53 protein-coding genes (2 of these 53 cut by a window edge) are annotated in these 57,671 nt (G+C 55.7%); 27 read left to right on the top strand and 26 right to left on the bottom strand.

Annotated features, from left to right (window positions below; genetic code table 11):
• The 11 genes from ftsW to mutT form a co-directional block, all read left to right on the top strand.
• Positions 1–96 carry the final stretch of a cell division protein FtsW gene (gene ftsW / locus UTM25_RS20105; RefSeq protein ID WP_023310395.1) on the top strand. 1,149 nt of this gene lie to the left of the window's left edge, so 96 of the gene's 1,245 nt are visible here — the last part of the coding sequence; its start codon lies beyond the left edge, outside the window; the stop codon is at positions 94–96.
• Positions 93–1,157: an undecaprenyldiphospho-muramoylpentapeptide beta-N-acetylglucosaminyltransferase gene (murG, locus tag UTM25_RS20100; RefSeq protein WP_039260813.1), complete on the top strand. Its 1,065-nt coding sequence runs from the start codon at positions 93–95 to the stop codon at positions 1,155–1,157. Before ftsW ends, murG begins: the two co-directional genes overlap by 4 nt.
• A 56-nt stretch (positions 1,158–1,213) precedes the next feature.
• Positions 1,214–2,689, top strand: a complete 1,476-nt coding sequence (gene murC / locus UTM25_RS20095) for a UDP-N-acetylmuramate--L-alanine ligase (protein WP_023310397.1) — start codon at positions 1,214–1,216, stop codon at positions 2,687–2,689.
• Positions 2,682–3,602 (top strand): D-alanine--D-alanine ligase, encoded by a 921-nt coding sequence (locus UTM25_RS20090; RefSeq protein ID WP_047060134.1) that lies wholly within the window; start codon positions 2,682–2,684, stop codon positions 3,600–3,602. Before murC ends, UTM25_RS20090 begins: the two co-directional genes overlap by 8 nt.
• Before the next feature lies 1 nt (position 3,603).
• Positions 3,604–4,446, top strand: a complete 843-nt coding sequence (gene ftsQ / locus UTM25_RS20085; RefSeq protein WP_023310399.1) for a cell division protein FtsQ — start codon at positions 3,604–3,606, stop codon at positions 4,444–4,446.
• Positions 4,443–5,699 (top strand): cell division protein FtsA, encoded by a 1,257-nt coding sequence (ftsA, locus tag UTM25_RS20080; RefSeq protein ID WP_023334508.1) that lies wholly within the window; start codon positions 4,443–4,445, stop codon positions 5,697–5,699. Before ftsQ ends, ftsA begins: the two co-directional genes overlap by 4 nt.
• Before the next feature lie 63 nt (positions 5,700–5,762).
• A complete protein-coding gene (gene ftsZ / locus UTM25_RS20075) occupies positions 5,763–6,914 on the top strand; it encodes a cell division protein FtsZ (protein ID WP_008501978.1) in 1,152 nt (383 codons plus the stop codon).
• A 101-nt stretch (positions 6,915–7,015) separates the two neighbouring features.
• A complete protein-coding gene (gene lpxC, locus UTM25_RS20070) occupies positions 7,016–7,933 on the top strand; it encodes a UDP-3-O-acyl-N-acetylglucosamine deacetylase (protein WP_008501977.1) in 918 nt (305 codons plus the stop codon).
• Between the two features lie 278 nt (positions 7,934–8,211).
• Positions 8,212–8,715 (top strand): secA translation cis-regulator SecM, encoded by a 504-nt coding sequence (secM, locus tag UTM25_RS20065; protein WP_194400748.1) that lies wholly within the window; start codon positions 8,212–8,214, stop codon positions 8,713–8,715.
• A gap of 58 nt (positions 8,716–8,773) precedes the next feature.
• A complete protein-coding gene (secA, locus tag UTM25_RS20060) occupies positions 8,774–11,479 on the top strand; it encodes a preprotein translocase subunit SecA (protein WP_023310402.1) in 2,706 nt (901 codons plus the stop codon).
• A gap of 57 nt (positions 11,480–11,536) precedes the next feature.
• Positions 11,537–11,929: an 8-oxo-dGTP diphosphatase MutT gene (mutT, locus tag UTM25_RS20055; protein WP_023310403.1), complete on the top strand. Its 393-nt coding sequence runs from the start codon at positions 11,537–11,539 to the stop codon at positions 11,927–11,929.
• Between the two features lie 34 nt (positions 11,930–11,963).
• On the opposite strand, the gene yacG is transcribed toward mutT, so the two are convergent.
• The 3 genes from yacG to coaE are packed head-to-tail and all read right to left on the bottom strand — an operon-like array spanning position 11,964 to position 13,531.
• Complete coding sequence (gene yacG, locus UTM25_RS20050; RefSeq protein ID WP_045401034.1) at positions 11,964–12,158, bottom strand: DNA gyrase inhibitor YacG; 195 nt, start codon at positions 12,156–12,158, stop codon at positions 11,964–11,966.
• A 9-nt stretch (positions 12,159–12,167) separates the two neighbouring features.
• The gene (zapD, locus tag UTM25_RS20045) at positions 12,168–12,911 is read right to left on the bottom strand and encodes a cell division protein ZapD (RefSeq protein WP_058840538.1); all 744 of its coding nucleotides are present in this window, start codon (positions 12,909–12,911) and stop codon (positions 12,168–12,170) included.
• Complete coding sequence (gene coaE, locus UTM25_RS20040; RefSeq protein ID WP_194400745.1) at positions 12,911–13,531, bottom strand: dephospho-CoA kinase; 621 nt, start codon at positions 13,529–13,531, stop codon at positions 12,911–12,913. Before coaE ends, zapD begins: the two co-directional genes overlap by 1 nt.
• 228 nt (positions 13,532–13,759) lie before the next feature.
• Here coaE and UTM25_RS20035 point away from each other — a divergent pair, with 228 nt between their 5' ends.
• Positions 13,760–14,803 (top strand): GMP reductase, encoded by a 1,044-nt coding sequence (locus UTM25_RS20035; RefSeq protein ID WP_320715246.1) that lies wholly within the window; start codon positions 13,760–13,762, stop codon positions 14,801–14,803.
• A gap of 43 nt (positions 14,804–14,846) precedes the next feature.
• Here UTM25_RS20035 and hofC read toward each other — a convergent pair whose 3' ends face one another.
• The 4 genes from hofC to nadC form a co-directional block, all read right to left on the bottom strand.
• On the bottom strand, positions 14,847–16,031 hold the full coding sequence (hofC, locus tag UTM25_RS20030) for a protein transport protein HofC (protein ID WP_194400741.1): 1,185 nt from the start codon (positions 16,029–16,031) through the stop codon (positions 14,847–14,849).
• Entirely contained in the window at positions 16,021–17,403 is a 1,383-nt protein-coding gene (gene gspE, locus UTM25_RS20025; protein WP_194400739.1) for a type II secretion system protein GspE, read from the bottom strand. Before gspE ends, hofC begins: the two co-directional genes overlap by 11 nt.
• A gap of 10 nt (positions 17,404–17,413) precedes the next feature.
• Positions 17,414–17,851 carry a prepilin peptidase-dependent pilin gene (ppdD, locus tag UTM25_RS20020; protein WP_047060126.1) on the bottom strand — a complete coding sequence of 146 codons (438 nt, stop codon included), beginning with the start codon at positions 17,849–17,851 and terminating at the stop codon, positions 17,414–17,416.
• Between the two features lie 174 nt (positions 17,852–18,025).
• Complete coding sequence (gene nadC / locus UTM25_RS20015; protein ID WP_038417651.1) at positions 18,026–18,919, bottom strand: carboxylating nicotinate-nucleotide diphosphorylase; 894 nt, start codon at positions 18,917–18,919, stop codon at positions 18,026–18,028.
• 87 nt (positions 18,920–19,006) lie between these two features.
• Between nadC and ampD the strand changes: the two genes are divergently transcribed.
• A complete protein-coding gene (gene ampD, locus UTM25_RS20010; RefSeq protein ID WP_194400737.1) occupies positions 19,007–19,558 on the top strand; it encodes a 1,6-anhydro-N-acetylmuramyl-L-alanine amidase AmpD in 552 nt (183 codons plus the stop codon).
• 9 nt (positions 19,559–19,567) lie between these two features.
• Entirely contained in the window at positions 19,568–20,422 is an 855-nt protein-coding gene (ampE, locus tag UTM25_RS20005; RefSeq protein WP_194400735.1) for a beta-lactamase regulator AmpE, read from the top strand.
• Between the two features lie 18 nt (positions 20,423–20,440).
• Here the strand turns inward: ampE and UTM25_RS20000 are convergent, their stop codons facing one another.
• From UTM25_RS20000 to aroP, 3 genes are all read right to left on the bottom strand, one after another.
• The gene (locus UTM25_RS20000) at positions 20,441–21,391 is read right to left on the bottom strand and encodes a family 43 glycosylhydrolase (protein WP_194400733.1); all 951 of its coding nucleotides are present in this window, start codon (positions 21,389–21,391) and stop codon (positions 20,441–20,443) included.
• A 10-nt stretch (positions 21,392–21,401) separates the two neighbouring features.
• Positions 21,402–22,799 (bottom strand): glycoside-pentoside-hexuronide (GPH):cation symporter, encoded by a 1,398-nt coding sequence (locus UTM25_RS19995; RefSeq protein ID WP_047742805.1) that lies wholly within the window; start codon positions 22,797–22,799, stop codon positions 21,402–21,404.
• 164 nt (positions 22,800–22,963) lie between these two features.
• Positions 22,964–24,334, bottom strand: coding sequence for an aromatic amino acid transporter AroP (gene aroP / locus UTM25_RS19990; protein ID WP_194400731.1), 1,371 nt, complete (start codon positions 24,332–24,334; stop codon positions 22,964–22,966).
• Between the two features lie 537 nt (positions 24,335–24,871).
• Between aroP and pdhR the strand changes: the two genes are divergently transcribed.
• The 4 genes from pdhR (at position 24,872) to lpdA (ending at position 31,927) form a co-directional block, all read left to right on the top strand.
• Positions 24,872–25,636, top strand: a complete 765-nt coding sequence (gene pdhR, locus UTM25_RS19985; RefSeq protein WP_008501960.1) for a pyruvate dehydrogenase complex transcriptional repressor PdhR — start codon at positions 24,872–24,874, stop codon at positions 25,634–25,636.
• 123 nt (positions 25,637–25,759) lie between these two features.
• Positions 25,760–28,423, top strand: a complete 2,664-nt coding sequence (aceE, locus tag UTM25_RS19980; RefSeq protein ID WP_023310418.1) for a pyruvate dehydrogenase (acetyl-transferring), homodimeric type — start codon at positions 25,760–25,762, stop codon at positions 28,421–28,423.
• Positions 28,424–28,437: 14 nt separating this feature from the next.
• Entirely contained in the window at positions 28,438–30,327 is a 1,890-nt protein-coding gene (gene aceF, locus UTM25_RS19975) for a pyruvate dehydrogenase complex dihydrolipoyllysine-residue acetyltransferase (RefSeq protein ID WP_194400729.1), read from the top strand.
• 175 nt (positions 30,328–30,502) lie between these two features.
• Positions 30,503–31,927 carry a dihydrolipoyl dehydrogenase gene (lpdA, locus tag UTM25_RS19970; RefSeq protein WP_003856313.1) on the top strand — a complete coding sequence of 475 codons (1,425 nt, stop codon included), beginning with the start codon at positions 30,503–30,505 and terminating at the stop codon, positions 31,925–31,927.
• 53 nt (positions 31,928–31,980) lie between these two features.
• Here lpdA and UTM25_RS19965 read toward each other — a convergent pair whose 3' ends face one another.
• Entirely contained in the window at positions 31,981–32,772 is a 792-nt protein-coding gene (locus UTM25_RS19965) for a DUF2950 family protein (RefSeq protein WP_194400938.1), read from the bottom strand.
• A gap of 10 nt (positions 32,773–32,782) precedes the next feature.
• Positions 32,783–34,339, bottom strand: coding sequence for a DUF3300 domain-containing protein (locus UTM25_RS19960; RefSeq protein WP_194400727.1), 1,557 nt, complete (start codon positions 34,337–34,339; stop codon positions 32,783–32,785).
• A gap of 399 nt (positions 34,340–34,738) precedes the next feature.
• Between UTM25_RS19960 and acnB the strand changes: the two genes are divergently transcribed.
• Positions 34,739–37,336 (top strand): bifunctional aconitate hydratase 2/2-methylisocitrate dehydratase, encoded by a 2,598-nt coding sequence (gene acnB, locus UTM25_RS19955; protein ID WP_109845556.1) that lies wholly within the window; start codon positions 34,739–34,741, stop codon positions 37,334–37,336.
• Between the two features lie 190 nt (positions 37,337–37,526).
• The gene (gene yacL / locus UTM25_RS19950; protein ID WP_023310423.1) at positions 37,527–37,889 is read left to right on the top strand and encodes a protein YacL; all 363 of its coding nucleotides are present in this window, start codon (positions 37,527–37,529) and stop codon (positions 37,887–37,889) included.
• Positions 37,890–37,920: 31 nt separating this feature from the next.
• Here yacL and speD read toward each other — a convergent pair whose 3' ends face one another.
• The 3 genes from speD to UTM25_RS19935 form a co-directional block, all read right to left on the bottom strand.
• Positions 37,921–38,715 (bottom strand): adenosylmethionine decarboxylase, encoded by a 795-nt coding sequence (gene speD, locus UTM25_RS19945; protein ID WP_032649781.1) that lies wholly within the window; start codon positions 38,713–38,715, stop codon positions 37,921–37,923.
• Positions 38,716–39,585 (bottom strand): polyamine aminopropyltransferase, encoded by an 870-nt coding sequence (gene speE, locus UTM25_RS19940; RefSeq protein WP_023310424.1) that lies wholly within the window; start codon positions 39,583–39,585, stop codon positions 38,716–38,718. It abuts the gene before it with no gap.
• A 115-nt stretch (positions 39,586–39,700) separates the two neighbouring features.
• The gene (locus UTM25_RS19935; protein ID WP_014882582.1) at positions 39,701–40,048 is read right to left on the bottom strand and encodes a YacC family pilotin-like protein; all 348 of its coding nucleotides are present in this window, start codon (positions 40,046–40,048) and stop codon (positions 39,701–39,703) included.
• Between the two features lie 145 nt (positions 40,049–40,193).
• Here UTM25_RS19935 and cueO point away from each other — a divergent pair, with 145 nt between their 5' ends.
• Positions 40,194–41,762, top strand: a complete 1,569-nt coding sequence (gene cueO, locus UTM25_RS19930) for a multicopper oxidase CueO (protein WP_194400725.1) — start codon at positions 40,194–40,196, stop codon at positions 41,760–41,762.
• Between the two features lie 37 nt (positions 41,763–41,799).
• Here the strand turns inward: cueO and UTM25_RS19925 are convergent, their stop codons facing one another.
• Positions 41,800–44,190 carry a glucose/quinate/shikimate family membrane-bound PQQ-dependent dehydrogenase gene (locus UTM25_RS19925; RefSeq protein ID WP_194400724.1) on the bottom strand — a complete coding sequence of 797 codons (2,391 nt, stop codon included), beginning with the start codon at positions 44,188–44,190 and terminating at the stop codon, positions 41,800–41,802.
• 208 nt (positions 44,191–44,398) lie between these two features.
• On the opposite strand from UTM25_RS19925, the gene hpt reads away from it, so the two are divergent.
• On the top strand, positions 44,399–44,935 hold the full coding sequence (hpt, locus tag UTM25_RS19920; RefSeq protein ID WP_008501948.1) for a hypoxanthine phosphoribosyltransferase: 537 nt from the start codon (positions 44,399–44,401) through the stop codon (positions 44,933–44,935).
• 61 nt (positions 44,936–44,996) lie between these two features.
• Here the strand turns inward: hpt and can are convergent, their stop codons facing one another.
• Positions 44,997–45,659: a carbonate dehydratase gene (can, locus tag UTM25_RS19915; RefSeq protein ID WP_008501947.1), complete on the bottom strand. Its 663-nt coding sequence runs from the start codon at positions 45,657–45,659 to the stop codon at positions 44,997–44,999.
• Positions 45,660–45,766: 107 nt separating this feature from the next.
• Here can and UTM25_RS19910 point away from each other — a divergent pair, with 107 nt between their 5' ends.
• The 4 genes from UTM25_RS19910 (at position 45,767) to UTM25_RS19895 (ending at position 49,315) form a co-directional block, all read left to right on the top strand.
• Positions 45,767–46,693 (top strand): ABC transporter ATP-binding protein, encoded by a 927-nt coding sequence (locus UTM25_RS19910; protein WP_003856300.1) that lies wholly within the window; start codon positions 45,767–45,769, stop codon positions 46,691–46,693.
• On the top strand, positions 46,690–47,460 hold the full coding sequence (locus tag UTM25_RS19905; RefSeq protein ID WP_023310428.1) for an ABC transporter permease: 771 nt from the start codon (positions 46,690–46,692) through the stop codon (positions 47,458–47,460). The genes UTM25_RS19910 and UTM25_RS19905 overlap by 4 nt, the downstream gene beginning before the upstream one ends.
• Before the next feature lie 104 nt (positions 47,461–47,564).
• A complete protein-coding gene (locus UTM25_RS19900) occupies positions 47,565–48,005 on the top strand; it encodes a PTS sugar transporter subunit IIA (RefSeq protein WP_194400722.1) in 441 nt (146 codons plus the stop codon).
• Positions 48,006–48,067: 62 nt separating this feature from the next.
• The gene (locus tag UTM25_RS19895; protein ID WP_194400720.1) at positions 48,068–49,315 is read left to right on the top strand and encodes a polysaccharide deacetylase family protein; all 1,248 of its coding nucleotides are present in this window, start codon (positions 48,068–48,070) and stop codon (positions 49,313–49,315) included.
• Between the two features lie 3 nt (positions 49,316–49,318).
• Here UTM25_RS19895 and panD read toward each other — a convergent pair whose 3' ends face one another.
• The 9 genes from panD to thpR form a co-directional block, all read right to left on the bottom strand.
• A complete protein-coding gene (gene panD, locus UTM25_RS19890) occupies positions 49,319–49,699 on the bottom strand; it encodes an aspartate 1-decarboxylase (RefSeq protein ID WP_006810068.1) in 381 nt (126 codons plus the stop codon).
• 33 nt (positions 49,700–49,732) lie between these two features.
• On the bottom strand, positions 49,733–50,584 hold the full coding sequence (panC, locus tag UTM25_RS19885; protein ID WP_194400718.1) for a pantoate--beta-alanine ligase: 852 nt from the start codon (positions 50,582–50,584) through the stop codon (positions 49,733–49,735).
• An 11-nt stretch (positions 50,585–50,595) separates the two neighbouring features.
• Complete coding sequence (gene panB, locus UTM25_RS19880) at positions 50,596–51,387, bottom strand: 3-methyl-2-oxobutanoate hydroxymethyltransferase (RefSeq protein ID WP_008501941.1); 792 nt, start codon at positions 51,385–51,387, stop codon at positions 50,596–50,598.
• Positions 51,388–51,510: 123 nt separating this feature from the next.
• Positions 51,511–51,990 carry a 2-amino-4-hydroxy-6-hydroxymethyldihydropteridine diphosphokinase gene (gene folK / locus UTM25_RS19875; protein WP_194400716.1) on the bottom strand — a complete coding sequence of 160 codons (480 nt, stop codon included), beginning with the start codon at positions 51,988–51,990 and terminating at the stop codon, positions 51,511–51,513.
• A complete protein-coding gene (pcnB, locus tag UTM25_RS19870; protein ID WP_072162357.1) occupies positions 51,987–53,384 on the bottom strand; it encodes a polynucleotide adenylyltransferase PcnB in 1,398 nt (465 codons plus the stop codon). The genes folK and pcnB overlap by 4 nt, the downstream gene beginning before the upstream one ends.
• Before the next feature lie 42 nt (positions 53,385–53,426).
• Entirely contained in the window at positions 53,427–54,317 is an 891-nt protein-coding gene (gluQRS, locus tag UTM25_RS19865; protein WP_194400714.1) for a tRNA glutamyl-Q(34) synthetase GluQRS, read from the bottom strand.
• Positions 54,318–54,376: 59 nt separating this feature from the next.
• Positions 54,377–54,832 (bottom strand): RNA polymerase-binding protein DksA, encoded by a 456-nt coding sequence (gene dksA, locus UTM25_RS19860; protein ID WP_001155232.1) that lies wholly within the window; start codon positions 54,830–54,832, stop codon positions 54,377–54,379.
• Between the two features lie 176 nt (positions 54,833–55,008).
• Positions 55,009–55,713: a DNA/RNA nuclease SfsA gene (sfsA, locus tag UTM25_RS19855; protein WP_194400712.1), complete on the bottom strand. Its 705-nt coding sequence runs from the start codon at positions 55,711–55,713 to the stop codon at positions 55,009–55,011.
• Positions 55,703–56,257: an RNA 2',3'-cyclic phosphodiesterase gene (gene thpR / locus UTM25_RS19850; RefSeq protein ID WP_320715241.1), complete on the bottom strand. Its 555-nt coding sequence runs from the start codon at positions 56,255–56,257 to the stop codon at positions 55,703–55,705. The genes sfsA and thpR overlap by 11 nt, the downstream gene beginning before the upstream one ends.
• A 72-nt stretch (positions 56,258–56,329) precedes the next feature.
• On the opposite strand from thpR, the gene hrpB reads away from it, so the two are divergent.
• A protein-coding gene (hrpB, locus tag UTM25_RS19845; protein ID WP_194400708.1) for an ATP-dependent helicase HrpB crosses the window boundary here: on the top strand, positions 56,330–57,671 show its 5' portion. 1,088 nt of this gene lie beyond the right edge of the window; 1,342 of the gene's 2,430 nt are visible here — the first part of the coding sequence; the start codon lies at positions 56,330–56,332; its stop codon lies off the right edge, out of view.

The following is a 57,671-nucleotide window of genomic DNA, read 5'->3' as shown; positions in this document are numbered from 1 at the left end:
CTGTTGATTATGTCGACGGCCATCATGTTTTTGTTGCGCATAGATTATGAAACGCGTCTGGAAAAAGCCCAGGCGTTTACACGAGGTTCACGATGAATCAACCGAAGCGGTTAATGGTGATGGCAGGCGGTACCGGTGGACACGTGTTCCCGGGACTGGCGGTTGCGCACCATTTAATGGATCAGGGCTGGCAGGTACGCTGGCTGGGAACCGCAGACCGCATGGAAGCCGATCTGGTACCGAAGCACGGTATTGAGATCGACTTTATTCGTATTTCCGGCCTTCGGGGCAAGGGCCTCAAGGCAATGCTGCTGGCACCGGTGCGTATTTTTAACGCCTGGCGTCAGGCGCGCACCATCATGAAGCGCTTTAAGCCAGATGTGGTGCTGGGCATGGGCGGCTATGTCTCGGGTCCTGGCGGGCTGGCGGCGTGGTCGTTAGGCATTCCCGTTGTGCTGCATGAACAGAACGGTATTGCCGGACTGACCAACAAGTGGCTGGCGAAAATCGCTACCAAAGTTATGCAGGCGTTTCCCGGCGCGTTCCCGAAAGCGGACGTGGTGGGTAACCCGGTGCGTGTGGACGTGCTGGCGCTGCCGCTGCCGGATGCTCGCCTGACGGGCCGTGAAGGGCCGGTTCGTGTACTGGTCGTCGGCGGCTCTCAGGGCGCACGCATTCTAAACCAGACGATGCCGCAGGTTGCCGCAAAGCTGGGGGATACCGTGACCATCTGGCACCAGAGCGGAAAAGGCGCTCAGCAGACCGTTGAGCAAGCTTACGCAGACGAAGGCCAGCCGCAGCATAAAGTCACAGAATTTATCGACGACATGGCGGCAGCGTATGCCTGGGCCGATGTCGTGGTCTGTCGTTCAGGCGCGCTGACGGTGAGCGAGATCGCCGCCGCGGGTCTGCCGGCCCTGTTTGTGCCGTTCCAGCACAAAGACAGACAGCAGTACTGGAATGCGCTGCCGCTTGAGAAAGCCGGTGCCGCGAAGATATTTGAGCAGCCACAATTTACCGCCGACGCGGTCGCCACCACCCTGGCGGGCTGGAACAGAGACGCACTGCTGGAGATGGCGCAACGCGCACGCGCGGCCGCTATCCCTGATGCGACGGAACGGGTGGCAAAAGAAGTGAGCCTGGCAGCCCAGGCTTAACCCTCGCAGCGCGTGTTGCGCTGCACGAATTTTAAGTAGTCGATGGCGTTTAGAGAATGAATACACAACAACTGGCAAAACTGCGTTCAATCGTGCCCGAGATGCGTCGCGTCCGGCACATTCACTTTGTTGGCATCGGTGGTGCTGGCATGGGCGGTATTGCCGAAGTGTTAGCTAACGAAGGTTATCAGATCAGCGGGTCTGACCTGGCGCCAAACCCTGTTACGCAGCAGCTGGCGTCGCTTGGGGCGACTATCTATTTCAACCATCGTCCGGAAAACGTGCGCGATGCGAGCGTGGTGGTGGTCTCGAGCGCTATCTCCTCTGACAACCCGGAAATCGTTGCCGCGCATGAAGCGCGCATTCCGGTGATCCGCCGTGCAGAAATGCTGGCGGAACTGATGCGTTTCCGTCACGGCATTGCCATTGCCGGGACCCACGGTAAAACCACGACCACGGCGATGGTCTCCAGTATTTATGCGGAAGCGGGTCTCGACCCGACGTTCGTCAACGGCGGTCTGGTCAAAGCCGCGGGCGTACATGCGCGTCTGGGCCACAGTCGTTATCTGATTGCTGAAGCGGATGAGAGCGACGCGTCGTTCCTGCACCTGCAACCGATGGTGGCGATTGTCACTAACATCGAAGCTGACCATATGGATACCTACCAGGGCGACTTCGAGAACTTAAAGCAGACCTTCATCAACTTCCTGCACAACCTGCCGTTCTATGGACGCGCGGTGATGTGCGTAGACGATCCGGTGATCCGCGAGCTGCTGCCGCGCGTGGGTCGTCAAATCACCACTTACGGCTTCAGCGAAGACGCTGACGTCCGCGTGGAAGAGTACAAACAGATTGGTGCGCAGGGGCACTTCACGCTGGCGCGTCAGGACAAAGAGCTGCTGCACGTCACGCTGAATGCGCCAGGGCGCCATAATGCCCTCAATGCCGCAGCGGCAGTGGCCGTCGCGACGGAAGAAGGCATTGATGATGATGCGATTCTGCGCGCGCTGGAAAGCTTCCAGGGCACCGGTCGTCGCTTCGACTTCCTTGGTGAATTCCCGCTGGACGCCGTTAACGGCAAAGCCGGCACAGCGATGCTGGTGGACGACTACGGCCACCATCCGACCGAAGTGGACGCCACCATTAAAGCCGCGCGTGCAGGCTGGCCTGACAAAAATCTGGTGATGATCTTCCAGCCGCACCGCTTCACGCGTACGCGCGATCTGTACGACGATTTCGCCAGCGTCCTGTCACAGGTAGACACCCTGTTAATGCTGGATGTGTACGCCGCAGGCGAGACACCGATTCCGGGTGCTGACAGCCGTTCCCTGTGTCGTACCATCCGTGGACGCGGTAAAGTTGACCCTATTCTGGTTTCTGACCCTGCACAGGTGGCGGAAATTCTGGCACCGGTCCTGACGGGTAACGATTTGATTCTGATTCAGGGCGCGGGAAATATCGGCAAAATCGCCCGTACCTTAGCTGAAATCAAACTGAAGCCGCAAACCCAGGAGGATGAGCATCATGGCTGATAAGATTGCTGTCCTGTCTGGCGGCACCTCCGCCGAGCGCGAGGTTTCCCTGAATTCCGGCGCGGCTGTGCTGGCCGGCCTGCGCGAAGGTGGCGTCAATGCGCACCTGGTTGACCCAAAAGAGGTCGACGTGACGCAATTGAAAGCTATGGGCTTCGATAAAGTCTTTATCGCTTTGCATGGTCGCGGCGGTGAAGACGGCACCCTGCAGGGGCTTCTGGATTTGATCGGCATGCCGTACACCGGCAGCGGCGTGATGGCCTCCGCTATCTCTATGGATAAACTGCGCAGCAAGCTTCTGTGGCAGGGCGCGGGGTTACCCGTTGCGCCATGGGTTGCACTGACGCGTCGCGAATTTGAATTGGGCCTGCCGGATAGCGTTAATACACGCATTGCTGAACTGGGCTTACCGGTTATTGTAAAGCCCAGCCGGGAAGGCTCCAGCGTGGGAATGTCCAAAGTCGACAAAGCTGATGATCTTTCGTCCGCTTTAGCACTGGCATTTCAACATGATGAAGAAGTTCTGATTGAAAAATGGCTCAGCGGGCCGGAATTTACCGTCGCGATGCTTGGCGAAGAAATTTTACCGTCAATCCGTATCCAACCGGCCGGAACCTTCTATGATTATGAGGCGAAGTATCTCTCTGATGAGACGCAATATTTCTGCCCTTGTGGTCTTGAAGCTGAGCGTGAAGCAGATTTACAGTCCCTGGTGCTTAAAGCCTGGCATGTTCTCGGTTGTCAGGGCTGGGGACGCATCGACGTGATGCAGGACAGCGATGGACAATTTTATCTGCTGGAAGCGAATACTTCTCCGGGAATGACCAGCCACAGCCTTGTGCCGATGGCCGCGCGTCAGGCGGGGATGAGCTTCTCGCAGTTAGTCGTACGCATTCTGGACCAGGCGGGCTGATATGTCTCAGGCTGCATTGAACACGCGCAACCGCGATGACGAGGACGAATACGCCTCTTCACGCCGCAGTAATGGAACGCGTCTTGCAGGCATCATTTTCCTGCTGGGGGTGCTGTGCACCGTGTTTATCAGCGGCTGGATGGTCCTGGGCTGGATGGAAGATGCACAGCGGTTGCCGCTTTCTAAGCTGGTGGTCACCGGTGAGCGTCACTACACGCGTAACGACGATATTCGCCAGTCAATACTGGCGCTGGGCTCACCTGGCACCTTTATGACGCAGGACGTCAATATTATCCAGAGCCAGATAGAACGTCTGCCATGGATAAAACAGGCGAGCGTAAGAAAGCAATGGCCTGATGAATTGAAGATTCATCTGGTTGAATATGTGCCCATTGCGCGTTGGAATGATCAGCACATGGTTGACGCAGACGGAAATTCCTTCAGCGTCCCGGCCGATCGTGTCAACAAGCAAAATTTACCGATGTTGTATGGCCCGGAAGGTAGCGAAAACGAAGTATTACAGGGTTTTCGCGAAATGGGTCAGGTGCTGGCGAAGGACAGGTTTACGTTAAAAGATGCAGCCATGACGGCGCGCCGTTCCTGGCAGCTGACGTTAACAAACGGCATTAAGCTCAACCTGGGACGCGGCGACACAATGAAGCGTCTGGCGCGTTTTGTCGAACTTTACCCGGTTTTACAGCAGCAGGCACAGACTGACGGCAAACGGATAAGCTACGTTGATTTGCGCTATGACTCAGGCGCAGCAGTCGGTTGGGTACCGGCTCCGGTCGAGGAACCTAATCAGCAACAGAATCAGGCACAGGTACAGGCAGAACAACAATGATCAAGGCGACGGACAGAAAACTGGTAGTTGGACTGGAGATTGGCACCGCGAAGGTTGCCGCTTTAGTAGGGGAAGTTCTGCCCGACGGTATGGTCAATATCATTGGCGTAGGCAGTTGCCCGTCCCGTGGTATGGATAAAGGTGGGGTAAACGATCTTGAATCGGTGGTGAAATGCGTTCAGCGCGCCATCGATCAGGCTGAACTGATGGCAGATTGCCAGATTTCTTCTGTCTATCTGGCCCTTTCTGGCAAACACATTAGCTGCCAGAACGAAATCGGTATGGTGCCGATTTCCGAAGAAGAAGTGACACAGGAAGACGTTGAAAACGTCGTGCACACGGCGAAATCCGTGCGTGTCCGCGACGAGCATCGCGTGCTGCATGTCATTCCGCAGGAATATGCGATTGACTACCAGGAAGGGATCAAGAACCCGGTCGGTCTTTCTGGCGTACGTATGCAGGCAAAAGTGCACCTGATCACATGTCACAACGATATGGCGAAGAACATTGTAAAAGCCGTTGAACGTTGTGGCCTGAAAGTTGACCAACTTATTTTCGCGGGTCTGGCGGCAAGTTATTCCGTACTGACCGAAGATGAACGTGAACTGGGTGTCTGTGTGGTCGATATTGGTGGTGGTACAATGGATATCGCCGTGTATACCGGCGGTGCGTTGCGCCACACGAAAGTGATCCCTTATGCCGGGAACGTTGTAACCAGCGATATTGCTTACGCTTTTGGTACGCCGCCGAGCGATGCAGAAGCGATTAAAGTGCGCCATGGCTGTGCGCTGGGATCTATCGTTGGCAAAGATGAGAGCGTTGAAGTGCCGAGCGTCGGTGGTCGTCCACCGCGTAGCCTGCAGCGCCAGACGTTGGCAGAGGTCATTGAGCCGCGCTATACCGAGCTGCTCAACCTGGTCAACGAAGAGATTTTACAGTTACAGGAACAGCTTCGTCAGCAGGGTGTTAAACATCATCTTGCGGCGGGGATTGTATTAACCGGCGGTGCAGCGCAAATTGAAGGTCTTGCGGCCTGTGCTCAGCGGGTGTTCCATACGCAGGTGCGTATTGGTGCGCCGCTGAATATCACCGGTTTAACGGATTATGCTCAGGAGCCGTATTATTCAACGGCTGTGGGCCTGCTCCACTACGGGAAGGAATCTCATCTCAGTGGTGAAGCAGAAGTGGAAAAACGCGTCTCAGTGGGGTCGTGGGTCAAACGACTGAACAACTGGTTGCGAAAAGAGTTTTAATTTTTTTAAGAGACCGGAGAGAATTAGCGGTCTCGGGCGACAGGCACAACGGAGAGAGAAATTATGTTTGAACCTATGGAACTGACCAACGACGCGGTGATTAAAGTCATCGGCGTCGGTGGCGGCGGCGGTAACGCCGTAGAGCATATGGTGCGTGAACGCATTGAAGGTGTTGAATTCTTCGCAGTTAACACCGATGCGCAGGCACTGCGTAAGACGGCTGTAGGCCAGACTATCCAGATCGGCGGTGGTATCACCAAAGGGCTGGGAGCAGGGGCTAACCCGGAAGTCGGTCGCAATGCGGCTGAAGAAGATCGTGAAGCGCTGCGCGCTGCACTGGAAGGTGCGGACATGGTCTTCATCGCAGCAGGTATGGGTGGCGGTACCGGTACCGGCGCAGCACCTGTTGTGGCTGAAGTGGCAAAAGATTTAGGTATCCTGACCGTTGCTGTCGTGACCAAGCCTTTCAACTTTGAAGGCAAGAAGCGTATGGCCTTCGCGGAGCAGGGTATCACCGAGCTGTCCAAGCATGTGGACTCGCTGATCACCATCCCTAACGACAAACTGTTGAAAGTTCTGGGTCGCGGTATTTCCCTGCTGGACGCATTCGGTGCAGCAAACGACGTGCTGAAAGGCGCGGTTCAGGGTATCGCTGAACTGATTACCCGTCCTGGCCTGATGAACGTTGACTTTGCAGACGTTCGCACCGTGATGTCCGAAATGGGCTACGCGATGATGGGCTCTGGCGTGGCGAGTGGTGAAGACCGTGCAGAAGAAGCGGCTGAAATGGCTATCTCTTCTCCACTGCTGGAAGATATCGATCTGTCTGGTGCGCGCGGCGTGCTGGTCAACATTACCGCTGGCTTTGACCTGCGTCTGGATGAGTTCGAAACCGTGGGTAACACCATCCGTGCGTTCGCCTCTGACAACGCTACCGTGGTAATCGGTACTTCCCTTGACCCTGAAATGAACGACGAGCTGCGTGTTACCGTTGTTGCGACCGGTATCGGTATGGACAAGCGTCCTGAGATCACCTTAGTGACCAACAAGCAGACTCAGCAACCGGTAATGGATCGTTACCAGCAGCACGGTATGTCTCCTCTGACTCAGGAGCAGAAACCGGCCGCGAAAGTGGTGAACGACCCAACGCCGCAAACGGCGAAAGAGCCAGATTATCTGGATATCCCGGCGTTCCTGCGTAAGCAAGCTGACTAAGAATTGGCTGGAATTTGGGGATTTGCGCTCTTTGTGCTAAACTGGCCCACCGTTAGTGATATACACTCTCGGTTGGATAGTTAATTTGGCGAGATTATACGATGATCAAACAAAGGACACTTAAACGTATCGTTCAGGCGACTGGTGTCGGTTTACATACCGGCAAGAAAGTCACGCTGACGTTACGCCCTGCGCCGGCCAATACCGGGGTCATCTATCGTCGCACCGACTTGAATCCACCGGTAGATTTTCCGGCCGATGCCAAATCTGTGCGTGATACTATGCTCTGTACTTGTCTGGTGAACGAGCATGACGTGCGGATTTCTACCGTAGAGCACCTGAACGCCGCCCTGGCGGGTCTGGGTATCGATAACATTATTGTTGAAGTCGATGCGCCAGAAATCCCGATTATGGATGGCAGTGCTGCACCGTTCGTCTATCTGTTGCTGGATGCCGGCATCGAAGAACTGAACTGCGCGAAGAAATTTGTACGCATCAAAGAGACCGTTCGCGTCGAAGATGGCGACAAGTGGGCTGAATTCAAACCGTACAATGGTTTCTCGTTGGACTTTACCATCGACTTTAACCATCCGGCGATTGATTCCAGCACTCAACGCTATGCGATGAACTTCTCTGCTGATGCGTTTATGCGCCAGATCAGCCGAGCCCGTACATTTGGCTTCATGCGTGATATCGAATATCTGCAGTCCCGCGGCCTGTGCCTGGGCGGCAGCTTCGATTGTGCCATCGTTGTTGACGATTATCGCGTACTGAACGAAGACGGCCTGCGTTTCGAAGATGAATTCGTTCGTCACAAAATGCTGGATGCTATCGGCGACCTGTTCATGTGTGGTCACAACATCATTGGTGCATTTACCGCGTTCAAATCCGGTCATGCGCTGAACAACAAACTGTTGCAGGCCGTCCTGGCAAAACAGGAAGCCTGGGAATATGTGACCTTCGAAGACGAAGCTGAACTGCCGCTGGCTTTCAAAGCACCAAGCATGGTTCTGGCGTAACGGTTCACCCCGTTTCGTAAAAAACTCGACTGGTTAACCTGGTACTCTCTCCGACCAGGAAGACCAGTCGTTTTTATTTTTATCCCTCTTTGTTTGCCCAGCGTTATCTCTCGTTTGTCTTACGCAGAAAATGTGTGCGTTAGCTGCATTCTTGACCGTTTTTACCCGCGGCGGCACCTCATTCCTGCTGATGTATATTGGCTTTAGTGGTACTATCTGGGCGCTAAAAAGAATAACTGAACTCAGCCTCTGCAAGGCTGGCTTATTGGGTGGAGCAGGTGAGCGGAATACTGACGCGCTGGCGACAATTTGGCAGACGTTACTTCTGGCCGCATCTCTTATTAGGGATGGTCGCGGCGAGTTTCGGCTTGCCTGCGCTCAGCAACAGTGCCGAAGCGGCGACGCCCGCAAAAACCTCCACCACCAAACACGATCTCAACACGCGGGTTAACTTCACCAACCTTGCGTGGCTTGAAGCCAGTCGCCGTCCAAACTTCTCCGTCGATTACTGGCACCAGCACGCTATCCGCACGGTTATCCGCCATCTGTCCTTCGCGATGGCACCGCAGGCCATGCCTGTTGCGGAAGAGGCGCTGCCGGTGCAGGCTCAGCATCTTGCCCTGCTGGACACGCTCAGCGCGCTGCTTACGCAGGACAGCCAGCCGCCGGTCATGGTTCGTCAGACAACGCAGCGTGCGTTTGTTTCACCTGCTTCATTCTCTGTTTCAACCTGGATTAGCCAGGCTCACGGCATTCGCGCCGGGCCGCAACGCCTCAGCTAAATTAACTTTTTCAATACCTTAATTTATCTGCCCACACTGGGGCGTTTGAGAATTTATTATGCTAATCAAATTGTTAACTAAAGTTTTTGGTAGTCGTAACGATCGTACCCTGCGCCGTATGCGTAAAGCTGTTGCCGTCATCAACGGTATGGAACCGGCGATGGAGAAGCTCTCTGATGACGAGCTGAAAGCGAAAACGGCTGAATTCCGCGCGCGTCTTGAAAAAGGCGAAACCTTAGAAAGCCTGATCCCGGAAGCGTTTGCTGTCGTGCGCGAAGCGAGTAAGCGCGTATTCGGCATGCGTCACTTCGACGTCCAGCTGCTGGGTGGTATGGTGCTCAACGAGCGCTGCATTGCGGAAATGCGTACCGGTGAAGGTAAAACCCTGACCGCAACGCTGCCGGCTTACCTGAACGCGCTGACCGGTAAAGGCGTTCACGTGGTTACCGTCAACGACTATCTGGCGCAGCGTGACGCCGAAAACAACCGTCCACTGTTCGAATTCCTCGGTATGACCGTCGGTATCAACATGTCCGGCCTGCCTGCTCCAGCCAAGCGCGAAGCGTATAACGCGGACATCACCTACGGCACCAACAACGAATACGGCTTCGACTACCTGCGTGACAACATGGCGTTCAGCCCGGAAGAGCGCGTACAGCGTAAGCTGCACTATGCACTGGTGGATGAGGTTGACTCCATCCTGATCGATGAAGCGCGTACTCCGCTGATCATCTCCGGCCCGGCTGAAGACAGCTCCGAGATGTACCGTAAGGTCGACAAAATCATTCCACACCTGCTGCGCCAGGAGAAAGAGGACTCGGATACCTTCCAGGGTGAAGGTCACTTCTCCGTAGATGAAAAGGCGCGCCAGGTGAACCTGACCGAACGTGGTCTGGTTAAAATTGAAGAGCTGCTGGTAGCTGAAGGCATTATGGAAGAGGGCGAGTCCCTGTACTCTCCGAGCAACATCATGCTGATGCACCACGTGACCGCTGCACTGCGCGCCCACGCGCTGTTCACCCGCGACGTCGATTACATCGTTAAAGACGGCGAAGTGATCATTGTCGATGAACACACCGGCCGTACCATGCAGGGACGTCGCTGGTCTGACGGTCTGCACCAGGCTGTGGAAGCCAAAGAAGGTGTGGATATTCAGAATGAAAACCAGACGCTGGCGTCTATCACCTTCCAGAACTACTTCCGTCTGTACGAGAAGCTGGCTGGGATGACCGGTACTGCTGATACCGAAGCGTTTGAATTCAGCTCTATCTACAAGCTGGATACCGTGGTTGTTCCAACCAACCGTCCGATGATTCGTAAGGATATGCCGGACTTGGTGTACATGACCGAAGCGGAAAAAATTCAGGCGATCATCGAAGATATTCGCGACCGTACTGCGAATGGTCAGCCGGTTCTGGTGGGGACCATCTCCATCGAGAAATCCGAAGTGGTTTCTCACGAGCTGACTAAAGCGGGTATCAAACACAACGTTCTGAACGCCAAATTCCACGCCAAAGAAGCGGACATTGTTGCGCAGGCGGGTTATCCGGCTGCCGTAACCATCGCCACCAACATGGCGGGTCGTGGTACCGATATTATGCTGGGCGGTAGCTGGCAGGCTGAAGTGGCGGAGCTGGAAAACCCAACGCCAGAACAGATTGCGCAGATCAAAGCCGACTGGCAGGTTCGTCATGACGCCGTTCTGGCTTCAGGCGGTCTGCACATCATCGGTACTGAGCGTCATGAATCTCGTCGTATCGATAACCAGCTGCGTGGCCGTGCGGGTCGTCAGGGTGATGCCGGTTCATCCCGCTTCTACCTGTCTATGGAAGATGCGCTGATGCGTATTTTCGCCTCCGACCGCGTGTCCGGCATGATGCGTAAGCTGGGGATGAAGCCAGGCGAAGCCATTGAGCACCCGTGGGTGACTAAAGCGATCGCTAACGCACAGCGTAAAGTGGAAAGCCGCAACTTTGATATTCGTAAGCAGCTGCTGGAATATGATGATGTGGCTAACGATCAGCGTCGCGCGATCTACACCCAGCGTAACGAACTGCTGGACGTGTCCGACGTGAGCGAAACCATCAACAGCATTCGTGAAGATGTGTTTAAAGCCACCATCGACGCGCATATTCCACCGCAGTCTCTGGAAGAGATGTGGGATATCGAAGGCCTGCAGGAACGTCTGAAAAATGACTTTGACCTCGATCTGCCAATCAAAGAGTGGCTGGATAAAGAGCCTGAGCTGCACGAAGAGACCCTGCGCGAACGTATCTTTGAAACCGCGCTGGACGTCTACAAGCGTAAGGAAGAGGTTGTTGGCGCTGAAATGATGCGTCACTTCGAAAAAGGCGTGATGCTGCAGACGCTGGACTCCTTGTGGAAAGAGCACCTGGCGGCGATGGACTACCTGCGTCAGGGTATCCACCTGCGTGGCTATGCGCAGAAAGATCCGAAGCAGGAATACAAGCGTGAATCCTTCTCCATGTTTGCCTCTATGCTGGAGTCACTGAAGTACGAAGTGATCAGCACCCTGAGCAAGGTTCAGGTGCGTATGCCGGAAGAAGTGGAAGCGATGGAGCAGCAGCGTCGTGAAGAAGCCGAGCGTCTGGCACAAATGCAGCAGCTGAGTCATCAGACCGACGACAGCGAAGCCGCAGCGGCGATTGCCGCACAGACCGGCGATCGTAAAGTGGGTCGTAACGATCCGTGCCCGTGTGGTTCCGGTAAAAAGTACAAGGCGTGCCACGGCCGTCTGAGCTAAGTTCATAAAAAAACAAAAAGGCGCAGATATCTGCGCCTTTTTTATGGAAGTGACAATATGAAAATACTGCAAATTGCCGTCGGGATTATTCGCAACCCGCAAAACCAAATCTTTATCACCCAGCGCGCTGCCGACGCCCATATGGCGAACAAGTGGGAGTTTCCGGGCGGTAAAATCGAGTCAGGTGAAACGCCGGAAGAGGCGCTGGTTCGGGAGCTTCAGGAAGAGGTGGGGATCACGCCGCTTGGCGCAACGCTGTTTGATAAGCTTGAGTACCAGTTTCCTGACAGGCACATCACGCTGTGGTTCTGGCTGGTGGAAAACTGGGAAGGTGAACCCTGGGGAAAAGAGGGACAGCCGGGTAACTGGGTGGAACTTCAGGCAAGTGATGCAGAAAAATTCCCGCCAGCTAATGAGCCCGTGATCCTGCGGTTAGTCGCACAACCGTAGGCCTGCTGAGCGAAGCGCCAGCAGGCTTTACAGATTACTGCTGGGTTTCGCTCCAGTCATCGCTGTCCGAGAGATCGCCTTTGCTTGGAATGCGTTTCTCTTCCGCCGCCCATTCGCCCAGGTCAATGAGCTGACAGCGCTTGCAGCAGAATGGGCGGAACGGACTGACTTCGCCCCAGACAACGGTTTTGCCACAGGTTGGGCAGCTTACGGTGGTGACATCAGACATCGGTACTCCTTAACAACAGGCCAGTTCAAAATCGAGACGTTCCGGCACGGTGCCATTTTCACTGTCCAGCGGCATAAAGCGAATCGCAAAGCGGCTCTTATGCCCGGAAATCTGTGGGTAAAGCTGTTCGCCGAGAGACAGGTTGAGACGCAGAAGATCGGCATCATCACCATTATCCTGGAAGAAACCATTCAGGCTGGTTTGCTTGCGGAACGGCGCAGAGTTACGGATTAGATCGAGGATCAGCGACAGCGTCTGGTTCATTGGCTCCAGGCTTGCCAGCCAGCTGTTCACCTGCGCGTCACGCTGCGCCTGTGGCATATGTAGCCACATATGCAGCGTCGGCAGGTCGAAGCTGCAGCAGCCGCCAGGAATGCTCAGACGCTGGCGCACCAGTCCAATCAGGCGGTCTTCACGCAAAAACTGCCCGACGCGCGGCGCGGCCATCAGGACGGCGCTACTGCTTTTCAACTGCTGGCGGAGCGCGTCGATACGGCTCTGATCTACGCCGGGGACCTCTGTCCATGCCTGCAATTTACGCTGCTGGCGTTCCAGCTCTTTGAGTAATTCTGTGCGGACATCGCCGCGTTCAATCACATCCAGCAGATCGCCTACGTTGCGGAAGAAGTGCAACGCCGTGGCATGATCATTAACAGGCAGATGTTGTGAAAGTTGTTGAATAAGGAATTCGATGCGCAGCCAGGTGCGCATTTTTTCGTTGAGCGGATGCTCAAAAAGGATGTGTGTCGACATTATGGTTTTTCCTGTGCAGCGGCCTGCGCGGCGAACGTCAGATACTGCGCGTGCAGACGGGCAACATCCGATGCAATGGCATCTGGTGCGCCGTTATTATCAATAACATCATCCGCCACGGCAAGGCGCTGAGCGCGCGTAGCCTGAGCGGCAAGAATTTGTTCAGCATGCTCCCGCGAGACGCGATCGCGCGCCATGGTCCTCTGGATTTGCGTTTCGGGAGCGACATCAATCACCAGCACACGATCGGCTTTCTTCTGCAGCTGATTTTCAACCAGTAGCGGAACCACCCACAGGACATAGGGCGATCGGGCTGCGGCTATCTGACGCTGAGTTTCCTGGTGGATGATGGGGTGGAGCAGGGCATTAAGCCAGGCTTTTTCTGCAGAATCAGAAAAAATGCATTCGCGAAGCTGACGGCGATTCAGTGTGCCATCGGCATTGATGACTGCCTGACCAAGATGTTCTGCGATGACCTTTAGCGCGGGTGTATTGGGCTCTACCACCTGGCGGGCAATGATATCGGCATCAATAATCGTGATACCCAAACGAGAGAACGCGTCCGCAACGGTACTTTTGCCACTACCGATGCCGCCGGTTAATGCGACGATATACCCCATCAATTCAAATCCTGGGAATTATTCATTATTAAAATCAGTTGATTAAAACTCTTAGGTGCGCCAGCAACTGTTTGGTCCTGTTTACCGGCTTTTTACCAGGTAAATTTATAGGATTGTAGCGTAAAAAAAGAGAATTTCGCAGTCTTGCGGAGCAGGTATTAGTGCGTATGATAGCGTCACTGGAGTTGTGCTTTTAACATATTTGCCTCTAACCCCAGGAATCCGCACATGCGTATCGAAGAAGATCTGAAGTTAGGTTTCAAAGACGTTCTTATCCGCCCTAAACGCTCTACACTGAAAAGTCGCTCAGACGTTGAACTCGAACGTCAATTCACCTTTAAGCATTCCGGTCAGACTTGGTCTGGCGTGCCGATCATCGCCGCCAACATGGATACTGTGGGAACCTTTGAGATGGCATCCGCCCTGGCACAGTTCGACATTCTTACCGCCGTGCACAAACATTACAGCCCTGAAGAGTGGAATGCGTTTGTTGCGTCCGCGTCTGCTGACGTGGTGAAACATGTGATGGTTTCTACCGGGACCTCCGATGCGGATTTCGAGAAGACCAAACAAATCCTGAACGCTAACCCGGCGCTCAACTTCGTTTGTATTGACGTGGCGAACGGTTACTCCGAGCACTTCGTGCAGTTCGTCAGCAAGGCGCGTGAGGCCTGGCCGACGAAAACCATCATCGCGGGCAACGTGGTGACCGGTGAAATGTGTGAAGAGCTGATCCTTTCCGGTGCAGATATCGTGAAAGTGGGTATTGGCCCGGGCTCTGTGTGCACGACCCGCGTCAAAACCGGCGTCGGTTATCCGCAGCTCTCTGCAGTCATTGAATGTGCCGATGCGGCGCACGGTCTGGGCGGTCAGATCATCAGCGATGGCGGCTGTACCATGCCGGGCGACGTTGCGAAAGCCTTCGGCGGCGGCGCCGACTTCGTGATGCTCGGCGGTATGCTGGCAGGCCACGAAGAGAGCGGGGGTACCGTTGTTGAAGAGAACGGCGAGAAATTTATGCTGTTCTACGGCATGAGTTCTGAATCCGCGATGACCCGTCACGTCGGTGGCGTGGCAAAATACCGTGCGGCAGAAGGCAAAACCGTGAAGCTGCCTCTGCGTGGCCCGGTTGAATACACCGCGCGCGATATCCTTGGCGGCCTGCGCTCGGCCTGCACCTACGTTGGGGCATCCCGCCTGAAAGAGCTGACGAAACGTACGACGTTTATTCGCGTTCAGGAACAGGAAAACCGCGTATTCAATAGCCTGTAATGGCTTCTGCTGGCGCATTCCCGTGCGCCAGCGCTGTTCAGCACTACCCCGCGCTCATCGCATCCCCCAGATGGAAAATCGGCAGATACATTGCCACTACCAGCGTGCCGATGATGACCCCTGTCACAATCAGAAGCACTGGCTCGAGAAGTGCCGCCAGATTATCTGCCCGTTGAAAGGTCTGTTCCGTGTGGTGCCGGGCGAGATTTGCCAGCATGATGTCCAGCGCACCTGACATTTCACCGGTTCGTAAAAGCTGAATACACAGCGGGGTAAAGATAGCCGCTTTCTGAAAGGATGACCAGACGGGGAGACCTTTTTCAATGTCCTCCCGAACGCTGTGGAGTATCCCCCGCCAGTAACAACTTTCAACGGTCTCCTCTGCGCTCTCCAGACCCTGTAAAAAGGGGATACCTGCCTGCTGCGTGAGTGACAGCACGGTAAAGATGTGTCCCAGTTTTTGGCCTTTTGCCAGCGCGCCCATCACGGGCATGTGCATCAGCATGCGCTGCCAGCGAGGGTTGTGCCGCAGTGCCCAGGCGGCGGCTAAGGGCGTTAATAACGCGACGAACAACGCGAGCGCATAGGACTGAATAAATGCGGCCATCCCCATGACCATTTGCGTCAGCGTCGGGAGCGGCGTGTTAAACGTTTTGTAGATCGCGGCAAACTCGGGCAAGACCAGAATGACCATCGCCAGCACCACGAGTACGGCCAGCGTCAGGACGATCGCCGGATAGCGCAGGGCCTTTTTCACCTTCTCTCTGAGCTGCTGCTGCGCTTTTTGCTGCTGCGCGAGCTGGCGGCAGCACTCCTCCAGTTTCCCTGTGAGCTCACCGGTTTTCACCATAGAGACATGCAGTGGGCTAAACACCGCTGGCCACTTTTTTAGCGACTCAGAAAAGGGGGATCCCTCACTGAGCTCATCGGCAATGCTTTGCAGCAGCGCCTGCCACGGTTTTAACGGATGTTGCTCTGCCAACATCTGCAGGCTGTGGGACAACGTCAGCCCCGCCTGCAGAAGCGTTGCGAGCTGGCGAAACATCTCGCAGCAGTGATGCGGCAGCCAGCGGTGCCGCTGAGCGCATCGGGTCAGCGCCAGAGGATGGAGATCGCTACGCATCAGCCTGGTGAAGGCGGCAGTGCGGTCTGTCGCCCAGAGTGTCCCGCTTCGGGGTTCTCCTTCTTTGGTGAGCGCTCGCCAGCGCCAGAGCTGATTAGCAGCCATCCGGCATTCCCAGCACGCGCACCAGCTCTTCGATCGTGGTCAGCCCTTGTTCGACGGCCATGCAGCCGTGCTCAAAAAGAGAAATCATTCCCGCCTGCCGGGCACTCGCCTCTATCACTTCGATTCCCGCCCCGCTGGCAATGGCCTGACGCAGGGCATTGTCGATCGCCAGTACTTCAAAAATGGCCACGCGGCCATAAAAACCGTGATAACAGCGATCGCAGCCGGTGGGCTGCCAGCGTGGAAGCGGTCTGGACCATACGGCGCGCGGTAATTCAGCATGCTCGCTGGCTTCCCGGCGACAGTGCGGACACAGACGACGGACCAGCCGCTGGGCAATCACCATCGACAGCGCGGAAGATATCATCCAGCGCGCGACGCCCATCTGCTCCAGGCGAATCAGGGTTTCCGTCGTCGAGTTGGTGTGCAGCGTTGACAGCACCAGATGACCGGTCTGAGCGGCATTAATGGCAATTTCTGCCGTTTCGCCGTCACGGATTTCGCCGACCATAATGATGTCTGGATCCTGACGCAGCAACGCCCTCAGCACGCTCTGGAATGTTAAACCCGCCCGGGGATTAATCTGCGTCTGGTTTAATCCCGCAAGGGGGATCTCAATGGGATCCTCCACGCTACAGATGTTGACGTCGGGGGTGTTACGCGCCTGCAGCGCGCTGTACAGCGTCACGGTTTTGCCGCTGCCGGTAGGGCCGGTGACCAGAATCAGCCCCTGCGGCTGGTGGAGGATCTCATTAAAACAGGCCAGTTGTTCTGCGCTCATACCAAGCGCTTTCGGCTCAAGAGCCTGCTGAACCTGATGCAGCAGACGCAGCACAATTTTCTCGCCACCGCTGCAGGGAAGCGTTGCGATCCGAAACGAGACCGGCGCGTTTGCCAGCTCAATCGTAAACTGACCGTCCTGAGGTAAACGACGTTCTGCAATATCCAGATTACCCAGCACCTTTAAACGAGCGCTGAACAGGCTGGCCAGCGAGGCGGACAGTGGAGGCTGGGGGCAAAGAACCCCGTCGATGCGTAAACGGATCTGGCATGCGTGCTCCATCGGTTCGATATGAATGTCGGAGGCGCGCTGGCTGATTGCCTGCTGCAGCGTGTGGTTGAGGATATCCACCGTCGAGTGTGTTTGCGAAACGACGGGCAGATGCGATTGTGACGTTAGCTGCCGATGTTTTTCCATGCGCTCAGCGCTCCAGCACTCAATATCAATCCGTTTCTGGGTCGCGAAGCGCAGCGCTTCCATGAGTTCAGCCGCGGGGCTGCCCGCGACGGCGATGCTGACCATGTCACTGTCGCTGGTAAGCAGCAGAGCGTGATGGCGCTGACAAAGCGCCACGAGTTGATCGGTATTCATTATCCGCTCCTCAGTTATTGTCGAAGCGGAAAACGTCTTCGCAGGCCTGTTTCAGGGCGCTGTCCGCGCTGATATTGCAGTCGCGCGTCCAGCCCGTCATACCGTTGCCGTCGCTCCACCGTGGCGTCATGGTTACCGTCAACCCGTTAAGACTCTCCTGTCCTGTTAAGGTCACGGTCCCTTTTGCCACGCTCATTCCTGAAACGTAGCGTGTCGTGGTGGGGGAAGGAATACCGTTACTGCCGGCGTCGCAGCTCTCCACGCCACCGTGATCCAGCGCGCAAAGCTCAATGGCCGTGCGGTAGGGAACGAAGGTTTGCAGCATATCGGTCAGCGCCGCCTTGCGCAGGTAGTTCTGATAGGCGGGAACGCCGATGGCGCTCAGAATCGCAATGATGCCAATGACCACCATCAGCTCAATGAGTGTGAATCCTTGTTGTCTGTTCATATCTGCTCCTTATGCAAAGTGGCGCTACTTTGTCAGCGGGAAAGAGCAGAAACGAGAGGCAGAAAAGGGAACGGGAAGGGGGCTTCAGAGAATTTTTTCAGTGTTGCAGGGCAGAACAGCGGATCTGCGAGCGGGGCTGAAATTCCCCTCTCCACCCGGAGAGGGGAGAATGCGTTATTTGAAGCGCATTGAGAGGTCGAGGGCGCGAACGTGTTTGGTCAACGCGCCGACGGAGATGTAATCCACGCCGGTTTCGGCGAATTCACGGATCGTTTCGAAAGTGACGTTCCCGGACACTTCCAGCTGGGCCCGGCCGTTAGTCAGTTTTACCGCCTCGCGCATCTGCTCTGTTTCGAAGTTATCGAGCATGATGATATCGGCCCCGGCCTTAATCGCCTGCTCCAGCTCTTCCAGGCTTTCGACTTCTACCTCGACAGGCACATCCGGGTGCAGCCAGAAGGCTTTCTCCACCGCCTGACGCACGGAGCCAGAGGCAATAATGTGGTTCTCTTTAATCAGGAAGGCGTCGGATAAGCCCAGGCGATGGTTAGCGCCGCCGCCGCAGAGCACCGCATACTTCAGCGCGGTGCGCAGGCCCGGCAGCGTTTTGCGGGTATCCAGCAGCTGGGTGCGGGTACCGGCCAGCAGGTCAACGTAGCGACGCACTTCACTGGCCACGCCAGAGAGCGTTTGTACAAAATTGAGCGCGGTACGTTCGCCGGTCAGCAAGACGCGGGAAGGACCGTCCAGTTCAAACAGCGGCTGGTTTGCCGTAATTGCATCGCCGTCTTCAACGTGCCAGATAATCTGCACATCATCACCCGCCAGCTGGGTAAAGACCTCTTCAACCCAACGCTTGCCGCAAAAAACGCCCTCTTCACGGGTGATAATGACCGCGTGCGAGCGCGTCTCTTTTGGCAACAATTGTGCGGTAATATCCTTATCAGCGTTAACGTCACCGCCCAGATCTTCTTTCAAAGCATGGGAGACGCTTGCCGGAATATCCATATTAATACGTTCCAGAAGCGCTTCACGTCGGTGGTCGGGGTTGTAGCGGCGAGGCGGCATGATAAAACTCCAAATTGGTAACGAATCATAATATTGAAACATGCTACTCTGAACCGAGTCATTGCACCATACAGAAGGAGTTCCAGCATGTTGTTAGAAAACGGATGGCTGGTGGATGCGCGGCACGTGCCCTCGCCGCACCACGATTGCCGCCCGGAGGATGAAAAGCCCACACTGCTGGTGGTTCATAATATTAGTCTCCCGCCGGGTGAATTTGGCGGCCCGTGGATCGATGCGTTATTCACGGGAACGATTGATCCCGATGCTCATCCCTTCTTTGCTGAAATTGCACTTCTGCGCGTATCGGCTCACTGCCTGATTCGTCGCGATGGTGAAGTGGTTCAGTATGTTCCCTTTGATAAGCGCGCCTGGCATGCCGGCGTGTCGATGTATCACGGGCGCGAAAGGTGCAACGATTTTTCTATCGGGATCGAACTGGAAGGCACGGATACTACGCCCTACACCGATTCACAGTATCAGCAGCTAGCGGCAGTGACCCGCACGCTTATCGGACTCTACCCGGCTATCGCCGACAATATCACGGGACACAGTGATATTGCCCCGGAGAGAAAAACCGATCCCGGCCCGGCCTTTGACTGGCCCCGGTTTCGCGCCATGCTCACCGCGTCGTCAGAATAAGGAGATACCATGACGTTGTTTACCATGCTGCTGGTTATCATCGCTGAACGCCTGTTCAAGCTCGGCGAGCACTGGCATCTGGATCACCGGCTGGAGGTGTTATTCCGCCGTATCAAACATTTTTCCATGCTGCGCACGCTGCTGATGATGGCAGGAGTAATGGTCATTACGTTCCTGCTCCTGCGCTCACTGTACGGACTCTTTTTCAACGTGCCGCTGCTGGTGGTGTGGATCCTGCTCGGCGTGCTGTGCATTGGCGCGGGCAAGGTGCGTTTGCACTATCACGCATACCTGAAGGCCGCCTCCCGCGATGATGCCCACGCGCGAGGTGCCATGGCGAGCGAGCTGACGATGATCCACGGCGTGCCGCCGGACTGCGACGAGCGCGAATTCCTGCGCGAGCTGCAAAACGCGCTGCTGTGGATTAACTTCCGTTACTATCTTGCGCCGCTGTTCTGGTTTGTAGTGGGCGGCCCGCTGGGGCCGGTACTGCTGATGGGATATGCGTTCCTGCGCGCCTGGCAGACCTGGCTTGCCCGCTATCTGACGCCGCACGAACGTTTGCTGTCCGGCATCGATGCCATCCTGCACGTGCTCGACTGGCTTCCGGTGCGTCTGGTGGGCGTGGTGTACGCGTTAATTGGTCACGGTGAAAAAGCGCTGCCCGCATGGTTCGCCTCGCTTGCCGACCGCCATACGTCGCAGTACCAGGTGCTAACGCGTCTGGCGCAGTTCTCGCTGGCGCGTGAGCCGCATACCGACAAGATTGAAACGCCGAAAGCCGCTGTCTCCATGGCGAAGAAAACGTCGTTTGTGGTGGTAGTTATCGTGGCGCTGCTGACTATTTACGGCACGCTGGTGTAGGCCAGCGCGCCGCAAAGACTACAGCGTATCCGCGGGCGGGATGCCGAAATCAGGCATCCCGTTTTCATTCCAGCGGACGAGCTTCAGGCGGGTATGACGATTCGGATCGTACAGCGGGTCGCCCTCAATTTCGGTGTAATTACGCGCGTGATACACCAGCACATCTTCCCCTTCCTGCGTTTGCGTAAAGCTGTTGTGGCCTGGGCCGAACTGGCGGTTCTCATAGCTGGTAACGAACACCGGACGCGGGGATTTGTGCCAGTTTGCCGGGTTTTGCGGATCGGCATTCAGGTCTATCCACAGTAACCCCATGCAGTAGTTCTCGTCGGTAGCGCTGGCGGAAAAGCTGATAAACAGCTTATTGCCGTGAACCAGTACCGCCGGGCCTTCGTTGACCCAAAAACCGCGACGCTCCCAGTCATACTCCGGCTTGCTGAGCATCACCGGCTCGCCTTTCAGCGTCCACGGGTTCTCCATTTCACAGAGATAAAGATTGGAGTTGCCGGTGATGTCCGGCGCTTTTTGCGCCCACAGATACCAGCGTTTCTCCTGATGAACAAAGGTGGTGGCGTCCAGAGCGAAGGTCTCGAAAGGCGTTTTGATTTGCCCTTTCTCCACCCACGTGCCGGCGAGCGGATCGCCGTCGGCACATTCAATGGCGAACATACGGTGCTGGAACATTCCGAGCGCGTCGAGCGCCTGGGTGTGCGTCGCAGCAAAATAGATGTACCACTTCCCGTCAATGTGATGCAGTTCCGGCGCCCAGATCAGCTGGCTCATCGGGCCGGTGTCGGGCTTGCGCCAGACCACCACTTCTTCGGCATTACGTAAGCCTTCCAGAGACTCTGCGCGGCGGATCGCCAGCCTGTCGTACTCCGGCACGGAGGCGATAAAATAGTACTGCCCCTCGTGGCGTAAAATGTACGGATCGGCGCGTTGTTCAATAAACGGGTTTGGCCAGGTTTGCATTCGGCTTTCCTTATTTTGTCTCAGCGACTTTGAGTTCCTGATAATCGTTCAGCTCGCGGTAGTTATTGCGACGCTTTTCCAGATCGGACTGGATCTGCTTCATGGTTTCGCGGTCCACTTTCAGCAGACGCACCACGCCCGCGGTAATTAAGTATCCAATGCCGGGAATGACGGTAAAGAGCAGCACGATCCCATTAATGGCGTTCGCGCTCTGCGCTTTTGCGCCCGCGTCATAACCGTACCAGGAGAGCAGGAAGCCGACCATCGCCCCGGCAATCGCCAGCCCCAGCTTCAGGAAGAAGATGTTGCCGGAGAAGCTAATCCCCGTGATGCGCTTACCGGTCTTCCACTCGCCGTAGTCGTCCACGTCGGCCATCAGCGACCAGTGCAGCGGAGACGGGATCTGGTGCAGGATGTTCAGCAGGAAGTAGAGCACTACGATGGTGACGGTGGCTTTCGGGTCGAAGAAATAGAAGGCGGTTGAGAAAATCGCCAGCACGATATTGGTCCAGAAGAAGACCTTCAGCTTACACCAGCGGTCGGTCAGCACTTTAGCCAGCACGCTGCCGAGCATCATGCCGACCACGCCCAGGCTGATAAACAGCGTGGCGAAGTGGGTGCTCTGGCCCATCACCCAGGTGACGTAATACATGGTGGCCGCCATGCGGATAAAGCCCGGGCAGACGTTGCACAGGGTCAGGAGCAGAATGCGTACCCACTGGTCGTTCTTCCACACGTCTTTGAGATCGTTTTTCAGCTCGTCGTTGGTCTGTACCGCCGGACGCACGCGCTCGCGCACGGTGGCGAAGCAGAACAGGAACATGCAGGTGCCAATCAGCGCCAGGACGGTCATCGCCATCTGGTAGCCTTTGGCTTTGTTATCCCCGCCAAACCAGTCGGCCATCGGCAGCAGCGTTAATGAGAGCAGCAGCGTGGCGATGCCCACCAGCACGAAGCGATACGACTGGCAGGCCACGCGCTCTTTTGGATCGTTGGTGATCACCCCGCCCAGCGAGCAGTAGGGAATGTTAATGGCCGTATAGGTCAAAGAGAGCAGGAAGTAGGTGACAAACGCATAGATAACTTTGCTGTTATAGCTCCACTCCGGCGTGGTGAACATCAGAATGCTGAACAGCGCGTAGGGGAAGGCGATCCACAGCAGCCATGGACGAAACCGGCCATATTTACTGCGGGTACGGTCAGCAATCGCGCCCATGATCGGGTCCGTTACGGCGTCAATCACGCGCACGGAAAGCAGCAGCACGCCGACCAGCGCAGGGGCGAGGCCAAAAATATCCGTATAAAAATAGTTAACAAACAGCATGATGGCACCGAAGATGATGTTGCATCCCGCGTCGCCCATCCCATAGCCGATCTTTTCTTTTACTGACAGTGTGTTGTTATCCATCGACAGCTCTCCGGTTTAGGGTATGGAGAGAATTATTTGCTGGCAAATCAATATATGCGTTGCAGTATCAGGGCGGTGATATGGATAAATGCGCTGTGGGCGTGAAAGTGTGAGGGAGGTAACAACGCGCGGCACCCGCAAAAGCAGGCACCGCGGAGAGAGGCTTAGTGTGCTTTCATAGCATTACGGCTTTTCTGGCTGAAGAGATAGCCTACGCCAAGGATCGCAATCCAGACCGGGATCAGGTAGACGGAAATCGCCATACCCGGGGTGATCATCATGATCACCAGCACGGCCGCCATGAACACCAGGCACACCCAGTTGCCCAGCGGATAGAGCAGGGCAGGGAAGCGCGTGGTGACGCCCTGCTGCTGTTTTGCGCGGCGGAACTTCATGTGCGCCAGGCTGATCATCGCCCAGTTGATAACCAGGGCAGAGACCACAAGTGCCATCAGCAGGCCAAACGCCGATTCCGGTGCCATATAGTTAATGAGCACGCACAGCGCGGTCACAACCGCCGAAACCAGAATTGTGTTTACCGGCACGCCGCGTTTATCGACGTTGAGCAGCGCTTTTGGCGCGTTGCCCTGCTGAGCCAGGCCGAACAGCATGCGGCTGTTGCAGTACACGCAGCTGTTGTAAACGGAGAGCGCTGCGGTCAGCACCACGATGTTCAGGGCGTTAGCGACAAAGGTGTCGCCCAGCTCGTGGAAGATCAGCACAAACGGGCTGGTGTCGGCGGTCACGCGCGTCCACGGCAGCAGAGAGAGCAGCACGGCCAGCGAGCCCACATAGAAGATCAGAATGCGGTAGATAACCTGATTGGTGGCTTTTGGAATGCTCTGCTCCGGGTTGTCGGCTTCAGCGGCGGTGATGCCTACCAGCTCCAGACCGCCGAAGGAGAACATGATGATGGCCATCATCATCACCAGGCCGGTCATGCCGTGAGGCAGGAATCCGCCCTGTTCCCAGAGGTTGCGCACGGTTGCCTGCGGGCCGCCGTTGCCGCTGAACAGCAGCCAGCCGCCGAAGATAATCATCGCCACTACGGCAATGACCTTGATGATGGCAAACCAGAACTCCATTTCACCGAACACTTTTACGTTGGTCAGGTTAATGGCGTTAATAATGACGAAGAAAGCCGCTGCGGAGGCCCAGGTTGGGATCTCGGGATACCAGAACTGAATGTATTTCCCGACGGCGGTAAGCTCGGCCATGGCAACCAGAACGTACAGCACCCAGTAGTTCCAGCCCGAGGCGAAACCGGCAAAGCTGCCCCAGTATTTATAGGCAAAGTGGCTGAAGGAGCCTGCGACCGGCTCTTCAACGACCATTTCACCCAGCTGGCGCATAATCAGAAAGGCAATAAAGCCGGCAATCGCGTAACCCAAAATAATGCCGGGACCGGCTGACTGGATAACGGATGCGCTGCCCAGAAACAGGCCGGTACCAATCGCACCGCCCAGTGCGATGAGCTGTATATGGCGGTTTTTAAGCCCGCGCTTTAGCTGATCGCCGTGCTGTTGAGCTTCCATTTGAAACCTCGTGTGTGGTTGTTATGTTCACGCTGTGCGTGTGTAATTATGAAAATCCATATTCTGTATTTATTTCTTTACGGTTAACGAGACCGAAAAAAGCGGACATGACTTCCGTAAGCGCAAGAATAGTGGTAAGCGCCTGCGAATGCACCTGCTTTATGAAGGGGTGATGACGACTTGAATAAAAAGAAAGCATTTGTAAATCGGCCCGCTTATTCTTCCTAACCCAACCTATAGAATAGAAATGCTCCATAAGTGGGCGAATTTTCGTTATTTGCCTTGTTGAATCGCTTCAGATTGCAAAAACCCTCGTTTCATTATGGTTAAAACTGCCTCTTTAGGAGTAATCAACTCATTTGTGCAAAGTTACATTTCTGAAACGTTATTTCTGTAAGGTTGTTAAAATGTGCAGGGTTTACTGATTTCAATCAAAACCAATATGGACAGAAGGTGAATACTTTGTTACTTTAGCGATACGAAATAGAAATTGGTAAGACCAATTGACTCCGGGCAAAAAGGCGTAAGACAGGGAATATGGCCTACAGCAAAATTCGCCAACCAAAACTATCTGATGTGATTGAGCAGCAGCTGGAGTTTTTAATCCTCGAAGGGACTCTGCGCCCGGGTGAGAAACTTCCGCCAGAACGCGAGCTGGCAAAACAGTTCGACGTTTCACGTCCCTCTCTGCGTGAGGCGATTCAACGTCTCGAAGCAAAGGGTTTGCTGCTTCGTCGCCAGGGCGGCGGAACCTTTGTGCAAAACAGCCTGTGGCAGAGCTTCAGCGATCCGCTGGTAGAACTTCTCTCTGACCACCCAGAATCCCAGTTTGACCTGCTTGAGACCCGTCACGCGCTTGAAGGTATTGCGGCCTATTACGCCGCCCTTCGCAGCACTGATGAAGATCGCGTGCGTATCCGCGAACTGCATCAGGCCATTGAACGGGCACAGCAGTCCGGCGATTTAGACGCCGAGTCCAGCGCCGTCGTCCAGTATCAAATTGCCGTCACCGAAGCGGCCCACAACGTGGTGCTCCTCCATCTGCTACGCTGCATGGAGCCCATGCTGGCCCAGAACGTTCGTCAGAATTTTGAATTGTTGTATGCCCGTCGGGACATGCTCCCACTGGTAAGCAACCATCGCACCCGAGTATTCGAGGCGATAATGGCCGGGGAACCGGAGCAGGCGCGCGAAGCGTCGCACCGGCATCTGGCTTTCATTGAGGAAATCTTGCTGGACCGCAGCCGTGAACAATCGCGTCGCGAACGTTCATTACGCCGCATACAGCAACGAAAGGATTAAGCGCCAGGTACTTTTAGAGCGCGGCAACTAAACGCAGAACCTGTCTTATTGTGTTTTCTGGCGAAAATACAATGGGACAGGTTCCAGACAAATCAACGTATTAGATAGATAAGGAATACCCCCATGTCAGAACGTCTCCAAAATGACGTGGATCCGATCGAAACTCGCGACTGGCTACAGGCGATCGAATCGGTCATCCGTGAAGAAGGTGTTGAGCGCGCTCAGTATCTGATTGATCAGCTGCTTTCTGAAGCCCGCAAAGGCGGTGTGAAGGTTGCTTCAGGTGCAGGGGCTAGCAACTACGTAAACACGATTGCCGTCGAAGACGAACCGGAATACCCGGGCAATCTGGATCTGGAACGTCGTATCCGTTCTGCAATCCGCTGGAACGCCATCATGACCGTTCTGCGCGCATCCAAGAAAGACCTGGAACTGGGTGGCCACATGGCGTCCTTCCAGTCTTCTGCGACCGTTTACGAAGTGTGCTTCAACCACTTCTTCCGTGCAGCGAACGAGAAAGACGGCGGCGATCTGGTGTACTTCCAGGGCCACATCTCTCCGGGCATCTATGCACGTGCATTCCTGGAAGGTCGTCTGACTGAAGAGCAGATGAACAACTTCCGTCAGGAAGTTCACGGTAAAGGTCTGTCTTCTTACCCGCACCCTAAACTGATGCCTGAATTCTGGCAGTTCCCGACCGTATCTATGGGTCTGGGCCCAATCGGTGCGATCTATCAGGCTAAATTCCTGAAATACCTGGAACACCGTGGTCTGAAAGACACCTCTGAGCAGACCGTTTACGCCTTCCTGGGCGACGGCGAAATGGATGAGCCAGAATCCAAAGGTGCGATCACCATCGCTACTCGTGAGAAGCTGGACAACCTGTGCTTCATCATCAACTGTAACCTGCAGCGTCTGGATGGTCCGGTAACCGGTAACGGCAAGATCATCAACGAACTGGAAGGCATCTTCGCTGGTGCTGGCTGGAACGTGATCAAAGTCATGTGGGGCGGTCGTTGGGATGAGCTGCTGCGTAAAGACACCAGCGGTAAACTGATCCAGCTGATGAACGAAACCGTTGACGGTGACTACCAGACCTTCAAGTCCAAAGACGGTGCCTACGTTCGTGAGCACTTCTTCGGCAAATATCCTGAAACCGCAGCGCTGGTTGCAGACTGGACTGATGAGCAGATCTGGGCTCTGAACCGCGGTGGTCACGATCCGAAGAAAGTCTACGCTGCACTGAAAAAAGCGCGTGAAACCAAAGGTAAAGCGACTGTAATCCTGGCCCATACCATCAAAGGTTACGGCATGGGTGATACCGCAGAAGGTAAAAACATCGCTCACCAGGTTAAGAAAATGAACATGGACGGCGTGCGTTATATCCGCGACCGTTTCAACGTTCCAGTGACCGATGAGCAGGTAGAAAACCTGTCTTACATCACCTTCCCGGAAGGTTCTGAAGAGCACAAGTACCTGCACGAACGTCGTCAGGCGCTGAAAGGCTACCTGCCAGCTCGTCAGCCTAACTTCACCGAGAAGCTGGAACTGCCAGCGCTGGAAGACTTCTCTCAGCTGCTGGAAGAGCAGAACAAAGAGATCTCTACCACTATCGCTTTCGTTCGTGCCCTGAACGTGATGCTGAAGAACAAGTCGATCAAAGATCGTCTGGTTCCAATCATCGCCGACGAAGCGCGTACTTTCGGTATGGAAGGTCTGTTCCGTCAGATCGGTATCTACAGCCCGAACGGCCAGCAGTACACTCCGCAGGACCGTGAGCAGGTTGCATACTACAAAGAAGACGAAAAAGGTCAGATCCTGCAGGAAGGTATCAACGAGCTTGGCGCAGGCGCATCCTGGCTGGCTGCTGCGACCTCTTACAGCACTAACAACCTGCCGATGATCCCGTTCTACATCTACTACTCCATGTTCGGGTTCCAGCGTATCGGTGACCTGTGCTGGCAGGCAGGCGACCAGCAGGCTCGCGGCTTCCTGGTAGGCGGTACCTCCGGTCGTACGACCCTGAACGGTGAAGGTCTGCAGCACGAAGATGGCCACAGCCACATTCAGTCTCTGACTATCCCTAACTGTATCTCTTACGACCCGTCTTACGCATACGAAGTGGCAGTCATCATGCATGACGGTCTGCAGCGCATGTACGGTGAAGCGCAAGAGAACATTTACTACTACATCACCACCCTGAACGAAAACTACCACATGCCGGCAATGCCAGCAGGTGCCGAGGAAGGTATCCGTAAAGGTATCTACAAACTCGAAACCATCGAAGGTAGCAAAGGTAAAGTTCAGCTGCTGGGCTCCGGCTCTATCCTGCGTCACGTACGTGAAGCAGCGCAGATCCTGGCGAAAGACTACGGCGTGGGTTCCGACGTGTACTCTGTGACCTCCTTCACTGAACTGGCGCGTGATGGTCAGGATTGTGAGCGCTGGAACATGCTGCACCCACTGGAAACTCCACGCGTTCCGTACATCGCTCAGGTGATGAACGACGCGCCAGCGGTGGCGTCTACTGACTATATGAAACTGTTCGCAGAGCAGGTTCGTACTTACGTTCCAGCTGATGATTATCGCGTACTGGGTACTGACGGCTTCGGTCGTTCTGACAGCCGCGAAAACCTGCGTCACCACTTCGAAGTTGATGCTTCTTACGTGGTTGTAGCTGCACTGGGCGAACTGGCTAAACGTGGCGAAATCGATAAGAAAGTGGTTGCGGACGCAATCACCAAATTCAACATCGATGCAGAAAAAGTTAACCCGCGTCTGGCGTAAGAGGTAAAAGAATAATGGCTATCGAAATCAATGTACCGGACATCGGGGCTGATGAAGTTGAAATCACCGAGATCCTGGTCAAAGTAGGCGACAAAGTTGAAGCTGAACAGTCGCTGATCACCGTAGAAGGCGACAAAGCCTCTATGGAAGTCCCGTCTCCTCAGGCTGGCATCGTTAAAGAGATCAAAGTCTCTGTTGGCGATAAAACCGAGACCGGCAAACTGATCATGATTTTCGATTCCGCCGACGGTGCAGCAGCTGCTGCACCTGCGCAGGAAGAGAAGAAAGAAGCCGCTCCGGCCGCCGCTGCTCCAGCAGCTGCCGCAGCAGCTAAAGAAGTGAACGTGCCTGACATCGGCGGTGACGAAGTTGAAGTCACTGAAATCCTGGTGAAAGTGGGCGACACCGTTGCGGCTGAGCAGTCACTGATCACCGTAGAAGGCGACAAAGCCTCTATGGAAGTGCCGGCTCCGTTCGCGGGTACCGTTAAAGAGATCAAGATCAACACCGGCGACAAAGTGTCTACCGGGTCGCTTATCATGATCTTCGAAGTGGCGGGTGCTGCGGCGCCTGCGCAGGCCGCTGCTCCGGCTCCGGCTGCTGCGCCAGCAGCTGCTGGCGGTGCGAAAGACGTTAACGTACCGGACATCGGCGGTGACGAAGTTGAAGTGACCGAAGTGATGGTGAAAGTGGGCGACAAAGTTGCCGCTGAACAGTCACTGATCACCGTCGAAGGCGACAAAGCTTCTATGGAAGTGCCGGCGCCGTTCGCGGGTACCGTTAAAGAGATTAAGATCAGCACCGGCGACAAAGTGTCTACCGGCTCTCTGATCATGGTCTTCGAAGTGGAAGGCGCTGCGCCTGCCGCAGCTCCGGCTGCCGCGGCTGCTCCAGCACCAGCTGCTGCACCGGCTCAGGCTGCTAAACCAGCCGCTGCCCCTGCTGCTAAAGCAGAAAAATCTGAGTTCGCTGAAAACGACGCTTACGTCCACGCTACCCCGCTGATTCGTCGCCTGGCGCGCGAGTTCGGTGTGAACCTGGCGAAAGTGAAAGGAACCGGCCGTAAGGGTCGTATCCTGCGCGAAGACGTTCAGACCTACGTGAAAGACGCGGTGAAACGCGCCGAAGCTGCACCTGCTGCAGCCGCTGGCGGCGGTATCCCGGGCATGCTGCCATGGCCGAAAGTGGACTTCAGCAAGTTCGGCGAAATCGAAGAAGTGGAGCTGGGCCGCATCCAGAAAATCTCTGGTGCTAACCTGAGCCGTAACTGGGTGATGATCCCGCACGTTACGCACTTCGACAAAACCGATATCACCGATCTGGAAGCGTTCCGTAAACAGCAGAACGCTGAAGCTGAGAAGCGCAAACTGGACGTGAAATTCACCCCAGTAGTCTTCATCATGAAAGCCGTTGCCGCTGCCCTTGAGCAGATGCCACGCTTCAACAGCTCCCTGTCCGAAGACGGCCAGAAGCTGACGCTGAAGAAATACATCAACATCGGTGTTGCGGTTGATACGCCAAATGGTCTGGTTGTTCCGGTCTTCAAAGACGTGAACAAGAAGAGCATCACTGAGTTGTCCCGTGAACTGACCGTGATCTCCAAGAAAGCGCGTGATGGTAAGCTGACTGCCGGCGAAATGCAGGGCGGCTGCTTCACTATCTCCAGCATCGGCGGCCTGGGTACCACCCACTTCGCACCGATCGTTAACGCGCCGGAAGTGGCTATCCTCGGTGTGTCCAAGTCCGCGATGGAGCCGGTGTGGAACGGCAAAGAGTTCGTGCCGCGTCTGATGATGCCAATCTCTCTGTCCTTCGACCACCGCGTGATCGACGGTGCTGATGGTGCGCGCTTCATCACCATCATCAACAACATGCTGAGCGACATTCGCCGCCTGGTGATGTAATCGAAAAGCCGGCCAGTCGGCCGGCTTTTTACTGGTAATCTCATGGGGTTTGTGAGGTTATTGGCGAAAGCGACAATTCGTGAGCCGTTTGTTGTTTCAAAATTGTTAACAATTTTGTAAACTGCGGGCGGATAGAACGACCCGGTGGACGACGGGTATAAATTAAGAGGTCATGATGAGCACAGAAATCAAAACTCAGGTCGTAGTACTTGGGGCAGGCCCGGCAGGTTACTCCGCAGCATTCCGTGCAGCGGATTTAGGTCTGGAAACCGTCATCGTAGAACGTTACAGCACCCTCGGCGGTGTTTGTCTGAACGTCGGCTGTATCCCTTCTAAAGCGCTGCTGCACGTGGCGAAAGTTATCGAAGAAGCCAAAGCGCTGGCTGAACACGGTATCGTCTTCGGCGAGCCGAAAACCGATATCGACAAAATTCGTACCTGGAAAGAGAAAGTTATCACTCAGCTGACCGGCGGTCTGGCGGGTATGGCCAAAGGCCGTAAAGTGAAAGTGGTAAACGGTCTGGGTAAATTCACCGGTGCGAACACCCTGGAAGTGGAAGGCGAAAACGGCAAAACCGTGATCAACTTCGACAACGCGATCATCGCGGCAGGCTCTCGCCCAATCGAACTGCCATTCATTCCGCATGAAGATCCACGCGTGTGGGATTCCACCGATGCGCTGGAGCTGAAAACCGTTCCTAAGCGTCTGCTGGTCATGGGCGGCGGTATCATCGGTCTGGAAATGGGTACCGTGTACCATGCGCTGGGTTCAGAGATCGACGTGGTTGAAATGTTCGACCAGGTTATCCCGGCTGCCGACAAAGACATCGTTAAAGTCTTCACCAAACGCATCAGCAAGAAATTCAACCTGATGCTGGAAACCAAAGTGACTGCCGTTGAAGCGAAAGAAGACGGTATTTACGTTTCCATGGAAGGCAAAAAAGCCCCATCCGAACCGCAGCGTTACGACGCCGTGCTGGTGGCTATCGGCCGTGTGCCGAACGGTAAAAACCTCGACGCGGGCAAAGCTGGCGTGGAAGTTGACGACCGTGGCTTTATCCGCGTTGACAAGCAGCTGCGCACTAACGTGCCGCACATCTTTGCTATCGGCGATATCGTCGGTCAGCCAATGCTGGCGCACAAAGGTGTTCACGAAGGTCACGTTGCCGCTGAAGTTATCGCTGGCATGAAGCACTACTTCGATCCGAAAGTTATTCCATCTATCGCATACACCGAGCCAGAAGTTGCATGGGTCGGTCTGACTGAGAAAGAAGCGAAAGAGAAAGGCATCAGCTACGAAACCGCCACCTTCCCGTGGGCTGCTTCTGGCCGTGCTATCGCTTCCGACTGCGCTGACGGTATGACCAAACTGATCTTCGACAAAGAGACTCACCGCGTCATCGGTGGTGCGATTGTCGGTACCAACGGCGGCGAGCTGCTGGGTGAAATCGGTCTGGCTATCGAAATGGGCTGTGACGCTGAAGACATCGCGCTGACCATCCACGCTCACCCAACTCTGCACGAGTCCGTGGGCCTGGCGGCAGAAGTGTTTGAAGGCAGCATCACCGACCTGCCAAACGCGAAAGCGAAGAAGAAATAAGTTTCTTCAGATGAAAAAAAGCGGCCAATGGCCGCTTTTTTTATGCGCTGCGTTTAGGGTGCCACAGGCTGCCAGTTTTTATCAGGGCTATAGGCGGCTAGCGCCCGGGCTTTCTGCTCTGAATCGCTGCCGAGATCGGACTGGTACACCTTGTCGTCCTGGTTTATCACAAAGCTCATTACGCCCGTCTGACCATAGCTGACCGGCCAGGCAACCATCGCGAAACCGTGATTATCCGGCAGAATTCGAAAGCGATAGCCGTGATAGCCGGTACCCGGCTCTTTCGGGCTAAATGCCGGACCGAGCGGGCTGGGCGCTTCGCCGGGCGAGGCTGGCCAGTACAAACCGTCTTTTTTGCCTTTCGAGCTGACAATCTTCTGCGCGTATTTCTGGTTCATCGCAAAATAGCTTTGCTGCGCATCAACATAGGCATGCAAGGCTTCAATGGCGGCGAGCTCGTTACGCCCGATTTCACGGGTCAGGATCTCTTCAGCCCCTTCTTTGATGTCGAACTGCCAGCCTGCAGAGGTTTTGATCACCGGGATGGGAAGCTGCCAGCCGTTGTCTCCGACGACCAGATGCGCCTTATCTCCTTCGACAACCGTGGTATGACGGACGTTCCAGTCGCGCAGGAAGCGATCGACAGCATCCGGATCAACGCCCTCAGGGGGCAGAAAATCGCGCCAGTTCTCTCCAAGCAGGTCGGTCATCGCGCTCTCGTTTTGCTCACTGATGGCTTTGGTCAGCGCATCGGTTGCCTGAGCGGGTGTGCTAAAAGACTGCTGCGCCATCACCGAGGCCGAAAGCATAAATAACACCATTCCGCTGAGTAGTTTACGTTTCATGTCGGTTCCCTTAGCGATGTCGAATTTCACGGCGTTCAGCACGTCCACCAGACGCCTGACGTGGCTGCTGCTGGCGCGCAGCGAGCTGTCTGCTTTGCGCACCGCGCTGCTGCTGCGCCTGCCAGTTCGCCGAGCGGCTGTCGTTACCGCTCAGCGCATTGGCCCGGGGCTGTCTGCTTCGCTGCTGGAGAGAGCGTTGCTGCGCGGGCTGCGAAGCCCGCTTCTCTTGTCTCTGGGCGGTGGTCTGGCGGTTTTCTCGCTGCTGCGCGGTGCTGCGCTTCGCCGTCTGCGGTTTGGTGTCGTAGCCGCGGTAGTTATTGCGCTGCGAAATCTGCTTCAGCTGTTCGCCTGAGGCCTGACGCTGCACGTCTTTCGTTCCGGTGCGCGCCGTTTGGGGGAAGGTTTTGCCCGTGGATTTCTCCATCTGGCTCAGCGCGGCCTGACGCTGGCTATCGCGGTTAACCGGTTTTTGCTGCGTTGAGCTGAGCCCTGTGGCCGCGTTGGTGGCGTGGAAGCGAGTGTTGAGCTGGTTAGTCGGGTAGGGCACGCCTTCCCGATAAGCCGGGTTGTGCTGCCAGGTGCGGTTGGCGTCCTTCAGACGCTGTCCGCTGATTTTATTGAAGTTCTCAACGTTAATATTGATGTTGTTATCACCGTTGCGGTTATAGCCGCCGTGATTATCCCAGTCGCCATGGTGATGATCCCAGTCATCGTCATCATCCCAGTCAATGTTGCTGAAGATGGCATAGGTTGTGGCGACGCCCAGACTGAAGCCTAAACCGTTGACGAAGCTGTTGCCAAACTGCTCTCCGGGTGTGGGCGGGAGATAGGTGGGTGGATAGGCGGCGTTGGGCCAGGTCCCGTAAACCGTATTAGGGTTATAGGTGGGGACGTAAACAACCTGCGGGTCGGCAGATTCAATTTTGATTACCGTTGGGGCGGGCGCGGACGTCGTGGTTGTCGTTGCCTCAGCGGTGCTGGTTTGCGCTGGCGCCGGTTTTGTCACGGTGGTGACCGTCTGCTGGGGCGTGGATTGTAAAGCGCCGGCCTTCTGCGCCAGCGCGCGCAGGCGCTGAACGGAATCCATCACGTCCTTCGGCTGCGCGAGAAACGCATCACCCAGATTTTGTACCCACGGCGGGTTTTCGCCCATCAGGGACATAAGCTGAGGAAACGCGACCAGCGATTTTACGCTGGGATCCCAGGGCTGGCTGGCAACGGCCTGAATCGCGGCGTCCCCTTCCATTTTAGGGTTGTCTTTGGACCACTGCGCCGCCTGGATCACGTTGGCGGGATAGGTCGACGCCATTAAAATTTGCGACAGCAGGGCATCCGGGTAGAGCGCGATGGGAGCAACCCATTGATCGATTTGCGCGGCAGTGTAGGCTGGCGAGACACCAGGGGCGGGCTGGGCTGCGGCAGGCGCAGGTGCAGCCGGTTGTTGTGCGACGGGAGTCGGCGCAGCGGGCTCCGTGGCGCGGCCTTTGACAAACATGACGCCCGAGGCGGCAAACAGCCCGGCACTGCACAAAAGGACGAGCAGATGTGGCTTAAAGGGCAACTTCATAAAATGACTCCAACGAGACAAGCGCTGTGCCGTGAGGCGTTACGGTTGGCGTGAGTATTATTCACCCGTCTTTTACTGTTTTGACTTTTATTGGGAAGCGTCCGGTACGTCCGGATAAAGAGTGTGAGTATTTATTACACAATTATATCTGATGAAGAAAAAACTGAAGCGTCACGGTGCAGAAGATACCGTAAAAAGATGCCCTGAATCCCCGCTACACCATGCTTAACGATTCAGCAAATTTTTTAATGTTGCTTTTTTGTAAACGGATTAACACTGTGCAGAAATCCTGCTATGCTGCCCGACGCGGTATCGGGCATTTACCCTACAAACTGCTGTCTCACAGGAGCGTGAAGAGAACGCCCGCCGCATATGACAATGAGAGCGAGGAGAACCGTCGTGCTAGAAGAATACCGTAAGCACGTAGCAGAACGTGCCGCCGAGGGAATTGTACCCAAACCTTTAGATGCAACCCAAATGGCCGCGCTCGTCGAGCTGCTGAAGAACCCGCCTAAGGGCGAAGAAGAATTCCTGTTAGATCTGCTGATCAACCGCGTACCGCCTGGCGTAGATGAAGCTGCCTACGTAAAAGCCGGATTCCTTGCTGCTATCGCCAAAGGCGAAGCCACCTCCCCACTGGTTACTCCTGAAAAAGCCATTGAACTGCTCGGCACCATGCAGGGTGGTTACAACATTCACCCGCTGATTGACGCGCTGGATAACAACAAGCTGGCACCGATTGCCGCTAAAGCGCTCTCTTCTACGCTGCTGATGTTCGATAACTTCTACGATGTGGAAGAAAAAGCCAAAGCAGGCAACGTCTATGCGAAGCAGGTGATGCAGTCCTGGGCTGATGCCGAATGGTTCCTGAACCGCCCAGCGCTGGCTGAAAAAATCACCGTTACCGTCTTTAAAGTGACCGGTGAAACCAACACCGATGACCTCTCTCCGGCACCGGACGCGTGGTCTCGCCCGGATATCCCTCTGCACGCCCTGGCGATGCTGAAAAACGCCCGTGAAGGCATTGAGCCGGATCAGCCGGGCAGCGTCGGCCCGATCAAACAGATCGAAGCCCTGCAGAAAAAAGGCTTCCCGCTGGCCTACGTGGGTGACGTTGTGGGGACCGGTTCTTCCCGTAAGTCCGCAACCAACTCCGTGCTGTGGTTCATGGGTGACGACATTCCGCACGTGCCAAACAAGCGCGGCGGCGGCCTGTGCCTCGGCGGCAAAATTGCGCCAATCTTCTTCAACACCATGGAAGATGCGGGCGCACTGCCGATCGAAGTGGACGTTTCTAACCTGAACATGGGCGACGTGATTGACGTTTACCCGTACAAAGGCGAAGTGCGCAACCACGAGACCAACGAGCTGCTGGCAAGCTTCGAACTGAAAACCGACGTGCTGATCGACGAAGTGCGCGCCGGTGGCCGTATCCCGCTGATCATCGGCCGTGGCCTGACCACCAAAGCGCGCGAAGCGCTGGGTCTGCCGCACTCAGACGTTTTCCGTCAGGCGAAAGACGTGGCGGAAAGCAACCGCGGTTATTCTCTGGCACAGAAAATGGTGGGCCGCGCGTGCGGCGTAGCCGGTATTCGTCCTGGCGCGTACTGCGAGCCTAAGATGACCTCCGTGGGCTCTCAGGACACCACTGGCCCAATGACCCGTGACGAACTGAAAGACCTGGCGTGCCTGGGCTTCTCTTCTGACCTGGTGATGCAGTCCTTCTGCCACACGGCGGCCTATCCGAAGCCGGTTGACGTGACCACGCACCACACGCTGCCAGACTTCATCATGAACCGCGGCGGCGTTTCCCTGCGTCCGGGTGACGGCGTCATCCACTCCTGGCTGAACCGCATGCTGCTGCCGGATACCGTCGGTACCGGCGGTGACTCCCATACCCGTTTCCCAATCGGTATCTCCTTCCCGGCGGGCTCCGGTCTGGTGGCGTTTGCTGCTGCGACTGGCGTGATGCCGCTGGATATGCCGGAATCGGTGCTGGTGCGCTTCAAAGGTAAAATGCAGCCGGGTATCACCCTGCGCGACCTGGTTCACGCGATCCCGCTGTATGCGATTAAACAGGGCCTGCTGACCGTTGAGAAGAAAGGGAAGAAAAACATCTTCTCTGGTCGCATTCTGGAAATTGAAGGTCTGCCTGATCTGAAAGTGGAGCAGGCGTTCGAGCTGACCGATGCCTCCGCCGAGCGTTCTGCGGCGGGCTGTACCATCAAGCTGAACAAAGAGCCGATTATTGAGTATCTGAACTCTAACATCGTGCTGCTGAAGTGGATGATTGCAGAAGGCTACGGCGACCGTCGTACGCTGGAGCGTCGTATCCAGGGCATGGAAAAATGGCTGGCCGATCCGCAGCTGCTGGAAGCCGATGCTGACGCAGAGTACGCGGCGGTGATCGACATCGATCTGGCGGATATCAAAGAGCCAATCCTGTGTGCACCGAACGATCCTGACGACGCGCGTCCGCTGTCTGAGGTTCAGGGCGAGAAGATCGACGAAGTGTTCATCGGATCCTGTATGACCAACATCGGTCACTTCCGTGCTGCCGGTAAGCTGCTGGATACCCACAAAGGCCAGCTGCCAACCCGTCTGTGGGTGGCGCCGCCAACCCGTATGGACGCGGCTCAGCTGACCGAAGAGGGCTACTACAGTGTGTTTGGTAAGAGCGGTGCGCGTATCGAAATCCCTGGCTGTTCCCTGTGTATGGGCAACCAGGCGCGCGTAGCTGACGGTGCGACGGTGGTTTCCACCTCTACCCGTAACTTCCCGAACCGTTTAGGTACCGGTGCGAACGTCTTCCTGGCCTCTGCGGAGCTGGCGGCGGTTGCGGCGCTGATTGGCAAACTGCCAACGCCGGAAGAGTACCAGACCTTTGTGGCTCAGGTGGATAAGACCGCGGTGGATACCTATCGCTATCTGAACTTCGACCAGCTTTCTCAGTACACCGAGAAGGCCGACGGGGTTATCTTCCAGACGGCGGTATAAACAGCAAAACCGTCTCTACGAGACGGTTTTTAGTCTTTGCACCCTCTCCCACGGGAGAGGGACGGGGTGAGGGCATCAGGCCGCAGGGTCTTGCTCTCACCTTTTTATTTTCATTCCTCCCACCTCTCCCGCTTTTTTTCTTCCTCGCTGCTGCGATAATTACCGTAATGGCTTTGCAGAGGAAAACACTATGGATTACGAATTTCTGCGCGACATCACCGGAGTGGTGAAAGTGCGTATGTCGATGGGCCACGAAGCCGTTGGACACTGGTTTAACGAAGAGGTGAAAGAAAATCTCGCACTTCTTGATGAGGTTGAACAGGCGGCAAATACGGTGAAAGGCAGTGAACGATCCTGGCAGCGCGCCGGGCATGAATATACGCTGTGGATGGACGGTGAAGAGGTCATGGTGCGTGCCAACCAGCTCGAGTTTTCAGGTGACGAGATGGAAGAGGGGATGAGCTACTACGACGAAGAAAGCCTGTCGATGTGCGGCGTAGAGGATTTCCTTCAGGTGGTAAACGCCTACCGCGACTTTATGAAACAGAAATAAAAGACCGGAGCATCCCTGCTCCGGCCTGCTCTTACACGGCCGGAATATTGCGGCCGTAGTAAATCTCGCGCATCTCTTTCCAGAGCAGGTCAGTAATAGCCTTACGCTCTTCTTCGCTCAAATCTTCCGGCTTCGTGTGGAACATATAGTGCTTAAGGTCAAATTCCTTAAGTAACATCTTGGTATGGAAGATGTTTTCCTGGTACACGTTCACGTCCATCATGTCGTACAGCGATTTCATGTCCTCGGACATAAAGTTCTGGATGGAGTTGATCTCGTGGTCGATGAAATGCTTCATGCCGTTGATATCGCGGGTAAAACCACGCACGCGATAGTCAATGGTGACGATGTCCGATTCCAGCTGGTGGATTAAATAGTTCAGCGCGTTCAGTGGTGAAATCACGCCGCAGGTCGACACTTCAATATCGGCGCGGAACGTGCACAGCCCGCCTTCCGGATGACTCTCCGGGTAGGTGTGTACGCAGATATGGCTTTTATCCAGGTGGGCCACGACCACTTCCGGCAGCGGGCCCGGATGTTCAGTTTTGTCGATAAGCTTCGGGTCGACCGGCTCTTCGCTGACCAGAATAGTCACGCTGGCGCCCTGAGGTTCATAATCCTGTCGGGCGATGTTCAGGATGTTTGCGCCAATAATGGAACAGGTTTCTGACAGGATCTCGGTCAGACGGTTGGCGTTGTAGAGTTCGTCGATATAGGCGATGTAACCATCGCGTTCTTCCGCTGTTTTGGCATAGCAGATATCGTAAATACAAAAACTCAGGCTTTTCGTCAGGTTGTTAAAGCCATGCAGTTTAAGCTTTTTCAATTAGCTCACCCCCTTAGTGGATAATGCGTCTTGCAGGTACTGCGGCAGAGCAAACGCTGCGGTATGGATAGCCGGATTGTAGTATCTGCACTGAAGACCGGCCTGATGGAAGCGGGCTTGAATAATTTCGGTGGAGAGATGGCGTAATACGTCGTTATCGGTCGCCCAGGCAAAGGTCATGATCCCGCCGTAGTACGTCGGAATGGCCGCCTGATAGAAGCTGACGTCATCGAAATAGGTGCTCAGCTTACGATGGCTGTCGAGCGCTTCATCCTGCTGCAGGAAGCAGACGCCATTTTGTGCGACGAAGATCCCGCCCGGGTTCAGGCAGCGCTTGCAGCCTTCGTAGAAGGAAGAGGTAAACAGCGACGCGCCGGGGCCGATAGGGTCGGTGCAGTCGGAGATAATAACGTCAAAGGTCTGCGAGGTCTGGTTAACAAAGTTAACGCCGTCGTCAATCACCAGGCTAAAGCGCGGATCGTCATAGCTACCGGCATTGTGGTTGGGCAGGTACTGGCGGCAGAAAGAGACGACGCCCGCATCGATTTCCACCATGGTGATGGTTTCAATGGAACGATGGCGGGACACTTCACGCAGCATTGCGCCGTCGCCGCCGCCGATAATCAGGACATGCTTCGCGTGACCGTGCGCCAGCAGCGGGACGTGGGTCATCATTTCATGATAGATAAACTCATCTCGCTCGGTCGTTTGCACAACGCCGTCCAGCGCCATGACGCGGCCAAAGGCGGCGTTTTCGAAGATAATGAGATCCTGGTGATCGGTTTTCTCATGATAGAGCACGTTATCAACGGCAAAGTACTGACCAAACTGGTCATGCAGTGTTTCATGCCACAACGTGTGGTCGGCCATACGCGGACTCCTCCTTTGTTAACATCCGTTACGCTCACAAAAAATGAGCGAAACATGATAGCTAACTCTAACCGTGGTTGCACGGCTATAGGTTCAACAGGGGGCGTCGGGAAGGTTATTTGACGTAGGCGAGCAGGCTGAGTGAGTCGCGAGCCAGCGCTTTGCATTTTTTGGCAGTGGGAATACCAATACCGCTCAAGTCACGGTAGCTGTCTTCGCCGAGCGCCTTCATGTCGAAGCTGTCGTAGTTGCTGAGATCCCACTGGTTCTGCTGGGCAAAAAAGACCAGCGCGCGGCGAATTTGCCCGTTGGGTAAATTCTGGTAGCCACAATCATTTTTCAGGAATACAAAAACCGCCGTTAAATCGGCCATATCTTCCGCTTCATTTTCACTTAGCGCATAGCTGTTCGCACACATTGCCATCAGGCTACCGAACAAAATTGTCCTGAAAAACGTCTTCATTGCTTCTACCACTTCTTCACGGAAAATTAACGTTAGCATACTTGATGCCAGTGCGACGATCTTTATTATTGCCGCCTGACTTGACCTTCCGGTAAGGGGAGGGTTTATGCTCAAAAGATCGCCTGCTGGAAATAAGGAAATGAACATGCAACGCCGTGATTTTTTAAAATATTCCGCTGTGCTGGGGGCTGCCAGCGCATTACCACTCTGGAGCCGCTCGGTTTTCGCGGCCGACAGGCCTGCCTTACCCATCCCTGACTTACTGACCGCTGACGCCCGCAGCCGTATTCAGCTTGTGGTTCAGGCTGGTAAAACGACGTTCGGCGAGCACAACGCCACGACGTGGGGCTATAACGGTAATCTGCTCGGCCCGGCGCTTCAGCTACGTAAAGGGAAAGCGGTGACGGTGGATATCCACAACACGCTCGCCGAAGAGACGACGCTGCACTGGCACGGGCTGGAGGTTCCGGGCGAGGTGGACGGCGGGCCGCAGGGCGTCATCAAAGCGGGCGGCACGCGTAGCGTCACCTTTACGCCCGATCAGCGCGCGGCGACCTGCTGGTTCCATCCGCATCAGCATGGCAAAACGGGCCATCAGGTGGCGATGGGGCTGGCGGGGCTGGTGCTGATTGAAGACGACGAAAGCCGCCTGCTGCGCCTGCCGAAACAGTGGGGCATCGACGACGTACCGGTGATTGTGCAGGACAAGAAATTCAACGCTGACGGGCAAATTGACTACCAGCTGGACGTGATGAGCGCGGCGGTAGGCTGGTTTGGCGACACGTTGCTGACCAACGGCGCCATTTACCCTCAGCACGCCGCGCCGAAAGGCTGGCTGCGCCTGCGCCTGCTCAACGGCTGTAACGCGCGCTCGCTGAATTTCGCCGCCAGCGATAAACGCCCGCTGTATGTGGTAGCCAGCGACGGCGGCCTGCTGCCGGAGCCGGTGAAGGTGAGCGAGCTGCCGATGCTCATGGGCGAACGCTTTGAGGTGCTGGTGGATATCAGCGACGGCAAGCCGTTTGACCTCGTGACGCTGCCGGTGAGCCAGATGGGGATGGCGGTCGCACCGTTTGATAAGCCGCATCCGGTGCTGCGTATTCAGCCGCTGCTGGTGGCCGCTTCCGGCACGCTGCCTGATACGTTAACCACTTTGCCAGCCCTCCCGTCGCTGGAGGGGCTTACGCAGCGCAGGCTGCAGCTCTCCATGAACCCGATGCTCGATATGATGGGCATGCAGGCGCTGATGGCGAAATATGGCGATAAGGCGATGGCGGGGATGCAGCACGGCCAGATGATGGGCCATATGAATATGGACCACGGCAAAATGGGCGGCATGGGGAACATGAATCACGGCGACCACGGCTTTGATTTCCACAACGCCAACATGATCAACGGCAAAGCGTTCGACATGAATACGCCGATGTTTGCTGCGACAAAGGGTCAGTTTGAGCGCTGGGTGATTTCAGGCGAAGGGGACATGATGCTGCACCCGTTCCATATCCACGGCACCCAGTTCCGCATTCTCACAGAGAACGGCAAAGCGCCGGATGCGCATCGCGCAGGCTGGAAAGATACGGTGAGAGTAGAAGGCGGCGTCAGCGAGGTGCTGGTGAAGTTTGACCACGAGGCGCCGAAGGAGTTTGCCTATATGGCGCACTGTCATCTGCTGGAGCATGAAGATACGGGGATGATGCTCGGCTTTACCGTATAAAAAAGCCGGGTGGCGTAGCCGCCACCCGGCTTTTCAGTTACTTACTTTCATCCGGCAGTGCATACGCGACAATATAGTCGCCCATCTTCGTGCCAAACGAACCGTGACCGCCGGCAGAGATGACAACGTACTGCTTGCCATTCACTTCATAGGTCATCGGCGTGGCCTGTCCACCCGCCGGCAGACGGCCCTGCCACAGTTTTTCACCGTTGGTCATGTTGTACGCGCGCAGGTAGTTATCTGCGGTTGCCGCGATGAACAGCACGTTACCGGCGGTGGAGATTGGGCCACCCAGCATTGGCATACCCATATTGAACGGCACCGGAACAGGCATCGGGAACGGCATGCTGTCCTGTGGCGTACCAATACGTTTTTTCCATACGATCTGGTTAGTTTTCAGATCCAGACCGGAGATATAACCCCAGGCAGGCTGTTTACACGGCAGACCAAACGGCGACAGGAACGGGTTCAGCGTTACGCCAAACGGCACGCCGTACTGCGGCTGAATGCCGGCTTCGGTACCGCTGCCTTTCGCGTCTTTCGGTTGCTCCATTGGGTTGCCAGGACCGCGTGGGATGAGGCGGGAAACGAACGGCAGCGCCATCGGGTTGGCAATCGCCACCTGACGGTTAGGGTCAACGGAGATCCCGCCCCATTCGAACATCCCCAGGTTACCCGGGAAGACCAGCGTGCCCTGCTCAGACGGTGGCGTGAAGATGCCTTCATAGCGCAGCTGGTGGAACATCACGCGGCACACCAGCTGGTCAAACATGGTGGCGCCCCACATGTCCGCACCGCTGAGGTCTTTCTTCGGACGGAAGCTCAGGTCAGAGAACGGCTGGGTTTTGCTGACGTAATCGCCTTTTGCCGCGCCCTGCGGAACCGGTTTTTCCGGTGCTGGCACAACCAGCTTACCGTTGCTGCGATCCAGCACGAAGATGTTGCCCGTCTTGGCCGGCGCGTAAATCACCGGAACGGTTTTGCCATCAACGGTAATATCCGCCAGCGTCGGCTGGGACGGCATATCCATATCCCACAGATCGTGGTGAACGGTCTGGTAGCTCCACGCCAGCTTACCGGTGGTCGCGTTCAGCGCCACGATAGCGCTCGCATAACGCTCCTGCTCCGGCGTGCGGTTACCGCCCCAGATATCCGGCGTGGTTACGCCCATCGGCAGGTAGACCAGGTCCAGCTTCGCGTCATACGCCGCCGGTGCCCAGGAATTTGGTGAGTTAAAGGTAAAGGTGTGCTCGTCCGACGGGATCGCGTTTGGATCTTTCGCGCCCGGGTCGAAGGCCCACAGCAGTTTACCGGTGTTCACGTCGAAACCACGGATAACGCCGGAGGTTTCACGCGTGGAGAAGTTGTCCGTTACCGAACCGGCAATCACGATGGTTTTATCGGTGATGATTGGCGGCGAGGTTGGCTCATACAGACCCGGCGTGGTGTCCGGCATGTTGGTCTGCAGGTTCAGAATACCTTTGTTGGCAAAGGTTTCGCACAGCTTGCCCGTTTCGGCGTTGATGGCGAACAGACGGCCATCGTTCACCGGCAGCATAATGCGGCGCGGGCAGTCGGCGATGACTTCCGGGCTGGCATTATCGGCACGCGCTTCGTGGTAAGAGACGCCACGGCAGGTCACGTGCTGGAACGACGGGTTGGAGTTCAGCTGCGGATCGAAGTGCCATTTCTCTTTACCGGTGGCCGCGTCGAGCGCGAACAGACGCTGGTGCGCCGTACACAGGTAGAGCATGTTGCCGACTTTAATCGGGGTCACTTCGTTGGTCAGCTCGCCCGGATCGTTCGGCATCTTCAGGTCGCCGGTACGGAATACCCAGGCTTCCTTCAGGTTTTTAACGTTGTCCGCGTTGATCTGCTTCAGCGGAGAGTAGCGTTGACCTTCCTGATTACGGCCATATGCAGGCCAGTCGCCGTCAGCGACCTGGGAGATAGCCGCCGCAGGCGTGGATTCTGCGTTCAGCGTACCGTTGATCTCCTGCGGGTCGTTAAAACCGGCCCAGGTCAGAATGCCGCCGGTAATAAGCAGGGCAACAACCAGGCCCGCTACCGCACCGCTGGAAGGCACAATCAGGCGACGCCAGACGAACGGCAGGATCAGCCAGATGCCAAAGAAGACCAGGATGTCGCTGCGTGGCGTCAGTGCCCAGAAGTCGAACCCGACTTCCCAGACGCCCCAGATCATGGTGGCAAGAAGGAGGGCGGCATACAGCCACAGTGCAGATTGTTTTCTACGCAACAGCAGGACGGTTACGGCAACCATAACCAGACCCGCAATCGGGTAGTACCAGGAGCCGCCTAAAGCGACCAGCCAGACGCCACCGATTAACAGATACAGCGCGCAGAAGGCTGCGAACGCTGCTGTTAATGTCACCAGTAGACGCGGCTGTTTAGAGTTTGTTTCAGCCATAGAAAGTGTACTCGTCAGTTTTTGTTAATAATTTGCTAGCAACTAATTATAGGTATTAACAAGTGTGATCGGAATCACAATATTTGCTTTTTATAACTCATACGCCAGGCTTATCCATTTGCTGATATAATGGCTGGCTTGCGTATCAGTGCTGGATATTAACTCATCCGTATTGAGAGATTTTCACTAAAATCATTTGGTTAGTAATATGAAACATACTGTTGAAGTGATGATCCCGGAAGCCGAGATCAAAGCGCGTATCGCCGAACTGGGTCGTCAAATCACCGAACATTACAAGGACAGCGGCAGCGAAATGGTGCTGGTCGGTCTATTGCGCGGCTCTTTCATGTTCATGGCAGACCTGTGCCGTGAAGTGCATGTGCCCCATGAGGTCGATTTTATGACCGCCTCCAGCTACGGCAGCGGCATGTCCACTACCCGTGATGTGAAAATCCTGAAAGATCTGGATGAAGATATTCGTGGCAAAGATGTGTTGATCGTTGAGGACATCATCGACTCCGGCAACACGCTGTCAAAAGTGCGCGAGATCCTGAGCCTGCGCGAGCCAAAATCTCTGGCGATTTGTACGCTGCTGGATAAACCTGACCGCCGTGAAGTGCAGGTGCCGGTAGAGTTCGTGGGCTTCTCGATTCCTGACGAATTCGTCGTCGGTTACGGCATTGACTACGCGCAGCGTTATCGTCATCTGCCGTATGTGGGGAAAGTGGTATTGCTGGACGAGTAATGGCGGGCTAATGCCTTAGCCCCGGCCCTCTCCCACAGGGAGAGGGAGAACATCCCCGGCTTTATTTATGGTTCACATGCTTAAGCTGAAGGTTGGCAATCCCCGAACGGTAACGCTGCTCGAGCGTTTCGCGGTTGGTGGCGGTCACTTCCAGATTGCGCAGCAGGCCATCGTGAATACCGTACGCCCAGCCGTGGATAGAGACCTTCTGCCCGCGTTTCCACGCTGATTGCATGATCGTTGAGTGGCCCAGGTTATATACCTGCTCCATCACGTTGAGTTCGCAAAGGGTATCCATGCGACGCTCCTGCGGCATTTCGCCCAGCAGTGAGCTATGTTTGAACCAGATATCGCGGATGTGCAGTAGCCAGTTATCAATGAGCCCCAGTTCCGTGTTTTCAACCGCCGCCTGCACGCCGCCGCAGCCATAATGGCCGCAAATGATGATGTGCTCGACTTGCAGAACGTCCACGGCATACTGAACAACAGAAAGACAGTTGAGATCGGTGTGAATCACGAGATTGGCGACATTGCGGTGAACAAACAGTTCGCCGGGTTCAAGGCCGGTCAGGCGCTCCGCCGGTACGCGGCTGTCGGAACATCCAATCCAGAGAAAGCGTGGGTTCTGAGCCTGCGCGAGTTTTCCAAAAAATCCGGGGTCTTCCTCCACCAGCATTTTTGACCATAGTGCATTGTTGCTGATGAGTGTATCTATGTTGTTCATGGAGGTTAGCGACCTGTAACCGAGTTATTGCGTTGCGCTACTATAGGGTAACCCGACTTTTAATGAAACCACACAACGTGTGTCAGAACTGAAGGTAAGTTAATTTCATGGCAATTGCACTGGAGCTTGAGCAGCTTAAAAAAACCTATCCGGGTGGCGTTCAGGCGCTACGCGGAATAGATCTGAAAGTAGAGGCCGGTGATTTTTACGCGCTTCTGGGGCCGAACGGGGCGGGGAAATCGACCACCATTGGGATTATCAGCTCGCTGGTCAATAAAACGTCCGGCCGGGTGAGCGTCTTTGGGTACGACCTGCAAAAAGATGTGGTGAACGCCAAGCGCCAGCTGGGGCTGGTACCGCAGGAGTTCAACTTCAACCCGTTCGAGACGGTGCAGCAAATTGTCGTTAACCAGGCGGGCTATTACGGCGTTGAGCGTAAAGAGGCCCTCGAGCGTAGCGAAAAATATCTTAAGCAGCTCGATCTGTGGGAAAAGCGTAACGAACGCGCGCGCATGTTGTCCGGCGGCATGAAGCGCCGCCTGATGATTGCCCGTGCGCTGATGCACGAGCCAAAGCTGCTGATCCTCGATGAGCCGACTGCGGGTGTTGATATCGAACTTCGTCGTTCCATGTGGGGCTTCCTGAAAGATCTCAACGATAAAGGCACCACCATTATTCTGACCACCCACTACCTGGAAGAGGCTGAAATGCTGTGCCGCAACATCGGCATCATTCAGCACGGCGAGCTGGTGGAGAACACCTCAATGAAGAATCTGCTCTCCAAGCTGAAATCCGAAACCTTCATTCTCGATCTGGCGGCGAAAAGCGCGCTGCCAAAACTTGAAGGCTACAACTATCGTCTGGTGGATACCTCGACGCTGGAAGTGGAAGTGCTGCGCGAGCAGGGGATTAACAGCGTGTTCTCACAGCTGAGCGCGCAGGGGATTCAGGTTTTAAGTATGCGTAACAAAGCGAACCGACTGGAAGAGCTGTTTGTCTCTCTGGTACATGACAAACAAGGAGACAAGGCATGACGCATCTTTACTGGGTCGCGCTGAAAAGTATCTGGGCGAAAGAGATCAACCGCTTTATGCGTATCTGGGTGCAAACCCTGGTGCCGCCGGTCATCACGATGACGCTCTATTTCATCATCTTCGGTAACCTGATTGGTTCCCGGATTGGTGAAATGCACGGCTTTACCTATATGCAGTTTATCGTGCCGGGCCTGATTATGATGGCGGTGATCACCAACGCCTATGCCAACGTGGCGTCGTCATTCTTCAGCGCCAAGTTCCAGCGCAATATTGAAGAGCTTCTGGTCGCGCCGGTGCCGACGCACGTCATTATCGCGGGCTATGTTGGCGGCGGCGTGGCGCGCGGGCTGTGCGTGGGGATCCTGGTCACGGCGATTTCGCTGTTCTTCGTGCCGTTCCAGGTCCACTCGTGGCTGTTTGTCGCGCTGACGCTGCTCCTGACGGCGATCCTGTTCTCGCTGGCCGGTCTGCTGAACGCCGTGTTCGCCAAAACGTTTGACGACATCAGCCTGATCCCGACCTTCGTGCTGACGCCGCTGACCTATCTCGGCGGGGTGTTCTACTCCCTGACGCTGCTGCCACCGTTCTGGCAGGCGCTGTCGCACCTGAACCCGATTGTCTACATGATCAGCGGCTTCCGCTTTGGCTTCCTCGGCATCACCGATGTGCCGCTGTTTACCACGGTGGCTGTGCTGGTGGTGTTTATCATCGCCTTCTACCTGCTCTGCTGGTCGCTGATCCAGCGCGGACGCGGGCTGCGCAGCTAATCTTTTGCCCGGCGACGTTCTGTTTGCCGGGCACTTTCTTTGACAGTTATCACCGTAAGCTAACCTTCACTCCGCTAAACTACTTGCCTGCTAAGGAGGGAGTTATGCTGGGATGGGTTATCACCTGCCACGATGAGCAGGCGCAGGAAATGCTGGATAAGCTTGAAGCCAGATTTGGCCCGCTGGTGCAGTGCCGGGCGGTAAACTACTGGCGCGGGTTGAGCACCAACATGCTGAGCCGCATGATGTGCGATGCCCTGCATGAAACGGACAACGGCGATGGCGTGATTTTTCTTACCGATAAATCGGGCGCGGCGCCTTACCGCGCAGCCGCGTTGCTGAGCCATAAGCACGCGTGCTGTGAAGTGATCTCGGGTATTAACCTCTCCCTGCTGGCGTTAATGTATCCGCAGCGTGGATCCTTAAGCAGCGCTGAGTTTCGCCAGGCCATCGTGGCGCAGGGCGTTCCGGGCGTCAGCAGCTTGTGGCATCAGCAGCAAAAAAATCCTCCCTTCGTCCTGCTCCACGATTTGTATAAGAATTAAACGTTGGTATTGATGTCTCATTTGTTACAATAGCGGCAGTTTTCCGCACCGATTAAGACACCATGCTACCGCGCATTCTTTTCTTGCTATTGATGCTCATTTCCGGCGTCAGCTCAGCCAGTTTACTCAGTCAGCACACGCTGCCTGCCCAGTACATGCAAACCACCGAAGACGCGGCGATCTGGGCGCAGGTGGGGAACAGCGTGATCAACGTCGGTAACGTCCGCGCCGGGCAGATCCTGGCCGTTGTGCCCGCAGCGGCGGACTACTACGAATTTCGCTTCGGTTTTGGCACGGGGTTTATCGACAAGGGGCACCTGGAGCCGGTTCAGGGGAAACAGCGCGTCGAGGACAGCCTCGGGGATCTCAATAAGCCCCTGAGCAATCAGAACCTCATTACCTGGAAAGACACGCCGGTGTATAACGCGCCGTCGAGCGGCAGCGCGCCTTTCGGCACCTTAAGCGCCAATCTGCGCTATCCCATACTGAATAAACTGAAAGACCGTCTGAATCAGACCTGGTTCCAGATCCGCATCGGCAATCGTCTGGCGTGGATCAGCAGCCTGGATGCGCAGGAAGATAACGGACTTCCGGTTCTGACCTACCATCATATTCTGCGTGATGAAGAGAACACCCGTTTTCGACATACGTCCACGACCACCAGCGTACGAGCGTTCAACAACCAGATGGCCTGGCTACGCGATCAGGGCTATACCACCCTGACGATGTACCAGCTTGAAGGGTACGTGCGTAACAAAATGAACCTGCCTGCAAAATCGGTGGTGATTACCTTTGACGACGGCCTGAAATCCGTCAGCCGCTATGCCTATCCTTTGCTGAAAGAGTATGGCTTCAAGGCTACCGCGTTTATTATCTCTTCCCGTATAAAAGGCCATCCGCAGAAGTGGGATCCAAAATCGCTGCAGTTTATGAGCGTGCAGGAGATTAAGGGGATTCAGGATGTGTTCGATATTCAGTCTCACACCCACTTCCTGCACCGCGTGGATGGGTATAAACACCCGATTTTACTGAGCCGCAGCTATCACGTGATTTTGTTTGATTTTGAACGCTCGCGTCGCGCGCTGGCGCAGTTTAATCCACGCGTGCTCTATCTTTCCTATCCGTTTGGCGGCTACGACAATAAAGCGATAAAGGCGGCGAATGACGCCGGTTTTCATCTGGCGGTGACGACGGTAAAAGGGAAGGTGAAGCCGGGGGATAATCCGTTCTTGCTGAAACGCCTGTACATCTTAAGAACGGATTCGCTGGAGACAATGTCGCGGCTGATCAGCAATCAGCCGCAGGGATAGTGCTTAAGCAACCTGAACCGGAATCGCCTTCGCGGTACGTTTCATGTCGTTGTCGCCTTCAAAGTAGGCAACTTTCGGCTGCCAGCGGCGTGCTTCTTCATCAGACATCATCACGAAGCTGGCGATAATCACAATATCGCCCACGTCCGCGCAGTGCGCTGCCGCGCCGTTAACGGAGATGATTTTAGACCCGCGCTCGGCGGCGATGGCGTAGGTTGAGAAACGTTTGCCGTTGTTAACGTTCCAGATATCAATCGCTTCGTTTTCAAGGATGCCCGCAGCATCAAGGAAATCCTGGTCGATGGCGCAGGAGCCTTCATAGTGCAGGTCGGCCTGGGTGACTTTCACACGGTGAAGCTTACCTTGCAGCATTTTGCGAATCATTACGTTTACCTTTCATCTTCCGGGTAGAGAAACCTACGCCAGTTCAACCACTTTGTTGTCGATTAGGCGGGCCTGACCAAGCCATGCCGCCACCAGAATGACCGCACGTTTGCTGGTCTGTGTAAGCTCCAGAAGCGTGTCGGCATCGCGAATTTGAATATCATCAGCGCGGAAGCCTTTATCGTTCAGCGCCTGTTCAGCCAGAGCAATAATCTCTTCGGCCGTTAACTCTTTCGCCAGCAGCTGTTCTGCCATGGTGTTCATGACCTTGCTTAAGCCCGGCGCGATTTTACGCTGGTCCGCGGTCAGGTAGCCATTTCGCGAGCTGAGCGCCAGACCGTCTTTCGCGCGTACAATCGGTACGCCGACAATCTCGATATCGTAACCCATGTCCGCAACCATCTTGCGGATCAGCGCCAGCTGCTGGAAATCTTTCTCACCGAAGCAGGCAACGTCCGGCTGCACCAGGTTGAACAGCTTGCTGACGATGGTCGATACGCCGCGGAAATGACCCGGGCGGCTTGCGCCTTCCAGCATGGTGGAAATGCCCGGTACGTCAACGTAAGTGGCCTCATCGGTACCCTGAGGATAGACATCCGCCGGTGCCGGAGAGAAGACAATATCCGCATGGCGTTTTTTGAGCTTCTCGCAATCTTCCTGCAGGGTGCGCGGATAGCGTACCAGGTCGTCGGCGCGGTCAAACTGCATTGGGTTAACGAAGATACTGACCACCACGATATCTGCACGGGCTCTTGCTTCGTCAACCAGCTTCATATGGCCGTCATGCAGGTTGCCCATAGTTGGGACCAGTGCGATACGTTTACCTTCCTGACGCGCGCGGCGGATATGCTGGCGAAGCAGCGGCAGGGTTTCAATGATTAGCACAACGAGACTCCTTAATGGAAACTGTGTTCTTCACCCGGGTAAACACCGGATTCAACGTCGGCAATATACTGCCTGACCGCAGCGCGCATGTCGCCCGCTTCGGCGAGGAAATTTTTGGCAAACTTGGGAATATGCCCGCCGGTGATGCCAAAGGCGTCATGCATCACCAGAATCTGACCGTCGGTCACGTTGCCCGCGCCAATACCAATCACCGGAATCGACAGGGCGTCGGTGATGCGTTTCGCCAGCTCAACCGGCACGCACTCCAGCACCAGCAGCTGTGCACCTGCGGCTTCCAGCGCCAGAGCATCATCCAGCAGCGTCTGGGCGGCGTCACCGCGGCCCTGCACTTTATATCCACCAAAGATGTTGACGGACTGCGGCGTCAAGCCCAAATGGCCGCACACCGGCACGGCGCGCTCGGTGAGCATCTTCACCGTATCCACCAGCCAGGCGCCGCCTTCAATTTTGACCATATTGGCACCGGCACGCATAACCGCTGCCGCGTTTTCGAATGCCTGCTCCGGCGTGGCATAGGCCATAAACGGCAGATCGGAAAGCAGCAGGCAGGCTGGAGCCCCACGGCGCACCGCACGTGTATGGTAAGCGATATCCTCAACCGTGACCGGCAGGGTGGAATCATGTCCTTGTACCGTCATCCCTAACGAATCTCCGACCAGCATGACGTTGATACCCTCTTCGGCAAAGAGTTTGGCGAAGCTGTAGTCATACGCGGTGATGGTGGCGAAGCGTTTTTTTTCCTGTTTGCATTTCTGCAGTAAGGAGATGGTGGTTGGTTTCATACTGTTTCCTGATAGCCCAAAAGCGAATCTTTGCGCATTCTAACAGTAACATTCGGGGGAACAATGATTTTAGGTAACCGGTTAGCCACAATTATTTTGAGGTTAATCGGCAGGGGAACCGGATCACCAGCGGGCGGGTCTTTCCGCGTTGAGGTTGTCCAGAATGGTCCGGAGTGGGATGCCATCCGGGAAGATGAGATCGGGGGCGACTTCAAACAGCGGCCAGAGCATAAACCCGCGATTTTTCATGTCGTAATGCGGAATGGTGAGACGTTCAGTGTTAATGGTCTCGCGACCAAACAGCATAATGTCGAGGTCCAGCGTGCGCGGTCCCCAGCGCTCGGCTTTGCGTACGCGGCCCTGCTGCAGTTCGATGCGCTGGGTGTTATTCAGCAGCGTTTCGGCATTCAGAGCGGTTTCCAGCACCACGGCGGCGTTCAGATAATCAGGCTGATCCTGCGGACCCAGCGGCGGGGTACGGTAGAAAGAGGAGACCGCCACGATCTTGCTTTGCGGGATCTCCCCCAGCGCCTGTACGGCAGCGTTCACCTGCTCCAGCGGAGAGGCTAAATTGCTGCCGATGGCGATATACGCGAGGGTCATGCTGTCCCTTCACGACGCGGCGCGCGTTTGCGCGGACGACGATGGCGGCGACGTGGTTCCGGCTCTTCATCCAGCCCGGTGAGCATGTCTTTTTGCTCCGGCGGTGCTGAGACCTGGAATTCGGCCCACCACTGCGCCAGGCGCTGCAGCTCCTGGTTGCGTTCAATTTCAGCACGCAGCGACAGCAGATCGAAGGCGGCGCGGAATTTTGGATGCTCCATCAGCTTCCAGGCGCGTTTGCCCTGACGACGGGACATGCGCAGCTGAAGCTGCCAGATATCGCGCACCAGCGTGGTAATGCGTTTTGGAATAGCGAGCGTACGGCACCCTTCGTCCAGCACGTCGTTTGCGGCCAGCGCGAAGGCATCATAGTATGCAAGCCCGCTCTCCTGGGTAATTCGCTGGGCCGTTTCGAGCAGCGGATACCAGAACATCGCCGCAAACAGGAACGCCGGATTGACGCGCATGTCGTTGCGAATACGGGTATCGGTATTTTTCAGCACCTGCGCAATCATCCGCTCCATTGGGCTGTCACCACTTTCGGTAAAGTAGCGGGTAATGGTCGGGAACAGGGGCTGGAACAGGTTGTATTCGCGCAGCAGATTGTAGGTTTCAAAGCCGTGTCCAGCCTGCAGCAGCTTCAGCGCCTCTTCAAACAGGCGTGCAGGCGGCACGTCGTTAATCAGCGTCGCCAGGCGCGGAATCGGCTCTGCCGTTTCCGGGCTGATGCGCATATTGAGCTTGGCGGCGAAACGCACGGCGCGCAGCATACGCACGGGATCTTCGCGATAGCGCGTTTCCGGCGTGCCGATCAGACGGATCAGACCTTCTTTCAGGTCCTGCATGCCGCCGACGTAATCGCGCACGGTAAAATCCGCCACGCTGTAATAAAGGCTGTTGATGGTGAAGTCGCGACGCTGGGCATCTTCTTCGATAGAGCCGAAGATATTGTCACGCAGCAGCATGCCGTTCTGGCCGCGCTGTGACGTGGTGCGATCGGATGCGCCGGCTTCGTGGTGGCCGCGGAAGGTCGCCACTTCGATAATTTCCGGGCCAAACATCACGTGAGCCAGACGGAAACGGCGGCCAACGAGACGGCAGTTGCGGAATAATTTGCGCACCTGCTCAGGCGTGGCGCTGGTCGTCACGTCGAAATCTTTTGGTTTTTTGCCCAGCAGTAAATCACGTACTCCACCGCCCACGAGATAGGCCTCGTAGCCCGCTTTATTCAGACGATAGAGCACCTTGAGGGCATTTTCACTGATATCTTTGCGGGAAATAGTGTGCTGCTCACGCGGAATAACCGACATGTGTGGCTGTGCAATAGCATCGTTCGCCATGCTCTCTTCGCGGCTTAGCACTTTACGGCAAAAATTAGCGACTCGGGTAAAAATGGTACACCTCGTAGTGTGTTTTGTTATGAAAAAAGCGGCTAATCATAGCTCAGCGCAACGCATTTGAGAATGCTGGATTTTTGGCACTGCCGCGAGCGTCCAGTTGGCAATGGCCATTTTCAGCAGTTCGTCAATACGCAGATCCTGCCATTCTTTGGATACATTCTGGTTGAGAAATCGCAGCGCGTCGATCAAAACAGGACGCGGATCGCCGTCTGGCAGGGCCGGGGCGTGGTTCTGCTTTGACAATTTAAAGCCCTGCGCATTGACCGCCAGCGGCAGATGAATGTAGTCCGGTGCCGTCCAGCCAAACTGGTGATACAGCGATATTTGTCGCACGGTCGGTTCGACCAGATCCGCCCCGCGCACAATTTCCGTCACGCCCTGAAAACGATCGTCGACGACCACCGCCAGGTTATAGGCAAACAGGCCGTCACGGCGGTGAATAATAAAATCCTCACGCGCCAGGCGTTCATCGGCATGAATCTCACCGGAGAGTAAATCGGTAAAGCGCGTCACCGGCGAGCGCTGTTTTATACGCACGGCGGCATTTTCCGGGGGAAGATTAAGCGTGCGGCAGTGGCCGTCATAGACGCCCCCCACGCTCTGGATACGCGCGCGGGTGCAGGTGCAGTTATAGGAAAGCCCCCGATCGCGAAGCCAGGCCAGACGTTCCCGATAGGCATCGTGACGTTTTGACTGCCAAAGCACCTCGTCATCCCAGTGAAGACCGTAATGTTCCAGCTGACGCAGAATCGTCTCTGCAGCACCGGGAACTTCACGCGGGGGGTCAATATCTTCAATGCGGACAAGCCATTTTCCCAGGCGGGCGCGAGCCTGCAGGTAGCTGCCGAGCGCGGCAATTAATGAGCCGAAGTGTAATTCACCGGAAGGAGATGGCGCGAAGCGCCCAATATAGTGTGATTCAGACATATCAACAGTAACAAGGCGGGAGAGACTCCCGCCTTTGGAGTGTGTAAACAGCGCTGGTATTAACCGGCCATCTGTTTTTCGCGGATTTCGGCCAGCGTTTTACAGTCGATGCACAGATCGGCGGTTGGACGCGCTTCCAGGCGACGAATGCCAATTTCAACACCGCAGGATTCGCAGTAGCCAAAATCTTCGTCTTCGACTTTTTTCAGCGTTTTCTCGATCTTTTTGATCAGTTTGCGTTCGCGGTCACGGTTACGCAGTTCGAGGCTGAACTCTTCTTCCTGAGCGGCACGGTCTACCGGATCCGGGAAGTTAGCAGCTTCATCCTGCATATGAGTAACGGTGCGATCGACTTCATCCCTGAGTTGATTACGCCATGCTTCAAGAATACGCTTGAAGTGCGACAGCTGGGCTTCGTTCATATACTCTTCGCCCGGCTTCTCTTGATACGGCTCCACCCCAGCGATGGCGAGAATACTCAGGGACGATGTTTTACGGTTTTGCCCTTCTTGCATGTTGCTTCTCCTTAACACGCACTATCGATCCCCGTGTTGGGGGAAAAATCAGGTCGCTATAAATAGCAGATGCTTTTCCGTATGGCAATTATCTAAACGTAACACTTGACAAGCCTGTGAGGAAAAGCGTATTTGCGCACGCGGCCAGAACACTTATTCGACAATCGTCTAATCCCTTATAAGACAATGGGAAGAGAGGATCTCAGAGTCATATTATCGGCAGAAAGTTCCGCTTTATAAGCGAAAACCTCTACCCCCTGCTTTTGTGCCTCATTCAACAATTGCGCGTATTTAGGATCAATATGGCGGGCAGGGGAGAAACGTTCAATGGCTGAATGCAACACCGCAAACAGCAATACGGCGCGTTTGCCCGCCGCCGCAACACTCATTAGCTCTCGCAGATGCTTCTGGCCACGTAGCGTTACCGCATCCGGGAAGTAGCCATTTTCCTGTTCCGCTAACGTCACTGATTTTACTTCAATATAGCACTCGGGCCTGTCTTCCGCCTGTAACATGAAGTCAATTCTGCTGCCTTCATCGCCATATTTCACTTCACTTTTATGGGTGCCATATCCCACCAGTTCGGGAATGGTGCCAAGGGTCAGCGCTTCCTTAACCAGCTGATTTGCGCTCTGGGTATTAACGCAAATAAATGCCCCGTTTTGTGTTTCGGTCACTTCCCAGGTATGGGCATATTTGCGTTTACTATTTTCTGATGTGGAATACCAGACCCTGTCACCCGGCGTCGCACACCCCGTCATGGCGCCGGTATTGGGGCAGTGCAGGGTGAGCTGAACCCCTTCGGGGGTGATCACGTCGGCGAGGAAGCGTTTGTAGCGTTGGATAAGCGTGGCGTGCTGCAGGGGAGGACTAAACTTCATCAGAATTCCTTTCGGTATTGCCCAGCGTCCAGCGCTGTAGCGGCGTATAGCGGGTGCGTCCCTGTGCAAAGACGGATTCGTAAAGCGCGAATGCGTTGACCGGAAAGGCCCAGTGAAAACCCGGCGGCGGGATGGCAACGGCCTGACCGGCATCGCGCAGCAGCGTGATATGTGGATGAAACGGCTGTGGGCTCTGATAACAGCCGCTGCGCGCCGCCTGGGCGCGCAGCATATTCGCCAGCTGCAATAATCCGCGCGGCGGCTGGCGCGTTCCCAGCCACACCACGCGCGAACGCAGCCACTGACCCGCGTTGTCGAGTTGCAGCGTAAATTCCGGCTGGGCAATACGCCCGGCCATTGCGGCTAACGCCCGCTGTTTTTCGGCACTGACGTCGCCCAAAAAGGCCAGCGTCAGGTGCAGGTTGGCCGCCGCGACTGGGCGGCCCGCTTCCGGCGGAAAGCAATCGGCGCGCCAGAGAACAATTTGACGCTGTATTGTGGTGGGCAATTCAATGGCAAAAAACAGCCGTTTCGACTCAGGCATACGGAGGACTCGGTAATGATATGCGCCGATGCTACAATGTACGCCGACTAATGTTAACCCTTGGAGCTGTTAGTGTCCTCATTGCCGGTCGCCGTCATTCTTCCTGAGCTTCTCGCTGCCTTACACCATGCCCCGCAGGTTTTGCTGAATGCCCCTACGGGCGCGGGCAAGTCCACCTGGCTGCCGCTGCAGATTCTGAAAGACGGAAACATCAGCGGGAAAATTATCCTGCTGGAGCCGCGCAGGCTGGCCGCGCGCAACGTGGCGCAGCGTCTGGCGGAACTGCTGAATGAAAAACCGGGCGAAACGGTAGGTTACAGGATGCGTGCCGAGACCTGCGTTGGCCAGACCACGCGTCTTGAAGTGGTCACCGAGGGTATTCTCACCCGCATGCTGCAAAACGATCCGGAGCTGACCGGCGTCGGGCTGGTGATCCTCGATGAATTCCACGAGCGCAGCCTGCAGGCGGATCTGGCCCTCGCGCTATTGCTGGACGTGCAGCAGGGGCTACGCGACGATCTCCGGCTGCTTATTATGTCGGCCACGCTGGATAACGAGCGGCTACGACAGGCATTACCCAATGCACCGGTCATCAGCTCGGAAGGGCGGGCGTTTCCGGTTGAACGCCGCTATCAGCCGCTTCCCTCCCATCAGCGTTTTGACGAGGCCATCGCCATTGCCACGGCTGAGCTGCTGCGCCAGGAAGCGGGTTCCCTGCTGCTATTTTTGCCGGGCGTCGGTGAAATTCAGCGCGTGCAGGAGCAGCTTTCTACCCGCGTAGGCGGCGACGTGCTGCTTTGCCCGCTCTACGGCGCGTTGTCGCTACAGGATCAGCGTAAAGCCATCCTTCCGGCCCCGGCGGGGCAGCGCAAGGTGGTGCTGGCAACCAACATTGCTGAGACCAGTTTGACCATTGAAGGGATTCGCCTGGTGGTGGATAGCGCGCAGGAGAGGGTGGCAAGCTTTGATCCGCGTACCGGGCTGACTAAACTCCTGACGCAGCGCATCAGCCAGGCGTCGATGGTGCAGCGCGCGGGCCGCGCGGGGCGTCTTGAGCCGGGCATATGCCTGCATTTGACCAGCGCGGAGCAGGCTGAACGCGCTGCACAGCAAAGCACGCCGGAAATTTTACAAAGCGATTTGTCTGGTCTGGTGATGGATCTGCTCCAGTGGGGCTGCCCGAACCCTGAGCAGCTCACCTGGCTTAATCCTCCCCCTGTAGTAAACCTCACCGCTGCGCGCACCCTGCTGACCCAGCTCGGCGCGCTGGAAGGCGAGCGTCTGACGGCGCGCGGCCAGAAAATGGCGGCGCTGGGCAACGATCCGCGTCTGGCCGCGATGCTGGTGGCCGCGCAAGGGGATGATGAAATTGCCACGGCGGCAAAACTGGCGGCTATTCTTGAGGAGCCGCCTC

The organism is Enterobacter sp. 61D5 (assembly GCF_034107965.1).
GTDB classification, from domain to species: Bacteria; Pseudomonadota; Gammaproteobacteria; order Enterobacterales; family Enterobacteriaceae; genus Enterobacter; species Enterobacter cloacae_M.
Note: the sequence above shows the minus strand (reverse complement) of the source record. Positions and strands in the feature narration are given on the sequence as shown.

Coding starts and splice junctions, on each gene's coding strand:
- murG (WP_039260813.1), top strand. CDS start 93: ATGAATCAACCGAAGCGGTTAATGGTGATGGCAGGCGGTACCGGTGGA.
- murC (WP_023310397.1), top strand. CDS start 1,214: ATGAATACACAACAACTGGCAAAACTGCGTTCAATCGTGCCCGAGATG.
- UTM25_RS20090 (WP_047060134.1), top strand. CDS start 2,682: ATGGCTGATAAGATTGCTGTCCTGTCTGGCGGCACCTCCGCCGAGCGC.
- ftsQ (WP_023310399.1), top strand. CDS start 3,604: ATGTCTCAGGCTGCATTGAACACGCGCAACCGCGATGACGAGGACGAA.
- ftsA (WP_023334508.1), top strand. CDS start 4,443: ATGATCAAGGCGACGGACAGAAAACTGGTAGTTGGACTGGAGATTGGC.
- ftsZ (WP_008501978.1), top strand. CDS start 5,763: ATGTTTGAACCTATGGAACTGACCAACGACGCGGTGATTAAAGTCATC.
- lpxC (WP_008501977.1), top strand. CDS start 7,016: ATGATCAAACAAAGGACACTTAAACGTATCGTTCAGGCGACTGGTGTC.
- secA (WP_023310402.1), top strand. CDS start 8,774: ATGCTAATCAAATTGTTAACTAAAGTTTTTGGTAGTCGTAACGATCGT.
- mutT (WP_023310403.1), top strand. CDS start 11,537: ATGAAAATACTGCAAATTGCCGTCGGGATTATTCGCAACCCGCAAAAC.
- yacG (WP_045401034.1), bottom strand. CDS start 12,158: ATGTCTGATGTCACCACCGTAAGCTGCCCAACCTGTGGCAAAACCGTT.
- zapD (WP_058840538.1), bottom strand. CDS start 12,911: ATGTCGACACACATCCTTTTTGAGCATCCGCTCAACGAAAAAATGCGC.
- coaE (WP_194400745.1), bottom strand. CDS start 13,531: ATGGGGTATATCGTCGCATTAACCGGCGGCATCGGTAGTGGCAAAAGT.
- UTM25_RS20035 (WP_320715246.1), top strand. CDS start 13,760: ATGCGTATCGAAGAAGATCTGAAGTTAGGTTTCAAAGACGTTCTTATC.
- hofC (WP_194400741.1), bottom strand. CDS start 16,031: ATGGCTGCTAATCAGCTCTGGCGCTGGCGAGCGCTCACCAAAGAAGGA.
- gspE (WP_194400739.1), bottom strand. CDS start 17,403: ATGAATACCGATCAACTCGTGGCGCTTTGTCAGCGCCATCACGCTCTG.
- ppdD (WP_047060126.1), bottom strand. CDS start 17,851: ATGAACAGACAACAAGGATTCACACTCATTGAGCTGATGGTGGTCATT.
- nadC (WP_038417651.1), bottom strand. CDS start 18,919: ATGCCGCCTCGCCGCTACAACCCCGACCACCGACGTGAAGCGCTTCTG.
- ampD (WP_194400737.1), top strand. CDS start 19,007: ATGTTGTTAGAAAACGGATGGCTGGTGGATGCGCGGCACGTGCCCTCG.
- ampE (WP_194400735.1), top strand. CDS start 19,568: ATGACGTTGTTTACCATGCTGCTGGTTATCATCGCTGAACGCCTGTTC.
- UTM25_RS20000 (WP_194400733.1), bottom strand. CDS start 21,391: ATGCAAACCTGGCCAAACCCGTTTATTGAACAACGCGCCGATCCGTAC.
- UTM25_RS19995 (WP_047742805.1), bottom strand. CDS start 22,799: ATGGATAACAACACACTGTCAGTAAAAGAAAAGATCGGCTATGGGATG.
- aroP (WP_194400731.1), bottom strand. CDS start 24,334: ATGGAAGCTCAACAGCACGGCGATCAGCTAAAGCGCGGGCTTAAAAAC.
- pdhR (WP_008501960.1), top strand. CDS start 24,872: ATGGCCTACAGCAAAATTCGCCAACCAAAACTATCTGATGTGATTGAG.
- aceE (WP_023310418.1), top strand. CDS start 25,760: ATGTCAGAACGTCTCCAAAATGACGTGGATCCGATCGAAACTCGCGAC.
- aceF (WP_194400729.1), top strand. CDS start 28,438: ATGGCTATCGAAATCAATGTACCGGACATCGGGGCTGATGAAGTTGAA.
- lpdA (WP_003856313.1), top strand. CDS start 30,503: ATGAGCACAGAAATCAAAACTCAGGTCGTAGTACTTGGGGCAGGCCCG.
- UTM25_RS19965 (WP_194400938.1), bottom strand. CDS start 32,772: ATGAAACGTAAACTACTCAGCGGAATGGTGTTATTTATGCTTTCGGCC.
- UTM25_RS19960 (WP_194400727.1), bottom strand. CDS start 34,339: ATGAAGTTGCCCTTTAAGCCACATCTGCTCGTCCTTTTGTGCAGTGCC.
- yacL (WP_023310423.1), top strand. CDS start 37,527: ATGGATTACGAATTTCTGCGCGACATCACCGGAGTGGTGAAAGTGCGT.
- speE (WP_023310424.1), bottom strand. CDS start 39,585: ATGGCCGACCACACGTTGTGGCATGAAACACTGCATGACCAGTTTGGT.
- UTM25_RS19935 (WP_014882582.1), bottom strand. CDS start 40,048: ATGAAGACGTTTTTCAGGACAATTTTGTTCGGTAGCCTGATGGCAATG.
- cueO (WP_194400725.1), top strand. CDS start 40,194: ATGCAACGCCGTGATTTTTTAAAATATTCCGCTGTGCTGGGGGCTGCC.
- UTM25_RS19925 (WP_194400724.1), bottom strand. CDS start 44,190: ATGGCTGAAACAAACTCTAAACAGCCGCGTCTACTGGTGACATTAACA.
- hpt (WP_008501948.1), top strand. CDS start 44,399: ATGAAACATACTGTTGAAGTGATGATCCCGGAAGCCGAGATCAAAGCG.
- can (WP_008501947.1), bottom strand. CDS start 45,659: ATGAACAACATAGATACACTCATCAGCAACAATGCACTATGGTCAAAA.
- UTM25_RS19910 (WP_003856300.1), top strand. CDS start 45,767: ATGGCAATTGCACTGGAGCTTGAGCAGCTTAAAAAAACCTATCCGGGT.
- UTM25_RS19905 (WP_023310428.1), top strand. CDS start 46,690: ATGACGCATCTTTACTGGGTCGCGCTGAAAAGTATCTGGGCGAAAGAG.
- UTM25_RS19900 (WP_194400722.1), top strand. CDS start 47,565: ATGCTGGGATGGGTTATCACCTGCCACGATGAGCAGGCGCAGGAAATG.
- UTM25_RS19895 (WP_194400720.1), top strand. CDS start 48,068: ATGCTACCGCGCATTCTTTTCTTGCTATTGATGCTCATTTCCGGCGTC.
- panD (WP_006810068.1), bottom strand. CDS start 49,699: ATGATTCGCAAAATGCTGCAAGGTAAGCTTCACCGTGTGAAAGTCACC.
- panB (WP_008501941.1), bottom strand. CDS start 51,387: ATGAAACCAACCACCATCTCCTTACTGCAGAAATGCAAACAGGAAAAA.
- folK (WP_194400716.1), bottom strand. CDS start 51,990: ATGACCCTCGCGTATATCGCCATCGGCAGCAATTTAGCCTCTCCGCTG.
- gluQRS (WP_194400714.1), bottom strand. CDS start 54,317: ATGTCTGAATCACACTATATTGGGCGCTTCGCGCCATCTCCTTCCGGT.
- dksA (WP_001155232.1), bottom strand. CDS start 54,832: ATGCAAGAAGGGCAAAACCGTAAAACATCGTCCCTGAGTATTCTCGCC.
- sfsA (WP_194400712.1), bottom strand. CDS start 55,713: ATGAAGTTTAGTCCTCCCCTGCAGCACGCCACGCTTATCCAACGCTAC.
- thpR (WP_320715241.1), bottom strand. CDS start 56,257: ATGCCTGAGTCGAAACGGCTGTTTTTTGCCATTGAATTGCCCACCACA.